This window comes from Streptomyces zaehneri (assembly GCF_032248645.1).
In the GTDB taxonomy this organism is placed as follows: domain Bacteria; phylum Actinomycetota; class Actinomycetes; order Streptomycetales; family Streptomycetaceae; genus Streptomyces; species Streptomyces coriariae.
Map to the genome: position 1 here is coordinate 112896 of NZ_JASTTJ010000005.1, position 55766 is coordinate 168661.

55 protein-coding genes and 3 pseudogenes (2 of these 58 cut by a window edge) are annotated in these 55766 nt (G+C 70.9%); 22 read left to right on the forward strand and 36 right to left on the reverse strand.

Features of this window, described 5'->3' with window-relative positions; all coding sequences use genetic code 11:
- Together QQM72_RS10680 and QQM72_RS10685 are read right to left on the reverse strand one after the other, a co-directional pair.
- A protein-coding gene (locus QQM72_RS10680; RefSeq protein ID WP_314220586.1) for an LLM class flavin-dependent oxidoreductase crosses the window boundary here: on the reverse strand, nt 1-280 show its start. Its footprint begins 755 nt before the window's first position; 280 of the gene's 1035 nt are visible here — the first part of the coding sequence; the start codon lies at nt 278-280; its stop codon lies off the left edge, out of view.
- Between the two features lie 75 nt (nt 281-355).
- Nucleotides 356-1861 carry a metallophosphoesterase family protein gene (locus QQM72_RS10685; protein ID WP_314220587.1) on the reverse strand — a complete coding sequence of 502 codons (1506 nt, stop codon included), beginning with the start codon at nt 1859-1861 and terminating at the stop codon, nt 356-358.
- Nucleotides 1862-2257: 396 nt separating this feature from the next.
- Here QQM72_RS10685 and QQM72_RS10690 point away from each other — a divergent pair, with 396 nt between their 5' ends.
- A complete protein-coding gene (locus tag QQM72_RS10690) occupies nt 2258-2728 on the forward strand; it encodes an LLM class oxidoreductase (RefSeq protein WP_314220588.1) in 471 nt (156 codons plus the stop codon).
- Here the strand turns inward: QQM72_RS10690 and QQM72_RS10695 are convergent.
- On the reverse strand, nt 2688-3515 hold the full coding sequence (locus tag QQM72_RS10695) for an MHYT domain-containing protein (RefSeq protein WP_314220589.1): 828 nt from the start codon (nt 3513-3515) through the stop codon (nt 2688-2690). The genes QQM72_RS10690 and QQM72_RS10695 overlap by 41 nt on opposite strands.
- Before the next feature lie 548 nt (nt 3516-4063).
- Between QQM72_RS10695 and QQM72_RS10700 the strand changes: the two genes are divergently transcribed.
- Nucleotides 4064-6466, forward strand: a complete 2403-nt coding sequence (locus QQM72_RS10700; protein WP_314220590.1) for a M4 family metallopeptidase — start codon at nt 4064-4066, stop codon at nt 6464-6466.
- Nucleotides 6467-6583: 117 nt separating this feature from the next.
- Here QQM72_RS10700 and QQM72_RS10705 read toward each other — a convergent pair whose 3' ends face one another.
- The gene (locus QQM72_RS10705; RefSeq protein ID WP_399076731.1) at nt 6584-7819 is read right to left on the reverse strand and encodes a glycoside hydrolase family 64 protein; all 1236 of its coding nucleotides are present in this window, start codon (nt 7817-7819) and stop codon (nt 6584-6586) included.
- A 292-nt stretch (nt 7820-8111) separates the two neighbouring features.
- Between QQM72_RS10705 and QQM72_RS10710 the strand changes: the two genes are divergently transcribed.
- Nucleotides 8112-8555, forward strand: a complete 444-nt coding sequence (locus QQM72_RS10710) for a DUF6228 family protein (RefSeq protein ID WP_314220591.1) — start codon at nt 8112-8114, stop codon at nt 8553-8555.
- Between the two features lie 38 nt (nt 8556-8593).
- Here QQM72_RS10710 and QQM72_RS10715 read toward each other — a convergent pair whose 3' ends face one another.
- Nucleotides 8594-9118 (reverse strand): hypothetical protein, encoded by a 525-nt coding sequence (locus tag QQM72_RS10715; protein ID WP_314220592.1) that lies wholly within the window; start codon nt 9116-9118, stop codon nt 8594-8596.
- Between the two features lie 20 nt (nt 9119-9138).
- On the opposite strand from QQM72_RS10715, the pseudogene QQM72_RS10720 reads away from it, so the two are divergent.
- Nucleotides 9139-9303 (forward strand): annotated as a pseudogene (locus QQM72_RS10720) (DUF4440 domain-containing protein); the annotation flags it as partial.
- 13 nt (nt 9304-9316) lie between these two features.
- On the opposite strand, the gene QQM72_RS10725 reads toward QQM72_RS10720, so the two are convergent.
- From QQM72_RS10725 to QQM72_RS10775, 11 genes and pseudogenes are all read right to left on the reverse strand, one after another.
- Complete coding sequence (locus QQM72_RS10725; protein WP_314220593.1) at nt 9317-9832, reverse strand: hypothetical protein; 516 nt, start codon at nt 9830-9832, stop codon at nt 9317-9319.
- A 274-nt stretch (nt 9833-10106) separates the two neighbouring features.
- Nucleotides 10107-10371 (reverse strand): annotated as a pseudogene (locus QQM72_RS10730) (integrase/recombinase); the annotation flags it as partial.
- A 255-nt stretch (nt 10372-10626) separates the two neighbouring features.
- Entirely contained in the window at nt 10627-11382 is a 756-nt protein-coding gene (locus tag QQM72_RS10735; protein WP_314220595.1) for a dienelactone hydrolase family protein, read from the reverse strand.
- A 135-nt stretch (nt 11383-11517) separates the two neighbouring features.
- Nucleotides 11518-12138 carry an L-threonylcarbamoyladenylate synthase gene (locus QQM72_RS10740; protein WP_314220596.1) on the reverse strand — a complete coding sequence of 207 codons (621 nt, stop codon included), beginning with the start codon at nt 12136-12138 and terminating at the stop codon, nt 11518-11520.
- A gap of 162 nt (nt 12139-12300) precedes the next feature.
- Nucleotides 12301-12540 (reverse strand): hypothetical protein, encoded by a 240-nt coding sequence (locus QQM72_RS10745; protein WP_314220597.1) that lies wholly within the window; start codon nt 12538-12540, stop codon nt 12301-12303.
- A 25-nt stretch (nt 12541-12565) separates the two neighbouring features.
- Nucleotides 12566-13789, reverse strand: a complete 1224-nt coding sequence (locus QQM72_RS10750) for a cytochrome P450 family protein (RefSeq protein ID WP_314220598.1) — start codon at nt 13787-13789, stop codon at nt 12566-12568.
- Entirely contained in the window at nt 13786-15030 is a 1245-nt protein-coding gene (locus QQM72_RS10755) for a cytochrome P450 family protein (protein ID WP_314220599.1), read from the reverse strand. The genes QQM72_RS10750 and QQM72_RS10755 overlap by 4 nt, the downstream gene beginning before the upstream one ends.
- Nucleotides 15027-15653 (reverse strand): GTP-binding protein, encoded by a 627-nt coding sequence (locus QQM72_RS10760; RefSeq protein ID WP_314220600.1) that lies wholly within the window; start codon nt 15651-15653, stop codon nt 15027-15029. The genes QQM72_RS10755 and QQM72_RS10760 overlap by 4 nt, the downstream gene beginning before the upstream one ends.
- Nucleotides 15622-15987, reverse strand: coding sequence for a DUF742 domain-containing protein (locus QQM72_RS10765; protein WP_314220601.1), 366 nt, complete (start codon nt 15985-15987; stop codon nt 15622-15624). Before QQM72_RS10765 ends, QQM72_RS10760 begins: the two co-directional genes overlap by 32 nt.
- Entirely contained in the window at nt 15984-16406 is a 423-nt protein-coding gene (locus QQM72_RS10770; protein WP_054245159.1) for a roadblock/LC7 domain-containing protein, read from the reverse strand. Before QQM72_RS10770 ends, QQM72_RS10765 begins: the two co-directional genes overlap by 4 nt.
- Nucleotides 16403-17857, reverse strand: a complete 1455-nt coding sequence (locus QQM72_RS10775; protein ID WP_314220602.1) for an ATP-binding protein — start codon at nt 17855-17857, stop codon at nt 16403-16405. The genes QQM72_RS10770 and QQM72_RS10775 overlap by 4 nt, the downstream gene beginning before the upstream one ends.
- A 379-nt stretch (nt 17858-18236) precedes the next feature.
- Here QQM72_RS10775 and QQM72_RS10780 point away from each other — a divergent pair, with 379 nt between their 5' ends.
- Complete coding sequence (locus tag QQM72_RS10780; protein WP_314220603.1) at nt 18237-18467, forward strand: hypothetical protein; 231 nt, start codon at nt 18237-18239, stop codon at nt 18465-18467.
- A gap of 4 nt (nt 18468-18471) precedes the next feature.
- Here the strand turns inward: QQM72_RS10780 and QQM72_RS10785 are convergent, their stop codons facing one another.
- The 6 genes from QQM72_RS10785 to QQM72_RS10810 all read right to left on the reverse strand — a co-directional run bounded on the left by QQM72_RS10785 (nt 18472) and on the right by QQM72_RS10810 (nt 23370).
- The gene (locus QQM72_RS10785; protein ID WP_314220604.1) at nt 18472-18939 is read right to left on the reverse strand and encodes a hypothetical protein; all 468 of its coding nucleotides are present in this window, start codon (nt 18937-18939) and stop codon (nt 18472-18474) included.
- A gap of 179 nt (nt 18940-19118) precedes the next feature.
- The gene (locus QQM72_RS10790) at nt 19119-20438 is read right to left on the reverse strand and encodes a DUF3500 domain-containing protein (protein ID WP_314220605.1); all 1320 of its coding nucleotides are present in this window, start codon (nt 20436-20438) and stop codon (nt 19119-19121) included.
- 266 nt (nt 20439-20704) lie between these two features.
- Entirely contained in the window at nt 20705-21073 is a 369-nt protein-coding gene (locus tag QQM72_RS10795) for an ArsR/SmtB family transcription factor (protein WP_020127091.1), read from the reverse strand.
- A gap of 211 nt (nt 21074-21284) precedes the next feature.
- On the reverse strand, nt 21285-21659 hold the full coding sequence (locus tag QQM72_RS10800) for a hypothetical protein (protein WP_314220606.1): 375 nt from the start codon (nt 21657-21659) through the stop codon (nt 21285-21287).
- A 356-nt stretch (nt 21660-22015) separates the two neighbouring features.
- A complete protein-coding gene (locus QQM72_RS10805; protein WP_314220607.1) occupies nt 22016-22606 on the reverse strand; it encodes a hypothetical protein in 591 nt (196 codons plus the stop codon).
- Between the two features lie 215 nt (nt 22607-22821).
- Nucleotides 22822-23370, reverse strand: coding sequence for a DUF4262 domain-containing protein (locus QQM72_RS10810; protein ID WP_314220608.1), 549 nt, complete (start codon nt 23368-23370; stop codon nt 22822-22824).
- Nucleotides 23371-23386: 16 nt separating this feature from the next.
- On the opposite strand from QQM72_RS10810, the gene QQM72_RS10815 reads away from it, so the two are divergent.
- Complete coding sequence (locus QQM72_RS10815) at nt 23387-23704, forward strand: hypothetical protein (protein ID WP_314220609.1); 318 nt, start codon at nt 23387-23389, stop codon at nt 23702-23704.
- Nucleotides 23705-23805: 101 nt separating this feature from the next.
- Here QQM72_RS10815 and QQM72_RS10820 read toward each other — a convergent pair whose 3' ends face one another.
- A complete protein-coding gene (locus QQM72_RS10820; protein ID WP_314220610.1) occupies nt 23806-24030 on the reverse strand; it encodes a hypothetical protein in 225 nt (74 codons plus the stop codon).
- 424 nt (nt 24031-24454) lie between these two features.
- On the opposite strand from QQM72_RS10820, the gene QQM72_RS10825 reads away from it, so the two are divergent.
- Nucleotides 24455-25786: a competence protein CoiA family protein gene (locus QQM72_RS10825; RefSeq protein WP_314220611.1), complete on the forward strand. Its 1332-nt coding sequence runs from the start codon at nt 24455-24457 to the stop codon at nt 25784-25786.
- A 21-nt stretch (nt 25787-25807) separates the two neighbouring features.
- Nucleotides 25808-25945 (forward strand): annotated as a pseudogene (locus QQM72_RS40870) (hypothetical protein); the annotation flags it as partial.
- Between the two features lie 393 nt (nt 25946-26338).
- Here the strand turns inward: QQM72_RS40870 and QQM72_RS10835 are convergent.
- On the reverse strand, nt 26339-28099 hold the full coding sequence (locus QQM72_RS10835) for a S8 family peptidase (protein WP_314220807.1): 1761 nt from the start codon (nt 28097-28099) through the stop codon (nt 26339-26341).
- Between the two features lie 310 nt (nt 28100-28409).
- Between QQM72_RS10835 and QQM72_RS10840 the strand changes: the two genes are divergently transcribed.
- Both QQM72_RS10840 and QQM72_RS10845 read left to right on the forward strand, forming a co-directional pair.
- On the forward strand, nt 28410-28565 hold the full coding sequence (locus tag QQM72_RS10840; protein ID WP_314220613.1) for a hypothetical protein: 156 nt from the start codon (nt 28410-28412) through the stop codon (nt 28563-28565).
- Between the two features lie 77 nt (nt 28566-28642).
- Nucleotides 28643-29095 carry a flavodoxin family protein gene (locus QQM72_RS10845; protein WP_314220614.1) on the forward strand — a complete coding sequence of 151 codons (453 nt, stop codon included), beginning with the start codon at nt 28643-28645 and terminating at the stop codon, nt 29093-29095.
- Nucleotides 29096-29123: 28 nt separating this feature from the next.
- Here QQM72_RS10845 and QQM72_RS10850 read toward each other — a convergent pair whose 3' ends face one another.
- The 3 genes from QQM72_RS10850 to QQM72_RS10860 all read right to left on the reverse strand — a co-directional run bounded on the left by QQM72_RS10850 (nt 29124) and on the right by QQM72_RS10860 (nt 32494).
- A complete protein-coding gene (locus QQM72_RS10850; RefSeq protein WP_314220615.1) occupies nt 29124-29675 on the reverse strand; it encodes a precorrin-3B C(17)-methyltransferase in 552 nt (183 codons plus the stop codon).
- 75 nt (nt 29676-29750) lie between these two features.
- A complete protein-coding gene (locus tag QQM72_RS10855; protein ID WP_314220616.1) occupies nt 29751-30218 on the reverse strand; it encodes a hypothetical protein in 468 nt (155 codons plus the stop codon).
- A gap of 341 nt (nt 30219-30559) precedes the next feature.
- Nucleotides 30560-32494 (reverse strand): CASTOR/POLLUX-related putative ion channel, encoded by a 1935-nt coding sequence (locus QQM72_RS10860; protein ID WP_314220617.1) that lies wholly within the window; start codon nt 32492-32494, stop codon nt 30560-30562.
- A gap of 438 nt (nt 32495-32932) precedes the next feature.
- Here QQM72_RS10860 and QQM72_RS10865 point away from each other — a divergent pair, with 438 nt between their 5' ends.
- Entirely contained in the window at nt 32933-35203 is a 2271-nt protein-coding gene (locus QQM72_RS10865) for a M4 family metallopeptidase (protein WP_314220618.1), read from the forward strand.
- A 177-nt stretch (nt 35204-35380) separates the two neighbouring features.
- Here QQM72_RS10865 and QQM72_RS10870 read toward each other — a convergent pair whose 3' ends face one another.
- Together QQM72_RS10870 and QQM72_RS10875 are read right to left on the reverse strand one after the other, a co-directional pair.
- Entirely contained in the window at nt 35381-35905 is a 525-nt protein-coding gene (locus QQM72_RS10870; protein WP_314220619.1) for a hypothetical protein, read from the reverse strand.
- 341 nt (nt 35906-36246) lie between these two features.
- Entirely contained in the window at nt 36247-37152 is a 906-nt protein-coding gene (locus QQM72_RS10875; protein ID WP_314220808.1) for a GlxA family transcriptional regulator, read from the reverse strand.
- A 130-nt stretch (nt 37153-37282) separates the two neighbouring features.
- On the opposite strand from QQM72_RS10875, the gene QQM72_RS10880 reads away from it, so the two are divergent.
- Nucleotides 37283-37876: an MBL fold metallo-hydrolase gene (locus tag QQM72_RS10880; RefSeq protein WP_314220620.1), complete on the forward strand. Its 594-nt coding sequence runs from the start codon at nt 37283-37285 to the stop codon at nt 37874-37876.
- Between the two features lie 300 nt (nt 37877-38176).
- Here the strand turns inward: QQM72_RS10880 and QQM72_RS10885 are convergent, their stop codons facing one another.
- Both QQM72_RS10885 and QQM72_RS10890 read right to left on the reverse strand, forming a co-directional pair.
- The gene (locus QQM72_RS10885) at nt 38177-38626 is read right to left on the reverse strand and encodes a spore-associated protein (protein ID WP_314220621.1); all 450 of its coding nucleotides are present in this window, start codon (nt 38624-38626) and stop codon (nt 38177-38179) included.
- A 387-nt stretch (nt 38627-39013) separates the two neighbouring features.
- Nucleotides 39014-39691, reverse strand: a complete 678-nt coding sequence (locus tag QQM72_RS10890) for a class I SAM-dependent methyltransferase (RefSeq protein ID WP_314220622.1) — start codon at nt 39689-39691, stop codon at nt 39014-39016.
- Between the two features lie 221 nt (nt 39692-39912).
- On the opposite strand from QQM72_RS10890, the gene QQM72_RS10895 reads away from it, so the two are divergent.
- The 5 genes from QQM72_RS10895 to QQM72_RS10915 all read left to right on the forward strand — a co-directional run bounded on the left by QQM72_RS10895 (nt 39913) and on the right by QQM72_RS10915 (nt 45422).
- Nucleotides 39913-40734, forward strand: coding sequence for an endonuclease/exonuclease/phosphatase family protein (locus QQM72_RS10895; RefSeq protein WP_314220623.1), 822 nt, complete (start codon nt 39913-39915; stop codon nt 40732-40734).
- A gap of 232 nt (nt 40735-40966) precedes the next feature.
- Entirely contained in the window at nt 40967-41188 is a 222-nt protein-coding gene (locus QQM72_RS10900; protein ID WP_314220624.1) for a hypothetical protein, read from the forward strand.
- A 429-nt stretch (nt 41189-41617) separates the two neighbouring features.
- On the forward strand, nt 41618-43228 hold the full coding sequence (locus QQM72_RS10905; protein WP_314220625.1) for a sodium/solute symporter: 1611 nt from the start codon (nt 41618-41620) through the stop codon (nt 43226-43228).
- A gap of 307 nt (nt 43229-43535) precedes the next feature.
- Nucleotides 43536-43907 carry a hypothetical protein gene (locus QQM72_RS10910; protein ID WP_314220626.1) on the forward strand — a complete coding sequence of 124 codons (372 nt, stop codon included), beginning with the start codon at nt 43536-43538 and terminating at the stop codon, nt 43905-43907.
- Between the two features lie 255 nt (nt 43908-44162).
- Entirely contained in the window at nt 44163-45422 is a 1260-nt protein-coding gene (locus QQM72_RS10915) for a cation:proton antiporter (protein WP_314220627.1), read from the forward strand.
- Nucleotides 45423-45436: 14 nt separating this feature from the next.
- On the opposite strand, the gene QQM72_RS10920 is transcribed toward QQM72_RS10915, so the two are convergent.
- Entirely contained in the window at nt 45437-46147 is a 711-nt protein-coding gene (locus tag QQM72_RS10920; RefSeq protein ID WP_314220628.1) for a hypothetical protein, read from the reverse strand.
- 153 nt (nt 46148-46300) lie between these two features.
- On the opposite strand from QQM72_RS10920, the gene QQM72_RS10925 reads away from it, so the two are divergent.
- Entirely contained in the window at nt 46301-46573 is a 273-nt protein-coding gene (locus QQM72_RS10925) for a hypothetical protein (protein ID WP_314220629.1), read from the forward strand.
- Between the two features lie 24 nt (nt 46574-46597).
- Here the strand turns inward: QQM72_RS10925 and QQM72_RS10930 are convergent, their stop codons facing one another.
- Nucleotides 46598-49582 (reverse strand): carbohydrate binding domain-containing protein, encoded by a 2985-nt coding sequence (locus QQM72_RS10930; RefSeq protein WP_314220630.1) that lies wholly within the window; start codon nt 49580-49582, stop codon nt 46598-46600.
- 203 nt (nt 49583-49785) lie between these two features.
- On the opposite strand from QQM72_RS10930, the gene QQM72_RS10935 reads away from it, so the two are divergent.
- Both QQM72_RS10935 and QQM72_RS10940 read left to right on the forward strand, forming a co-directional pair.
- Nucleotides 49786-50118, forward strand: a complete 333-nt coding sequence (locus QQM72_RS10935; RefSeq protein ID WP_314220631.1) for a hypothetical protein — start codon at nt 49786-49788, stop codon at nt 50116-50118.
- A 172-nt stretch (nt 50119-50290) separates the two neighbouring features.
- Nucleotides 50291-51118: a chitosanase gene (locus QQM72_RS10940; protein WP_314220632.1), complete on the forward strand. Its 828-nt coding sequence runs from the start codon at nt 50291-50293 to the stop codon at nt 51116-51118.
- Here QQM72_RS10940 and QQM72_RS10945 read toward each other — a convergent pair.
- Both QQM72_RS10945 and QQM72_RS10950 read right to left on the reverse strand, forming a co-directional pair.
- Entirely contained in the window at nt 51103-52308 is a 1206-nt protein-coding gene (locus QQM72_RS10945) for an acyltransferase family protein (RefSeq protein WP_314220633.1), read from the reverse strand. The genes QQM72_RS10940 and QQM72_RS10945 overlap by 16 nt on opposite strands.
- Before the next feature lie 138 nt (nt 52309-52446).
- A complete protein-coding gene (locus tag QQM72_RS10950; protein WP_314220634.1) occupies nt 52447-52710 on the reverse strand; it encodes a hypothetical protein in 264 nt (87 codons plus the stop codon).
- A gap of 275 nt (nt 52711-52985) precedes the next feature.
- On the opposite strand from QQM72_RS10950, the gene QQM72_RS10955 reads away from it, so the two are divergent.
- Nucleotides 52986-53429 (forward strand): ATP-binding protein, encoded by a 444-nt coding sequence (locus QQM72_RS10955; RefSeq protein ID WP_314220635.1) that lies wholly within the window; start codon nt 52986-52988, stop codon nt 53427-53429.
- A 187-nt stretch (nt 53430-53616) separates the two neighbouring features.
- Here QQM72_RS10955 and QQM72_RS10960 read toward each other — a convergent pair whose 3' ends face one another.
- Nucleotides 53617-54942 carry an alpha/beta fold hydrolase gene (locus QQM72_RS10960; protein WP_314220636.1) on the reverse strand — a complete coding sequence of 442 codons (1326 nt, stop codon included), beginning with the start codon at nt 54940-54942 and terminating at the stop codon, nt 53617-53619.
- Nucleotides 54943-55283: 341 nt separating this feature from the next.
- On the opposite strand from QQM72_RS10960, the gene QQM72_RS10965 reads away from it, so the two are divergent.
- A protein-coding gene (locus tag QQM72_RS10965) for a hypothetical protein (RefSeq protein ID WP_314220637.1) crosses the window boundary here: on the forward strand, nt 55284-55766 show its 5' portion. 165 nt of this gene lie beyond the right edge of the window; 483 of the gene's 648 nt are visible here — the first part of the coding sequence; its start codon is at nt 55284-55286; the stop codon falls past the right edge of the window.

Consider the following 55766-nt stretch of genomic DNA (forward strand, 5'->3'; position numbering starts at 1 on the left):
CCTCCGCGAGGCGCAGCGGGTTCTCCCAGCCCAGCGGGATGACCGCGGTGCCGAGCTCGATGCGCCGGGTGCGCTGCGAGGCGGCCGCGAGGACGGCGACGGGGGAGGATATGCCGTACTGGAGGTGCCGGTGGCGCACCCAGGCGCTGTCGAAGCCGAGCCGTTCACCCAGCTCGATGATCTCCAGCGTGGTCTCGTGTCCCCGGCCCGGATCGTCCGCGTCGAACAGCCCGATGGTGAGGAAGCCCAGTCTGCGCAAGGGGCGTGAGGTCGAAGGCACGGGGGGGCTCCTCCATCGTTCGACGGCGTGTACGGCCGTACGGCGGTTGTTCGTGGATTGTCGCAAGCGGCCGTTTCAGACCAGCGGGATCGTGACCTCGTCCTCGACCGGCGGGTTCAGCTCCTGGGCGCGGTTCCCGGTGGCCGCGAAGCAGCGCAGCCGGACCGACTCCGGGGTGACGTCGAGCCGCAGGAAGCACTTGAAGAACGGCGGGCTGTACGACACCGAACTCGGTGAGAAGAGCTGGGTGTAGATCTTGCGCACCGGCAGCCGCAACCGCTTGCGGCGCTCCGGGCGGCTCCCGGTGCCCAGCAGCCCGGCCACCAGGCGGATCCGTCGCGTCACCCTGACCTCCGGGCCCGGCGTACGGGTCGGCGGGATGCCCAGCCGTTCGGCGACCACCGCCTGGGCCTCGCTCTCGGTGAGGGCGAAGAACCGCCGCAGCCGCAGCCGGCTCCCGTAGAGCCGGCTGTAGAAGGCGAGGGAGTCGCCGCGCAGCGGATAGCAGCGGAAGTCCCGCTCGGTGACGCCGGCGACGGACACCCGGGGGATGGTGTGCGTGGCGTGCATGAAGGCGCCCCCGCCGCCCGCGACCACGTACTGCAGCGTCCGTCCGTCGGCCAGCCGCACCGGGTAGCGCTGGTAGTTGTGGATGTCGCCGCCGATGGCCGCCACGTAGTGGTGCTCGGGCGCGCTGACGATGTCGTCGACGGTGCCGCCGCCCTCGACGGGGCACGGGTGGTGCTCGCCGTCGACGTAGAGGGGCGAACCGGTGACGAGGATCTTGGGGCGCGGGCCCTGCGACACCGTGCGCAGCCACGCGCCCTGTTCGGCGTCCAGCGTGCCCAGCAGTCCGGTGTCGATGCCGATGATCCGCACCGGGCCCGCGTCGATCGCCCAGTACGGCCCCGGCTGCACCGCCTGCTGGCCGGTCGCGGGCCTCAACGCGCTTTCCTCGGCGAGGCGTTGACCGTCGTGCGGGTGCGGCCGGTGCCACAGCAGGGCACGCAGCCCGGCGCGGCTGAGCAGACGCGGCGCGGGCTCGGTGGGCAGGGGCGGGGCGTCGCCGCAGAAGACCCGCATGAACGCGCCCAGGTCCTCGTACCAGTCGTGGTTGCCCGGTATCGCGTAGATGGGCGCCGGGTAATCCCGGTACGGGCGGAAGAACTTGGCGCCGTAGTCGTCGGCGCTGCCCACCGGATAGATCACGTCACTGGCGAGCACGGCGAAGGACGTCCCCTGACTCGCCCTCAGAAAGCCGGGCACGACGGCGTACTGGGGATCGTCACCCTCTCCCGTGTCGCCGATGACCATGAAGGAGAAGCTGTCCGGGTCCGTGCGCCGGATCACCTTGTCCGCGGGTGCGCCGGCCGCCGCCCGCTGGGCCACCAGGCGGCCACGGGTACGGCCCGTCGGGTCGCCGAACCACGACGCCAGCACGCCGTTGCGGGCGGCCCACAGCATCCTGGGGTCCAGCCACGAGATCTTCTCGGTCCGGTCCGGCATGAGCTGCCGGTACGCGCCTCGGTCGGCGCCGACCCAGCCGGCGCCTTCGGCGGTATCGCGTGAGGAGTCAGACACCGGTGCACCGTAGCAATGATCCACAGCGTGACAGGAGTCCACCCGACCCGGTTCATGCACCGGCATCTAATGCCCTTGACACTTTCCGGGGCCGACCACGTAGGTTGAAGCGATCTGTCACGAAGGGCGGAGGCCCCCGATGCGCGCACCTGGCACGACACCGCACGGTGTCGGCACGGGTACGCGGCTGATCACCCGACGGCATGTCGACTACTGCCGGACCGCCTCCGCCGTCTGTCCTTCCGCACGCCGCTGACCCCCGCCGGCCCGTCGGGCCGGCCCGAGGACGACCTGCGCATCCTGCCCGGCACGGAGATCATCATCGGGGCGACGGAGGCGGAGGCGCTGGAGAAGAAGCGCTGGATCCGCCTCCAACAGGTCACACCGGCGACGGCGTTGGGTGTCGCCGGCCTGCTGTGGGGCCTCGACCTCTCGGACCGGGACGCCGACGGGCCGTTGCCCAAGGAGGACCCGGTCGTCGCCGAGAACGACGGCTCCTTCGGCGCCCGGCGCGTCACCGACCCGCGCACGGTGGTCGCCGAGTGGCGCGAGAAGGCGGAGGCGCACGGCTGGTCGCTGCGCGAGACCGTCATCGCCCTCGGACCGCAGCGCGGGCACGTCGGCACTCCCGCCGGACTCGCCGACCGGTTCGCCCACTGGGTGCGCCACGGTGCCGTCGCCGGCTTCAACGTGACGCCGTACCTGATTCCGGACGGCCTCGACGACATCGTCGACCTGCTCGTCCCGGAACTCCAGGAACGCGGTGTCTACCCCACGCGGTACACGGGCCGGACGCTCCGTGACCACCTGGGCCTGCGTGAGCCCCTCACCCACCGCTCCACGACCGACGGACGGCAGGCCGGCTGACCGTCTCCTCCGCCGTACCGGCCCGCCCCGCCCGGGCGGGCCGGTTCCACTCGCCGTCGCCGAGCACGAGCAGCGGATCGAACATCACCACCACCCCGGCCAGCAGCAGGAAGATCACCGGCCCGATCAGCATCGGCAGCAGCAGCGAGGTGGGGCTGTCGCCGGCCCACGACGAGGTCGCGCCGTGCACGTGGACGCTGACCGCTGCCATCGCCGTGTAGTGCATCCCGGACACGGCCACGCCCATCACCAGGCTGGCGCCCAGACTCGTCAGGAACCCCCGGACCGTGACGGCCGCCCACAGGGCGGCGGTCGCGGCCACCACGGCGATCAGCACCGAGAGCGCCACCGTGCCCGGCGTGTACTCGATGGCGCCGTTGAGCTGCAGGGCCGCCATGCCCAGATAGTGCATGGCGGCGACCCCGAGGCCCGTGACGACCCCCGCGAGCGACAGCGACGCCCGGCCGGCGCCCCGGTAGCCCACGATGAACACACCGACGCCGACCACCACGACCGCGACCGCGAGGCTGAGCACGGTCAGACCCACGTGGTAGCCGATCCGGGTCTCCTCCACCTGGAAGCCGATCATGGCGATGAAGTGCATCGTCCAGATGCCACAGCCGATCGACGCGGCCCCCAGTGCCAGCCAACCGGGCTTCCACGAGCCGCCGTTGAGCAGCGTCCGCACGATGCAGCGCAGCCCCAACGCTCCTCCCACGCAGGCCATCACAAAGGCCGCCACCGGGGTCACCACCCCGTACCGGAATCCGTCTATCGTGCCTTCCATCATCAACTCCCCCCGAAGTGACGACTGTTCGTGAAGAACGTGTCTACGGGTAAGGGAGTGGTGAAAGCAAGCGTTTCCCGAGAGTCGACGGCCAGGTCCGTGTGCACGCCGACGACGCAGAGCCCGCCGCCGTCCCGGCCGGGTCGGTTCGCCTTCCGCGGGGTCGGCCCGAGGGCATGGCCGCCCCTTGCGGCCGGACGCGTCTCCCCGGTGACGACGTCCTCGCTCCCGGCCGTTGCCAGATTGCCGGTGCCGGTGCGGTGCCGGTGCACGGCCGCCGGGACAGCCGACGCACAGGGTTCTCACAGCGGGGCCGGGGGGTGAGGGCCCCATCCCCGCCCGGCACCGAGGGATAACCCTTGAAGCCTCCGGCTTTGGCTGACATGCCACTGTCAAGCCTGCCATTCTCCCACCGAACTACCGCGCACCAGCGGCAAGTTGTCTTCCCATGCTCACGGTCCCGCACAACTCAGCTCGTCCCGGACAGCACACCCGTCTGCCCGGTCTGTCACCGGCCGTTCCCCACGGCCGCCGCAGTAGGAGAACGAGTGAGACCCAACCCCCGCAAGCGGACCACGGTCGGAGCGGCCCTGCTCTCCACCGCCGCACTCGTGGCCCTCGGTGTCCAGACGGTTCCGGCGACCGCGCTGCCCGCGGCCCCCCACCCCAGCCCCGTGCGCGCCGGTGGCCTGCCCGCCGACCTCACTCCCGCCCAGCGCACGACGCTGATCAGGAGCGCCGAGGCGAAGACGGCGGACACGGCCGAGTCCCTCGGCCTCGGCGCCCAGGAGAAGCTGGTCGTCAAGGACGTCGTCAAGGACAACGACGGCACCCTGCACACGCGCTACGAGCGGACCTACGCCGGTCTGCCCGTCCTCGGCGGCGACCTCGTCGTGCACACGCCCCCGGCCTCGCTGGCCGCCGGCACGGTGAGCACGACCTTCAACAACAACCGCCGCACCGTCTCGGTCAAGTCCACGACCGCCACGTACAGCAAGGCGGCCGCCGAGACCAAGGCCCTGACGGCGGCCAAGGCGCTCGACGCGCAGAGCCCCGCCGCCCAGAGCGCGCGCAAGGTGATCTGGGCCGGCGAGGGCACGCCCAAGCTCGCCTGGGAGACCGTGGTGAGCGGTCTCCAGGACGACGGCACGCCGAGCAAGCTGCACGTCATCACGGACGCCGCCACCGGCGCGAAGCTCTCCCAGTTCGAGGGCGTCCAGACCGGCACCGGCAACAGCCAGTACAGCGGCACGGTGACCATCGGCACCACGCTGTCCGGCTCGACGTACCAGCTGAACGACACCACCCGCGGCACCCACAAGACGTACAGCCTCAACAACGCCACGTCCGGCACCGGCACCCTGATGACGGACGCCGACGACACGTGGGGAACGGGCTCCGGCTCCAACACCCAGACCGCCGGCGTCGACGCCCACTACGGCGCCCAGGTGACGTGGGACTTCTACAAGAACACCTTCGGCCGCAGCGGCATCAAGAACGACGGCGTCGCCGCCTACTCCCGCGTCCACTACAGCACGGCGTACGTCAACGCCTTCTGGGACGACGACTGCTTCTGCATGACCTACGGCGACGGCACCAGCAGCACCCACGCGCTGACCTCGCTGGACGTCGCGGGCCACGAGATGACCCACGGCGTCACCTCCAACACCGCGAACCTGAACTACACCGGGGAGTCGGGCGGCCTGAACGAGGCCACCTCCGACATCTTCGGCACGGGCGTGGAGTTCTACGCGGCCAACTCCTCCGACGTCGGTGACTACCTCATCGGCGAGAAGATCGACATCAACGGCGACGGCACGCCGCTGCGTTACATGGACAAGCCCTCCAAGGACGGCGGCTCCGCGGACAGCTGGTACTCCGGCGTCGGCAACCTGGACGTCCACTACTCCTCGGGCCCGGCGAACCACATGTTCTACCTGCTCTCCGAGGGCAGCGGCACCAAGGTCATCAACGGCACCAGCTACACCAGCACGACCTCGGACGGCGTCGCCGTCGCCGGCATCGGCCGGGCCGCGGCCCTGCAGATCTGGTACAAGGCGCTGACGACGTACATGACGTCCAGCACCACGTACGCCCAGGCCCGTACCGCCGCGCTGAACGCCGCCTCGGCGCTCTACGGCGCCAGCTCCGCCCAGTACGCCGGGGTCGGCAACGCCTTCGCCGGCATCAACGTCGGCAGCCACATCACGGTCCCGTCGACGGGCGTCTCGGTCACCAACCCGGGCAGCCAGTCCGCCACGGTCGGCACCGCGGTGAGCCTGCAGATCTCCGCCAGCAGCACCAACAGCGGCTCGCTGACGTACGCCGCGACCGGTCTGCCCGCCGGCCTGTCGATCAGCAGCTCGACCGGCCTGATCTCCGGGACGCCGACCACGGCCGGCTCCTCCAGCACCACCGTCACGGTGACCGACAGCACCGGCGCGACCGCCACCGCGTCGTTCACCTGGACGGTCAGTTCCACCGGCGGCGGCTCCTGCACCGCCACACAGCTGCTGGGCAACGCGGGCTTCGAGTCGGGCAGCACCACCTGGACGACGACGAGCGGTGTGATCACCAACTCCAGCAGCCAGGCGGCCCGCACCGGCTCCTACAAGGCCTGGCTCGACGGCTACGGGTCGACCCACACCGACACGCTCTCGCAGTCGGTGACGATCCCGAGCGGCTGCACCAACACCACGTTCACCTTCTACCTGCACGTCGACACGGCAGAGACCACCACCAGCACCGCGTACGACAAGCTGACGGTCACCGCCGGGTCCACCACCCTGGCCACCTACTCCAACCTCAACGCCGCGACCGGCTACGTCCAGAAGTCCTTCAGCCTCGGGTCCTTCGCGGGCTCCACCGTGGCGCTGAAGTTCTCGGGCGTCGAGGACTCCTCGCTCCAGACCAGCTTCGTCGTGGACGACACCGCCGTCACGACCGGCTGATCGCGACCGGTTGATGACGACCGGTTGATGACGACCGGTTGATCCGCTCAGACCGACGACGTCCCGCACGCGGGCTCCCTCCGCGTGCGGGACGTCGTCGTGCGCGCTCCGTTCAGCTCAGTTCAGCGGGTCGAGCGTCAGGTACGCCTGGCTCGGCGAGCCGTCGTGGACGAGGGACTCCTGCTGCCCGACGTCGTCGAAGGCGAACGCGTACGCCTTGCCGTCCGCCATCTGCGCGTGGATCTTGCGGGCGTAGTGGTTGGTCACCGTGTCCTGGTAGAAGTTCGCCGTCGTGGTGTCCGGCTGGTCGGGGTTGACCAGGAGCGTGGAGCGGTTGAAGCCCGCGCACAGGGTGCGGGAGATCGGTCCGCGCACGGCGTCGTTCGGCGCGTCCAGCAGCCGGTGACAGCCGAAGATGCTGGCCGCGTCCGGCTTCTGGAAGGTGGTCACGACCGCGCCGGAGGAGTTGGTGAAGTTCATGACCCCGCCCGAGACCCGGCCGTAGTACTTGGTGCCCGGCTGGTCGGCGAACGGGGTGACGGTCAGCGTGCTCGTCGCGTACTTCTGCCAGACTCGGTTGACGTAGTCGTCCATGACGTTCGCCGGGAGGGCGCCCGTCTCCACTCCGTACAGCGGGGCGAGAGCCCGCAGCACGGTGCCGTCGGACCGGGTCTGGATGAGGTTCGCCCAGCCGCCGGGCTGTCCGCGCAGGGCGTTGAAGAAGCCGTTGTAGCCGCCCGCCTTGAGGTGCCCGGTGCTGATGGTGGTCCCGTCGGCGCGCTGTACGCCGACCGCGTACGGCGCGGAGAACATGTCGACCTGAGTGCTGTTCAGCCACAGCCCGGAGTCGTTCAGCGTGTACTCCGACCAGTTGAACAGGATGTTCCGGTTCGGGTCGGTCGGGTTCTGCACGGCCGGCTGCACCAGTCCGCCGGTGGTCAGCCGGAAGTCGAGCTTCTGTCCGTAGGAGAAGTAGACCCGGCCGGAGAACTTGGGCATCCGGATGGTGGCGGACTGACCGGCGGCCGGGCCCGCGATCGAGGCGTCGGGCGCGGGGGTGGGCGGGTTGCCGCCGGCGGGCCAGGCGTGGAAGGTGCCGTTGGCGTCCGCCCAGCCCTGCCGGCCCGTCGTCAGCTGTGTGCCGAGGTTGTAGACGTAGAGGCGGTCGCCGCGCCCCGAGTTGTTGGTGATCTTCAGCGGGATGGTGTCGGGGACGGCCGCCTGGGCAGGGGGACCGAGACAGAGCATGGCGCCGACGAGAGCGGCTGCTCCGGTGATTCCGAGTGCGTGCGTGATCCTTGAGAGCACTCTCCACCTCCGTGCGGGTAGGCCTGTGGGGTTGGTCCGTACCATGTTGAGAGCGCTCTCAAAGTCGCATTGGGGTTGTGCCCATGTCAACGATGTGAACAGAAACGGCAAAGGAAAGGACGCCCTCGGCACGGCTCGTGCCAGGGGCGTCCCGGGCGCTGATACTGGTGGGCTCGCGTATTCAACTGTCGCCAGTTGATCAATCTGGCTCCGGAATCACTACTGACCGTGACGTTCCTGGCGGGGATCTGGGTGTGGAGCCCCCAACGTCGACGGGACGTAGTACCGCGTCGTAATGGCGATGACCGGGCCGTGTTGGCGTCTTTATCCTCAGTGGGTGAGTCTGATCGAGGTGGTTCCTGGGCAGGTCGAGCTCGTCGTTCGGGGGGTGGGGTCGCAAGCGCCCTCTATCCGGTTGTTCGACTGGTCGCGGACAGATGAGTTCGAGGTCGTATTCGCCGTGGAGGCTGTCGACGACGGCCTGCGCGCACGGATCGGGGCCGTGACCGTGTCTGCCTGGGACGGTGCGGGATACCTGACCGAGTTTCTCGACGGTCTTGCGCGCGACTTCCGCGGTTGGGAGGGCGAGCGGTCTTGGGTCAACAACGAGCTGGTCGTGGCAGCGACGTTCGGTTCGGGCGGTCACGTGTATCTGAGCTGGACCCTGCGAGCCGACGTCTTCTCCAGAGGCTGGGAGTGCACTGTGACGACCGTGATTGACGCTGGCGAAGAGCTGACGACTGTCGCTGCCGACGTGCAGGAATTCTTCCGCCAGGGGTAGCCGTCCCAGTGGCCCCGAAAGCAAGCACTCATGCGCGCTCAGGCTCTCGGAACTGGAGGGCCCCCAACTTCGCTGGTTCCGCGAGGAACCCATCCTGTTGGTGACCTTGCGTGATCTCCTGGAGCGTATCGGCTCCAGGTCCCTCCGGTCTCGTTGCGGAGGCGGCTGGTGGTCTTGTCGTGGTAGCCCAGAGCGTCCGCGACGACGGATGCGGGGAGTTCGAGGAGTTGCTGCCGGATGGCGGCGCCGCGGGCGGCGGCGATCGGGATTCCGACCTTGTTCAGGAGCGCGGACGGGTGGTTGGGGCCGAGCGGCTGGCCGGTCCGGCGGCCGGGGGAAAGCCAGCGGGACGCCGGGTTGGTGGCAGTGTTCATGTTGCCGCGGTTCGTGATGTGCTTCAGCAGCAGGGCGGCGACCGGCGCGGGAACGGGTGAGGGCGGCTCGCCGAGTCGTAGCAGCACGGCGTCGCCGTCGCGGATGACGTCGTCGATGGTGAGCCGGACGACGCGGCTCAGCGGTTGTGCGTAGAGAAGAACGATGACTCCGGCGACGCGGAGTCGCATCGGTATCTCCGTATCGGGCCTCCGGCATGCGCGGGGTGCTCCTCGCCCCGGACCTCGTGCACCTGACGTACGAGAGCGTCATCGCCGGCCGCCGGGCCCGCCGCAGCTCCCTGTGGCGCAAGGGCGAGGGTGACACCGGATGGCGGCTCTACTACCACCAGGGCACCCCCGTCCCCGAGGGCTGAACCGTCCCCGGCTCTACTCCCGAACGATGTCGTAGACAGCCCGTTGAGGGTCGGTTTTGACGATGAGCCCGTCCGCGCACAGGTCGCGCAGGATCTGCCGGACCCGTTTCTCCGCTGCCCGTTGGTCTTCCCACGTGTGACCGTGGTCGCCCAGAGCCTTGATGGCACGCTGCGGATCCCAGGTGCCGCCGAGGGCGCGAATCGCCTGGGCGAGGACGTGCCGGTCGGGATGATCCTTCTTGCGGTGGTTGGCGATGCTGGCAGGGGCGCCGCTGTAGTTGCAGTCGGCGCACTTCTCCCACGAGCAGTCCGGATCGGTGACGGCGGCGTGGCGGACGGAATGGTGCGAGCCGAAGCCGTGAGCGTGGAGCAGTTGAGCGACGGACCCGTCGTACTTGAGGGCCATGAGCGCTGCTTCGGCGATTTTGTCGTGGCCGGCGGCGAAGAACTTGCCCAGGCCGACGTCCTTCCCGCAGCCGCACCAGCACTTGCCGGTTGGGATGAGGCGAGGCTTCTCATTGCTTGGCATGAACCCAAGGTAGCAATCCTTGGGTTAAAGTCAAGGAATAAATCCAAGGATGCCATTCAAGGGTTGCGTCGGGAGTGATCAGACGTACAGCCACACGCCGACTTCATGCACAGCAGGGTCAGCGGCGCGCGTCGCCGGGGGCGAGCAGGTTGGTCAGCTCAGAGATCGCCTCGGGGACGGCTTGAAGTACCGGCGGACGTTCTCCGGCTTCTTGTGCCGGGACTTGGCCATCAGCATCAGCAGGGAGGCGCCCTGCTCTCCGAGGTGCGCGCCGGCCAAGCCACGAACAGCACCGCCGCCCGGCGAGCGTTCCAGGTGTTGACCGCTGCGGTGCCCCACAGCAGTTCCAGGGCCTCGCCGATCTCGTCGTGCGCGACGGACCCGAGCGGGCGGGCCTCTCCGATCCGCTCAGCGGTCTTGCCGACGCCGGTCGAGTAGCTGCGGACCGTGTTCGGGTTGTGGAGCGAGTCGAGGAAGGCGTCGGCCGCCGCGCGGACGGTCAACGCCTTCCCGGTCGGCAGTTGCACGACGGTGGGCACCGCTTCCCCTTGCCGCAGATAACAGGGCTGCTTCATGTACGGCCCGGAGAACGTCACCCCAGGTGACGAACCAAGCTCCCGCAGATAATGGGGTGTTATCTGCGGGAAGGCTTCGGACGGGTCCGTCCGCCGACGCTCCGTCAGCCGCCCCTCTGGGCCGACTGATCCTTAGTGCCGGTTTTCGTTCGGATGTTCCTCAACTCCCGTCCCCGGTACGCGGTCCTGCCGCTCGGTCCCGTTCCCCGGTCCCGGGGGTCAGAAGGTCCGCTTCAGCAGGTCCAGCAGCGCGGCCCAGTGCCGCTCGGCGCCCTTCTCGTCGTACGCGGCGGTGTCGGCCTGGGTGTAGCCGTGCTCGGCGCCGGCGTAGACCTCGCACGTGTGACGGACGCCCGCCGCCGTGAGGGCCTCCTCGAAGCGCTCGATCTGCTCGGGCGGCAGGGAGTGGTCGTTGTCGGCGTGGCCGAAGTACAGCTCGGCCGTGATGTGCTCGGCCGCCAGGTGGGGGCTGTCCGGCGCGTCGGTCGCGAGCCGCCCGCCGTGGAAACCGGCCGCCGCCGCGACCCGGTCCGGATGGCCGCCGGCGGTCCACAGGACGAGCCGGGCGCCCATGCAGTACCCGGTCAGCGCCACCGGGCCGTCCGCGACGAGCGGGCTCTCCGCCAGCCACCGCAGATAGGCGCCGGCGTCGCGCACGGCCGACTCGGCGGTGAGGGACTGGATGAGCGGGCCCAGGGCCGCGAAGATCTCCGGACGCGCGCCCGGGTCGATGAACTCGGGCAGTTCCACGACGGGCGCGCGCCCGTGCCGGTAGAACACGTTCGGGACCAGCACCGTGTAACCGGCCCCGGCGAGCCGGTCGGCCATCGCCCGCAGGTGCGGACGCAGCCCGAAGGCGTCCTGGTAGAGCAGTACGCCCGGCCGGGGAGCCCCGTCACCGGGATGCGCGAGATAGGCGTCGGCGACGCCGTCCTCGGTGCGGATGTCCACGGCTGTTCCCTGTACGGAGGTCATGGGGGTGCCTCTCTGCGCGGTGCACTGCGGCGAGCGATCGGCCGGCCCGGTGGGGCCGGGCGGCGACCATCGTTGCATGCACCATCCACCTGCCCTCCGGGACCCCCGGTCCAGGGTGTCGGGGCGCGCAAGGCCCTACTCGAACCGTGAGGTGTCGCCCGCCCCGTGCCGCACGATCTCCGCTTCGCCCTCGGAGAAGTCGATGACGGTGGTCGGCTCGGTGCCGCAGTCCCCGGAGTCCAGCACGGCGTCCACCACGTGGTCGAGCCGGTCCTTGATCTCCCAGCCCTGGGTCATCGGCTCGTCCTCGCCGGGCAGCAACAGGGTGCTGGACAGCAGCGGTTCACCGAGTTCGGCGAGCAGGGCCTGGGTGACCACATGGTCCGGGATGCGCACGCCCACCGTCTTCTTCTTCGGGTGCTGGAGCATGCGCGGCACCTCCTTGGTCGCCGGGAGGATGAAGGTGTAGCTGCCCGGGGTCGACGCCTTGATCGCGCGGAACACGTCCTTGTCCACGCGGACGAACTGGCCGAGTTGCGCGAAGTCCTGGCAGACGAGGGTGAAGTGGTGCCGGTCGTCCAGGTCGCGGATGGCCCGGATCCGGTCGATGCCGTTCTTGCTGCCCAGCCGGCAGCCCAGCGCGTAGCAGGAATCCGTCGGGTACGCGATCAGCGCGTCCGCCCGGACGGCGGCCGCGATCTGGGTGATGGTGCGCGGCTGAGGGTTGTCGGGGTGCACGTCGTAGTACTTCGCCATTGGCCGAGCTTATGCCGTGCCACGGGGCGGCGGCCCCGCAGGACCGCCGTGCGGCTCGCCCAGGAGGAACCGCCGGCTGTCGGCGAGCAGCCCCGGCGCCGTCGCGGGGTCGGTCTCCCAGCCGTGGCGCCGTGCAGCGCCGGGCGAGCCGGGCGAGCCGGGTCAGTGCCAGGAAGCGACCTGTACGAGGTCGTCCTCGCCCATGTGGTGGCGGGCGTGGCTGGCGTGGCGGGCGACCTGGACCGGCCCGGCCTGCACGAATCCGCCCAGTGGACGGAATCGGGCCATCCGGACCACCTGCGCACAGGTGAGTCCCGCGGCGGCCGGAGCGGGCATCGACACGATTTCCCAGCCGCTCGCCAGGCCCGTGGTTCCGAGGAGCGGCGGGGGTGCGACCGGCACGGGGGACCGGTCGCACCCCCGTGCCTCAGTCCCGCAGGCGGACCGGGATCTCCTGCCAGCCGCTCGCGATGAACGAGGGCACCTGCCGCAGCTCCGCGGCCCCGCTGTCCAGGCGCAGCCCGGGGAACCGGTCGAACAGCGCGGGCAGCGCCGTCAGCGCCTCCATCCGGGCCAACGGAGCCCCGATGCACCGGTGCACACCGATCCCGAAGGCCAGATGGTCGTCCGCCGCGCGTGCCGCGTCGAACACGTCGGCGTCCGCCCCGAATTTCGCCGGATCCACGTTCGCCGCCGCGTAGGTCGTGATGATCGCGTCGCCGGCCGGGATCGTCACCTCGCCCACCGTGATGTCGTCGACGGCGAACCGCAGCGGCAGCGTGGCGATCGGCGGGTGCAGCCGCAGCGTCTCGTCCACGACCGCGTCCCAGCCGATCTCGCCCGCGCGGACGGCCGCCAGCTGCTCGGGCCGCCGCAGCAGCGCCACCGCCGCGTTCCCGATGAGGTTCACCGTGGTCTCGAAACCGGCGCCGATGACCAGCAGCAGCGTGTAGAGCAGTTCCTCGTCGCCGAGCCGGTCGCCTTCCTCGTCGCGCACGCGGATGAGCTCGGTCGTCATGTCGTCGCCGGGGTGCTCGCGCTTGTACGCGATCAGCCCGCCCAGCACCGTGCCGATCTGCTCCTGGACGTACGCGGCGTGCTCCGGTGTCGGGTCGGTGGTGTCCATGATGGCCGCGACCAGCCGGACGTTGGCCTCCCGCAGCTCGTCCGGCACCCCGAAGAGTTCACAGACGATCTGCATCGGCAGCGGATGCGCGAAGCCGGCCTTGAGGTCGACGGTGTCGTCGCCCTTGTCCAGCGCGTCCAGCAGCTCCGCGGTGATCGCCTCCACCCGGGTGCGCAGCGCCTCGGTGCGCCGGTGGGTGAAGCTCGGCGCCACCAGTTTGCGCAGCCGCGCGTGGTCGGTGCCGTACGTGGAGAGCATGTTGATCACACCGACCCAGCCCAGGATCCAGCCCCAGGAAGGGTGCTCGCCGAGTTCCGCCCACTGCCGCCAGTGCCGCCGCGGGTCCTTGCTGACGCGCGGGTCCAGGATCAGTGCCTTGAGGGTGTCGTACCCGGTGGGCGCCCAGGCCGGTATGCCGCCGGGCAGCTCCACGGGCACGATCGCGCCGAGGGCGCGCAGCCGGGCGCTCTCGGCATGCACATCGGTGCCGAACGGGTCGAGGACGATGCGGTCGGTCACGGTCACGAACGGACTCCTGAGGGTTCGGAAGCGGGGGAGCGGGGGCTGAAGCGGACGGGCAGCGCGGTCAGCGCACGGTGGAACGGGCCGGGCCGCCAGGTCAGCCGATCGCGGGGTACGACGGGGTCGAGGTCGGGCAGCCACTGGGTGAGCCGTTCGATCGCCTCGGTGACCAGCAGCAGCGTGTGCTGCTTCACCGGACAGGCATGCGCTCCCGCTCCCCACGACAGGTGCGAGGCGTCGTTCGGATGCCGCCCCTCGGTGACCTCCCGCTCGGCGAGGATCCCGAGTGCCCCGTACGACACCACCACCGGCACGGCCTCGCGCAGCCACACCCCGTGGAAGGCCACGGGCCGGCGGACGTAGTAGATGCCGTAGTTCGCGAGCGGCGTCTCGTGGTGCAGCACCTCGACCACCGCGTCCATGACGGGGCGGGCGCCGTCGGTGAGGGTGGAGTAGTAGAGCGGGTTGCCCAGGATCCTCGACAGCGTGTTGGACAGCAGGTTGGCGGTCGGCCCGTATCCGGCGCCGAGCGTGAGGAACACCTGCCAGGTGACCTCCTCACGGGTCAGCCCCGCCGGGTGGTCCAGCAGCCGGCTCGGCAGATCGTCGCCGCGCCGTTCGGTCTTGGCGGCGATGAGGTCCAGTACGTACTGGGCGTACTCCGCCTCGCCCACGGTCGCCCGGTCGCCGCCCTCCATCATCTTGCCCACGCCCGAGTGCAGTCGGTCGCCCTGGCTCTCCGGCAGGCCGAACAGGTCGTTGAAGACCAGCGCCATCAGCGGCTCGGCGAAGTCGCCGACCAGGTCGGCCTCGCCCCGCGGCCCGATCCGGCCCACGAGCAGCCGCACCGCCCGGTGCACCCGCCCCCGCAGGTCGTGCGGTTCCACCAGGTCGAAGACGTCGATGAGGGTGGTGCGGTAGCGGACGTGCGCCGCGCCGTCGGCGAACAGGGCGTTGGGCCGCCACCGCATCATGCCGAGCACGGGAGAGTCGTCGGGGACGGTCGACTCCCATGCGCGCGGGTCGTGCGAGAACGTCTCCTCGTCGTGCAGCACCTCCAGCGCGGCACGCCGGTCGGTGATCACGTACGCCGGCACTCCGGGCGCCAACTCGCCCCAGCCGACCGGCCCTTGACTGCGCAGTGCCTGGTAGTGGCGGAGCGGGTCGGCGGCGAAGCTCTCGTCCCACAGCCGTACCGGCGCGGAACGGGCGAAGTCGCGCCGGTCGGGGGGATGGATGGTCACCGGGCCTCCACGGGGTCACGTCCGATCAGGTGGTCGACGAGCGCGAGCAGCGCGTCGATCGAGGAGTCGCGGTCCCGCGCGTCGCAGGTCACCATCGGTGTCCCGGGCTCCAGGTCCAGCGCATGGCGCAGCCGCTCCGCTCCATGGTGGCGGGGCGCGTCGGGGAAGTCGTTGAAGGCCACCGCGTACGGCAGCCCGCTCTCCTCCACCAGGCCCAGCACGTCGAACGACGCGTCGAGGCGGCGGCTGTCGACGAGGACGAGCGCGCCCAGCGCCCCGTAGGCGATGTCGTCCCACAGGGCGCGGAAGCGCTCCTGCCCGGGCGTGCCGAACAGGTACAGCACGACATCGCCCGGAAGGCTGATCCGCCCGAAGTCGATGGCGACGGTCGTCGTCGACTTCTCCCGCACCCCGGCCAGGTCGTCCACGTCGGCGGAGGCCTCGGAGAGATGTTCCTCGGTGTGCAGCGGACGGATCTCGGACACCGAGTCGATCAGGGTCGTCTTGCCCACCCCGAACGGCCCCGCGACCAGGATCTTCACCAGATCGCGGGCGGTGTCGGGGTGGTGGACGGCGCCGGACGCGCCGGCGCTAGGGGTGGTGTTTGAGGGCGCGGAGGCCATCGGCCACTCTCTTCAGCAGGTCGGGGTCGAACCGTTCGGCGGGCGGGATCGGCGCGCGGGCGAGAACGAGGTCCCGGTCGACGAGGTCGGCCGCCAGCACCCGTACCGCGGACACCGGCAGTCTGAGCAGCGCCGCCGCCTCGACCACCGCCAGCGAGCCGCCCGCCAGCGTGTCCAGCAGGGCCAGTTCGGCGGCCGGCAGGCCGGCCGGCAGCGGCTCCTCGCTGCGGGCGAGCACCGACAGCCGCTCCAGGTGGGGCCGGCTGGGCCGGGCCACACCGCCGGTCGACAGGTACGCGGGCACGAGGGGACGGCCGGCCGGGCGGCGGGTCATGCCGGCGCGTTGTCGTCGGCTCCTCGGGGCGCGGCCGCCATGGCCTTCTCGCCCAGTCGCGCCACCTGTGAGTGGACCCGGTGCGCCAGCAGGTCCAGCCGCATCTCGCCGTCGCCGTACGCGGCCACGCAGGTGCCGTGGTCGGTCGGCACGATCAGCACATACCCGTGGTCGGACTCGATGACGATCTGGCGTACCTCGGCCCGCTCCCGGTCGGCGAACGCGGCCGCCGCCGTCCGGCACGCCCCCTGCACGGTGCTGGTGATGGCGGCCACCCGCTCGGCCGACGGCTGCGACAGGGCGTCGGTGTAGCCCGTCACCAGGCCGTCGCGGGTCAGCATGACGGCGGCCAGCACGTGCGGCACCTGCAGGATCGGTTCCAGCACCCATGCCGTGTCGCCCGTATTACGGCTGGTCATCTCGCCGCTTCCCCCTCGATGTCGGTGTGGTCGGTGTGGTCGGTGTGGTCGGTGTGGTCGGTCTCGCCGGTCCGGGCGGCCGGGGTGTCCCCGTGGCCGTCGGCTCCGGCGTAATCGGCGGCGGCGCGGGCCGCCGCCGTGCCGGACTGGAGCGCGCCGAGCGCGGCCGCGGCCTCCTCCGGTCTCCGCGCGGGTCGGTGCGTGGTTGTGTGCGCGGCTCTGCGGGCCGGGCTCTCCTCGGGTGCGGCGGCCCGGGTGCGGCGACGGCGCTGCGGCAGGCCGTCGGTGTCCGAGGGCTCGTGATGCCCCGGTGCCGCCTCGGGGACGCCGGACTCCGTGCCGTACGCGTGGGAGGGCGCGGGCCGGTCGGCCGTGACCCTGCGGGTCGTGCGCGGCGCGCTCGCGGCCGGCGGCCGGTCGGCCGGGTCGAGACGGCTGAGGAGATGACTGTCTACCCGCAGCACCGCGCGCACGCCGCCGTACGGGGAGGCCGAGGAGACGTCGACGCCCAGGTCGAACTGCCGGGTGAGACGGCCGATCGCGGCCAGCCCCATGCGCGGCGGATCGCCCAGGTCGGTCAGCAGGATCAGGTCGTCACCGGCCACCAGCCGCTGGGCACGGTCGCGTTCGTCCCGCGTCATGCCGAGACCCGCGTCGTCGATGGTGACGCACACGCCGTGGTGGACGTGCTCCAGGCTCACCACGACGTCGGTGTCCGGGGCGGAGTGCCTGAGCGCGTTGTCGAGCAGCTCGGCGACGATGATGGCCACCGGTTCGACGGCGTGCGAGACCAGGGCCGTACCGGTCTCGAGGTGGTTGTGGACCTGGACCCGGTGGTAGCCCGCGAGCCGCGCCTGACCGCCGGTCACCGCGTCCACCAGGTGCGACTCCTCGCGCGCCAGCCCGACCCACGCCCCGCACACCACGGCGGTGACCTGCGCGCGGCGCAGCGACTGCTCGTTCTCGTGGTCCAGCCGGAACAGGGTCTGCGCCAACTCCGGTTCGTCGTAACGCTGCTGGAGTCCGCGCAGCGCGTCCTGGAGCCGGTACAGGGCCGCCTGGATCTCCCGGGTGGCGCCGCGCATCCCGGCCTGCGCGGCCGCGTCGACCCGGGTGCGCTGGGCGGCCACCTCGGACTGGAGCGCCGACACCACGTTCTCCAGGGCGATGCCCAGCGGGGTGCCGGTGGTGAGCGGCTGGAGCGGGCCCGGTTCGGACACGTGCGGATGGGCCACCTGGCGGGCGGCGGCGGGCACCCGCCGGCCGGCCAGATGCTCGACCTCCGCCGTGAACGCCCTTGCGGAACCCTCAAGTTGGGTGCGTAATGCGGCGATCTCGGCTCGCTGCCGGGTCTGTTGCCGCCGTAGTCGCAGCAATCCGCCGCCGAGGGCGAGCGCGGACAGTGTGCCGGCGGCCAGGCCGCCGGCCACCAGGTCCGGTAGTTCCATCATCGATTCGGTTCCAGGGAGGTCGGGCGTCGTCTCGGTGCTCAGGGCAGGGGTGGATCCGAAGGGCTCGGACCGGGCACCCGCAGCACAGTACACACCGTCATCGATCGATCCCGCACGGTTGAGCGAGACTTGCCTTCCAAAGTGCCCGGTATCTGTTCACTTCTGCGTCGACTGTCTGGATTGCCTTACACGACAGGTGAGTTGGACGGCATTGCGGGCATCGCCCGTGGGGTGCCGGTGAAGCGGCACGCAGTGGGGGAGCAGGCGGGCCGGTGCTGTGATCGGCCCGGGGTGTGCCTCCGAACGAGGGCCGCGCTCACCCGTGCCGGTGAGCGTGCGGTGCCCGCGCGTACCACCGCGCGCCCCTCACCGTTTACCCGTGCATGGACCGACCTCCGCCCGCACCTCCCGAGCCGCCTGCCCGTCCGGCCTCCTCAGCGCCGCTCTGTGGGCGCACCGGCCCCGGTGTCGGGTGCCGATCCACGCCCGGCTCGTCGCGCAGTGGCGGGCCGACGGGCGGACCGTGCCCGCCCGCTCGGACATGCGGTGGGTGCCCTCGTCCTCGGCCCGCCGCCTCCACCGCGACGAGGGCGGAACGTTGTGCCCGTGACCCGCTACCGGCCGCACATCGGGGTCAGCACGGCCAGCGTGCCGTTGGCCTGCCGCAGGGCCAGCTCCAGCGTGGCCGGCGCGTGCAGCGCCCCGGTCCCGTCCGGCGGGACCAGCCACTCCAGGAACCGCGCGGCGCGGTAGGGCGGTGGAACCGCCACCCAGGAGCCGCGGCCCGCGCGTCTCAGCCCCGCCCCGATCCACCGGGTGCCGGGATCCGGCGGGAGGAAGAACCCGACCCGGTGCGACGCGGTGTCCACGAGCGTGGGTCCGGGGACGGGGCGGGACGCCTGCCACAGCAGATCCAGGGTGAGCAGGCCCAGCCGGTCGGGCACGCTGAGGACGTCCCAGTAACGGCCCGCCGCCAGCAGGGCGATCCCGTCGCCCTGGTCCCATTCCCGCTTGCACAGCCGCGGGTCCGTCGCGGCGGCGGCGAGCCATTCCACGCCGCGCGTCCACATCGCATTGCTCATGTCGGCTCCGTGTGACGTCCTCCCCCGGCCGCATGCCGAGCGGGCATATGCATGTTGGTAGATATTTCTACCTGGCGGAAGGGGTGGCGAACCGTGGCGTTTCGGTGCGTTTCGTTCGATGTTCGAGTAGATGTTCGAATCGACGCCGTCCGGCTGGACCCGCGCCGTCCAACCGGACCCTAGTGGTCGTTCTCCAGGTGCAGCTTGAGCAGGTCCACGCCGTAGTCCCCGCCGTTGGGGGTGCGGATGATGGTGTGGATGTGCTGCTGGGTCGGGGTTCCGCCCGGTCCGCCCATGCCGCCGCCACCGTTGCTGTCCTTGTTGCCGTAGGCGAGCGGCGACTGGGCGTCGTACTCGATGAGGACGACCGGGCTGTGCACGCGGTAGTAGAAGGCCGAGGAGTCCTTGGTCTCGCCGATCCAGTAGAAGTACGTGTCGTCGAGGTGCTCCTCCACCTCCTTCATCCTCACCTCGGCGTGCCCGTCGTCCATGTTGCCGACGTAGACGCGCACCAGATCCAGCAGAGCGCTCTTCTGGGCGGCGGTGAACCCGGAGGCCACGAGGCCCTGGTAGGCCAGCTTGAGGTTGTCCTGGCCGGCGCCGGCCTTAAGGTTGTCCCCGGCCTTGGCCTCCGAGGAGATCACCTTCTCGCGCTGGGCGTTCGTGAGCGACCGCAGCACGGTGAGGCCGGCCGCCGTCTCCTTCCTGAAGAGGGTGATCTTCTCGCCGTCGTAGGTGGCCGAGGTCGGCTCGGAGCCCATGAAGGTGGGCGTCATGACCACCTGGTCGCCGAGCACGAAGTAGTTGATGGCCACGTGGTGGCCCTCGTACTGGAAGCCCCACGGCGCGGTGGTCGACGGGGTGCCCATGAAGGTGAAGAAGTAGGCGCCCTCGGTGAGCGTGTCCCGGTTGCCGCCGCTGTAGTCGCCCAGGAACGCGTTGAGCTTCATGATGTTGCGGGTCTGGGTGAGCCCCTCGGCGGACAACGCGACCCCGAGCAGCGCGTAGCCGAGGTCGCGCTGCTTGTCGGTCAGGTCGCCCATCCGGGCGCCCTCGCGCTGATAGCCGTCGACGTTGCTCCAGGCCAGCCACTCGTCGTCGTCCACCTCGAAGACGGAGGCCTTGCGCTCCTTGGTGGTCAGCCCGTCCAGGAACGCCTGGGCGGCCTTGACGACCTTGTCGGTGGAGACGTCCGTCGCGTGGATCGAGTACAGGTCGTCCGCGACCTTGCCGTCGGTGGTGACACCGACGAAGTCCGCGTACTTGACCTCGCTCGCCCCGGGGCCCATTCCGCCGGCGCCGCCGGGTCCCCCGGAGGGCATTCCGCCCGGGCCGCCTGAGGGCGAGGCGGCGTCCGCGGTGTCGGAGGAGCCGGAGGAGCCGGCGGAGCAGCCGGTCATGGTCGCCATGGCGGCGACACCGCCGGCGAGCAGCGCCTTGTTCATGAACCAGCGACGGCTGCGTTCGGATGCGGGGGTACGTGGTCGGTGTCCGTGCATGGGCCCCAACCTTCAGGAGGTACCTGAAGGAAACCTGAAAGGGTCCCCACGGTTCCCGTCCCCGTACCCGTACCCGTACCCGTCCCCGTGCTTGTCCTCGTCCCGTCCCCGGCCCGGCCCCGCTATTTCCGTCCCTCCTCCGGCCCCGTGGTTCCGGTCTCCGCCTTCGTCCTCGCCCTCGTCCCGGTCTCAGCCTCCTCCCGTCCCGGCTTCCGCCGCCCCCGTCCCGGTCCCGGTCCCGGTCTCCGCCTTCGTCCCCGTCCCGGTCACGGCCGTCCGGTGCCGCCCTGCGGAACCGGCAGCGGCAGATCGGCCTGGCGCAGCTCCGCCAGCAACTCGTTCTGTCCCGCGAGGAGTTCGGTGAGGATGCGGCGGGCGGCCCGCAGCAGCTCGGCCACGTCGCCGCCCGCGAGCGCGTAGCTGACCGTCGAGCCCTCCCGGATCGACACCACGATCCCGGCGCGGCGCAGCACCGCCAACTGCTGGGACAGGCTGGACGGTTCGATCTCGATCTCGGTGAGCAGGTCCCGCACGGCGACGGGGCCGCCCTGTAGCAGTTCGAGGACCCTGATGCGGACCGGGTGCCCGAGCATGCGGAAGAACTCGGCCTTGGCCTGGTAGAGGGGAACCTGCATGGTCGATCGCTCGCTCCCTGCCGCGTACGGTGCGTGGTGCGCGATGGCGCGGCGGCCTGCCGGGCAGGCCGTGCGCCGCCGCGCGCCACGTGCTGCGTCACGATCCTGGTGGCTGCGGGCTCCGCACACCCGTGTGATGCGCTGATCTGGATGTGTCGAGATGAAGAAATCTTCAATTCGAGGGCGTGCGGAGCCGCGGCCGTCCGGTCGCCTACACCTCGAGCTCGGCCTCGATCCGCTTGAGCTGGTGACGGGCCATGGCCAGGTTGGACCGGTCGCGGTCCAGGACGAGGTAGATGAACAGCCCGCTCCCGCCGCGGCCCTTGAGCAGCCGGATGAGGTGGTACTGGCCGGCGAGCGTGATCAGGATGTCCTCGATCTCGCCCTTCAGCCCCAGGTGTTCCATGGTGCGGACCTTGGCGCGGATCACATCGGTGTTGCCGGCCGCGGCGACGTTCAGATCGAGGTCCTTGCCTCCGCCGAGCGTGCCGAGTGCCATGCCGCTCGTGTAGTCCACGACGGCGACCCCCACCGCCCCCTCGATCGCGGTCATCGTCTCCTTCATAGAGATCTCCAGATTCGCCACGGCGCTTCTCCTGCCGCTCGCGCGGGCCCGGGCTCCTCCGGCCCCGCTGGTTCCCCGAACGTACGGAGCGTGTCCCCCGACGGAGTGACGCGCTTCGGGACTGGCCTGAGGAACTTCGGGTCGGCAAGATCCCTGCACGCTTTTGAACGCGCGCATACGGGAGTTGAGCGGATCGGCGACGCTCACCGGAACGCGTAGTCCCGTCTCGTCGTTCCAGGTGTTCCAGGTGTTCCAGGGTGTTCCTGGGTGATCCCGGGTTCTACGCCGACGCCCCGCAGCTGCCGTTCCCCGCCGCCTTCACCCAGGCCTACGACGCTCCTGCAAACGGCATTCGAGGCCTGACCAGGAGGCGTTCCTCAGTTCGTGGGCAGCCACTTCTCCAGGGCGCCGATGAGACGGTCCAGCGCGGGTGCGTCGGTGGAGCGGTCTGTCGTGACCGTACGGCCGTCGAACTGAAGCGTGTACTGGAACTTGTCCGCCGACCCCATGTCGATCGCGAACGCGGGGACGTCGTCGAGCGCGGGATCTCCGAGCAGGGTCCGCAGCGTCGTGAACTGTGCCGCGGTGGTGCGGCGCACCGCGGACTCGCCACTGTCGGTGGTCCGGACCGTGCCGTCGCCCCGGAGGACCACCTGCCGGTTCACCCCCGCGAAGCCGCCGCTGACGGTCATCGTCACCAGCTTCTGGTCCGGGCCCGTGACGGGCACCGGCGACGGGCTCGCCGACGCCGGAACCGACGCGGAGGGCGAGGCGGAGGGAGCGGAGACGGAGGGCGAGGCGGAAGGTGAGGCGGAGGGTGTGACGGGTGACGGTGGCGCGTCGGAGACGGTCGCCGTGACGACGGTCTCGTCCGTCGGCTCCGCCGCCTTCCCGTCGTCCCCGGACGAGCAGCCGGCCAACGCCAGCGCCGCGGCCGCGCACACCATCACCGAACTCCGAGTGAGCACCGTTCCCTCCCCTGCGTGTCATGTCCTGTGTCATGTCCCTGAGCACTCCTGTCCCTGAGTACCCGTCATGTCAGGGTGGCATGCCCAGGGTTTTCCGTCCGCCGGGGGCACGCCCGGCCTGCATCAGAAGTGTTGACTCGAGTTCTGAACTCGTGAACAGAACCAAGTAGCTCGTCGCGACGGTGTTGGTCTGTCGCTGGTAGGTGCGTTCTAGGTCAGAGTTCGGTCGTCCAGACCCCGACAGGGTGCTCACTCGGTGGCAGCCACAGCTGAGGCTGCGACTCCCGATGCCTTTCCTCAGCCTGTTGTTCCCAGTGAAAGCGGTCATCCACGTCGGGCCACGCAACTTGCAACACAGGAAAGGGAGGCCGTCGGTAGAACCCGATGGCACGCCCGAAGAAGGTCCGGTACCAGCGGAGATCGACCTGCCTGAGCGCGACCTGGTGACCGTCGCCAACGTCAGGATGCCTCTGGCCGCCAGCCAGTACAGCACCCGCGGCGGACTTCGCTCCGAGCCGGTTGAGCATGCGGTGCATGGCGTGGACATCGAGCCCGAACATGGCGAGTTCAGGTGCGCCGTGAGTGTGCGACAGACCGATCGTGTAGGCGAACCCAGGACCGATCTCGTCCTCGGGAACCATCACGACGTGCCATCCGTGCCGCTGCACATTCTCGGTGATCGTCAGATCCATGCGGTCCGCTTCGTCTCGGTCACCGTAGTCATGGCAGAGGACGCAGCGGCACTGGAACGGATCATCAGTCATGCGCGGAGGCTACGAGGTGAGCGTTCGAGCCGGGCAGCCGGGGTTCGCCTTTGGGAACCATGCCGAGGCATGGCTGCGGCAGTGGCGGGCGATGACGCCGGAGCAGAGGGCGGCTGTCGATCAGGGGCCGTGGACGCTCTCGGGATGGCTGTACTACTTCGACCCGACCGAGGAAGGGATGGGTCACGATCGCAGCTGGTGGTGGTGGCACGCGGGAACCGACGAGTCGGGGGGCTGGGTGCAGGTCGCTACCACGGGCTGGCCGTTCGGCAGCGGTTCGCTGTCCTGGCTGATCGAGGCCAGCGGCGGTACGGATCTCGTCTATGGGCCCTGAGGATCGAGCACCGCGCGCGGCGGCACGACCGCGGTAGTGGCTGACACCGCGAGATCACCATCTACGCCTGGAGTAATAGGGGTCCCACCAGCCACGGTGCGTCAACATCGCCCCTGACCGGGCCGATATACCTGCCGACGCCCCGCTCTCAGCAGAACCCACCGCCACCCGTTGACGGTCTTGGGCGGCTCCTTGGTGAACGCCTCATGCCCGGCGCGCTCGAGGGCGTCGTCGATGTCTCCCAGGGCCGGCCATTCACCTTCGTGGTGGGAGGCGTCGTAGCCGTTGCCCTTGATGCGCAGGGCGGGGCTGTGGCGCTGTTCCATCAGTGGGTGAGCGGCGCATCCCAACGGCGCCCCCCACCGTTTGCCCGGCTGCTGCCCCGGACGGAAGCAGCCGGCGTGCGGGGACTACGTGACGAACTGTTCGACGCCCACCGCGCCGAAGCGGCTCGCCCGGCCGCCGGCCGCCCACCAACTCCAGACCGAGCGTCACCAGTGCCGGGAGCTTGTCGGCGGTGAACTCCCGGCGCCTGCTCTCGATGTTCGACAGGAGCCCGCCGACCTCGGCGGCGCTTCCCGGGATGCCGGTTGTTCCGGCCGTCAGGGTGCACGGGCTGGGTACGGCCAGGGAGGGACGTTTGGGCCCCGCCTGGCGCATTGGGCTGCTCTGATCGGGGGATGCACTGTCAGACCTGATCCCTACCGTCCGCTGTGGACAAGGTTCCGCCACCGAGCGAAGGAGACAGTGATGGTGTTCGTCGGGGTCCACGGAGAGTGGGGGCGCATCGACGTCACCCAGGCTGACCTCGGCTGCGGCCGGGACAGGGCGAGCATCTACAAGACCAAGCGGCCCGCACCGCTGACCTGCTACGAGTGCGACTGGCGCCTCCACCTGGTCCACAAGACCCACGGCGCGTACGACCTGTGGTTCCTGCGGCATGCCAACCAAGCTCCTCACTGCGAAGCCAGGGCCGCCGGCGAGGGCATGGCCCACCATCTGCTCAAGCTCGACCTCGCCCACCACGCCCGCGCGGCAGGCTGGAGCGCCGAGTACGAGGTCGCCGCTCCGGACGGCTCTTGGCGCGCGGACGTGATGGCCACCTCTCCCGACGGCAGCCGCCGCGTGGCCCTGGAGGCGCAGATGGCCTCCATCTCGGTCGCCGACATCGAGGCACGCACCGGCCGGTACGGCGAGGCCGGTGTCGAGGTGTGCTGGTTCACCGACCGAAAGACGGCCCCCTGGCTGGACAACGTGCCCGCCGTCCAGATCGCCCGTCCCGACGACGGTGGCCCTGTCCAGGTCACGGCCGGGGCCGCCCGCTTCGAGCCCGAATGGTGCGACAACCGGACGGTCTGCGACTGGTGTGACTGCGAGGACTGCGGTGCGGGCGTCGACGGTCCTCTGCCGTGCGAAGGCCACGGCAAGTGGGAGCCGGCTGCCCCCTTCCCTCTGGAACGCTTCGTCGCCGCCGTCTGTCAGAACGCCACCCGGCCCCACCGCCTTCGCCTGGGCTGGGACACCAAAGGCAAGTGGCGGTGGATCACCCGGCGGTACTTCGACATGGAAGAGGAACAGTTCCAGGCTCACATTCGCAAATACCAGATCGTCGAACGCCTGCAAACCGTCCAGCAGCGACAACAGGAGGCGCGGCAGGCCGCCGAGCAGGAGCACCTGGCGGCGATCGAGGCCCTGCTCCAACGTCAGAAGGCTCTGATCAAGCCGGTGGCGGAGTTCGTCTACCACGAGGCCGGCGCCTATCCCAGCGTCGCCCGCGACGGCAGTCCCGAGTTCGCCATGGGAGTGCCCGTACACGTGCGCGGGAAGCCGTACGCAGTCATCTGCCCCGTGGCCGGCCGGGTCCCCGCGCTGCGCCGCCGTCTGGCCCCCCTGATCCTCTTCGCTGCCTCCGAGCGGGAGCGCAGCCGCATCCTGGCTCAGGCGGCCCCCGGTCAGCGCATCGAGGTTCTCACCGCGGAACTCGCCCCGGCTTCCGCACCGGCGGTTCCTCTACAGAAGGACCAAGGCGGCCTCACTGTCCGGCAGGCGGTGAACCGGATGTTCGGTCTCGACAGGATGTGAAGGGCCCCTCCGCTTCCCGGCCAGTACGAGATGGACGTCATCATCCAGACGGGGTTCCCGCGCTGCTTCCCCGTCGTCGCCGACTTCATCATGTGGGCGAAGAACCAGGGCGTCGCGGTAGGCCCGGGGCGTGCCTCGGCGGCCGGCTCGATCGTCGCGGAGGACGAGGCAGGGGCGGTGTGGGCGGCCATGGAGTCTGTCGGGCACGGACCCGACGTCTTCACGGCAAACCGGCGCCGCGTCCCGCAGTCGGGACAGAGCCGGCGAGGGATGACCGGCTGTACCTCCAAAGCGTCGCGGCTGCCCCACGCCGAGGCGAACCGCACCTCCTCGAAGGGATGCCCGGGGCCGGGGTGAGGTGCTCGCCGACCTGCCGGGGCGCCTCCGGGATGGCGGCCCCGGCCGCGGCGTTCACCGCAGCCGAGGCCCCTGTGCCCTCTGCCGCGCAGCGGTTCCAGCCCTGGCCGACCGCAGCCCGCCTCGTCCGCGGCCGCGGACAGGGAGCTGCCGTCGGCGCACAGCGTGCCGACGCGGGCGTTGCCGGGCCCTGCGTCAGAAGGTCAGGTTCCAGGCGTCGATCTTGCCTGTGTCGGAGGCGGCGTTGTCGTTGACGCGCAGTTTCCAGGTGCCGTTCGCGACCTCCGAGGAGGCGTTCACGGTGTAGGTCTGGGCGATGTTGTCGGCGCTGCCGCCGGCGTGGTCGTGCAGCGTGTAGACGGTGCCGTCCGGCGCCACCAGGTCGACCTTCAGGTCACCGATGTAGGTGTGCTTGATGTCCACGCCCACCTTGAGGGTGGCCGGGGCGTTGCCGGTCACGCCGGTCACGGCGATCGGGCTCTCCACGGTCGCGTTGTCGTTGACGGCGAAGTCCGCGAGGTTCTCGAAGTACTTGCCGGGCGGCGGGGTGGTCCCGACCGCCTTCAGGGCGTCGACCTGTCCTTCGCCGAAGAACGAGTTGCTGGCCGTCGTGCCCGTGCAGCGGCTGTCCGAGGGGCAGGCGATGTCGTTGGCCTGGGCGGCCAGCTTGGCGCGGATCTGAGCCGGGGTGATGCCCGGGTCGGCGCTGGCGATGAGTGCCGCAACGCCGACCACGTGCGGAGTGGCCATCGAGGTGCCGCTCTTGCTGCCGTAGCCGCCGCCGGGGACGGTGGAGTACACGTTGCTGCCCGGCGCCGCGACGTCGATGACGCCCTGCCCGTAGTTGGAGAACGAGGCCTTGGTGACGCCCGTGCCGTTGGCCGCGACCGTGACCACGCCCGGCAGCTCGGTCGGGATGTCGAGGCAGGCGTTGGTGATGGTGCGGGTGACCGGCGTCGAGTCGTTCGGGCTCGCGGAGTCGGTCGTCTTGTGGGCGAGGTCGTAGTTCTCGTTGCCCGCCGCGGCGATCTGGAGGGAGCCCTTGCCCTCGGCGTACTCCTGGGCGCGCTTGACGCCCTCGATGATGGCGGCCTGGTCGATGTTGTCCGGGCAGTTGAACTGCCACGGGTCCGTGTAGTAGCTGTTGTTGGTGACCTTGAAGCCGTGGTCACCGGCCCAGACGAAGCCGCAGATGGTGTTCTCGGCGAAGAAGAAGGAGTTGCCCGGCTCGGCGACCCGGACCGCGGCGATCCTCACCCCGGGGGCCACGCCGACGACGCCCTTGCCGTTCTTGGCCGCGGCGACGGTGCCCGCCACGTGGGTGCCGTGCGTGTCGACGTCCCGCCAGGCGCCGGCACGGGTGTCGGGCTTGCCGTAGGCGCAGGAGACCGAGTCGGCCGCGTCGAAGTTGGGCGCCAGGTCCTGGTGCCGGTCGTCCACACCGGTGTCCAGGATGCCGACCTTCACGGAGGCGGAGCCCGGGTTCACGGCCCACGCCTGGTCGGCCTTGATCTGGCTCATGTCGGCCCGGACCGGTTCTCCGGCCGGGGTCGAGGCCTGGGCCGGATCGGCCGGGAGCGCCGGGTCGTAGGCGTCGGCCGGTACGTCCGAGGTGCGCGTGGCGCCGACCTGCTGCACGCCGGCGACGCCGCGCATGGTGGCGGCGAACCCGCTGGACGCCGAGTGGGCGACGATCACGCCGATGGCGTCGAAGTTCGAGAAGACGGTGCCGCCGTTGGCCGCGATCGCGGAACGGACCGCCGAGCTGTCACCAGGGGCGGTGATCACGAGGTAGGCACGCGTGCCGGCCACCCAGGTCGCACTCCGGGAAGCCGGCACGGCGGCCGGAGCGTGGGCCTTGGCGGCCGTCGCGGTGGAGGGGGCGACGGGGAGCGTGCCCGCGAGGGCGCCCGGGGCGCCGAACGCGAGGACGGCGCCGAGCGTGGCCGCCAGCACCAGCGTGCGTCTGGATCGGCCGGATATGGGGGGTATCAATGCGTCCTCCGGAGACGGCCCGGCCGCGCTGAGGGCACCGGCGGGGCCGTACGAAACGAATGGTGAATGCAAGATGTCAGGTGCATGCTCCTGTGCGGAAGTACCTTTCCGCACAGGGAAGTCATAGGGTCATGGCTGAAAAGAGACGCACTCCGGGCATCGAGGGGTCGAGACCCCTCGGGAGTCCGGCGCCGCCGACCGCGCCCTGGCATAGCGGCCGCAGTCCGGACATGCCGCCCCAGCCGCGCGGCCTCCAGCCACCACCTCGACCGTGCCGAACGCGGTCGCGGCCGACGTGCGGACCGCGGCGGCCGCGGTCCTCGTCCAAGACGGCACCCTGGAGGTCCGCTGCCCGGTCGGCACGGCCGAGACCGTCACGCCGGCGCCCGATCCAGGGAGAGGGGCCGACGTGAGCGCCGACGCGTGACAGGTGCGGGCCCCGGACCCGGTCCGGCCGCGGCGTCGCTTGCGGCCGGGCCGGGGGAGCGGGCAGGGTTCCGTGCCGTGGCCACTTTGCTGATCGTCCATCACACCCCCTCGCCCAACTGCCAGGCGCTGTTCGAAGCGGTCGTCTCGGGCGCGACGGCGCCGGAGATCGAGGGCGTCCGCGTCGAACGCCGAGCCGCCCTCGCCGCGACCGCCTCCGACGTCCTGGCCGCCGACGCCTACCTGCTGGGCACGCCGGCCAACCTCGGCTATATGTCCGGTGCGCTCAAGCACTTCTTCGACCAGGTGTACTACCCCTGCCTCGACACCACCCGTGGCCGGCCCTTCGGTTACTACGTGCACGGCGGCAACGACGTCACCGGCGCGGTGCGCGGCATCGGGACCATCACCACGGGCCTGGGCTGGCGACGCGCGGCCGAGCCGGTCACCGTCACCGGGGAACCCGGCAAGGCGGACGTGGCCGCCTGCTGGGAACTGGGCGCGACGGTCGCGGCCGGCTTGATGGCATGAGGGCCTGACGGGCGCCGACCGCCGTGCGTCAGTGCCCGCCCGGTCCGGGCAGACACGTCCCCTCGACCGTGCGCCCGACGACCTCCGCCGTCGCGTGACCGCTGCTGTCGACGGTCCCGTTGACGCACACCCGGCCCTCGCCGCCCCCTACGAGCATGTCGTGCAGGGGGACCAGGAAATCGCCCCGCACCTCGATCTGCCGCGGCTCCAGGCCCAGCGCCCCGGCGGCGGCCGTCCGCAGCCCGTCCAGAGTGGTCCCCTTGTCCGCGAGTTCCCGGAGTGCGGCGGCCAGTGCCGTCGCCCGGGGCTGTGCTGCCTGCCGTTGCCCGGCGGTGATGGGCTGGGCCTCACGGAAGGCGTGGTTCTCGGCGACCCGCTGGTCCCAGCCGTAGCTGATGCACGGAGAAGGCGACGCCAGGGTGTCCTCGGGCGGCGGGCAGAAGCCCTTCGCCGAACCGGAGGGCGAGGTAGCGGCCGAGGCGGCCGCCCGGGGGTCGCTCGGCTGATCGGCGCATCCGGCGGTGAGGACGAGCAGGGCGAGCAGAACCGGGGCGCCGAGCCGTCGCCGTATCCGTGTCATGTCTCGATCATGACAGGCGGGTGGGACACGCGGGCGTCGGCACGAGACGGCGGAACGTGGAGACCTGCCACCACCTCAGTTCCAGAGCGGGTACGTCACCACTCGCCCGAACTGCTCCGGCCTGTCCCCGAGGTAGGTGAGGGTGATCCGGCTGTAGTGCTGCACCTGCGGGTTCTTCTTCCACGGCTGCGGCCGGTCCAGCTTCACGACGACGGCGTACGGGTGGAAGGCGCCCGCCGCGCAGTACGGATCGCAGTCGTTGACGACGTTGACCCCGGTGGCCCGCGCCGAGTTCGAGCCCCAGCTGTCCCAGTGCAGCGAGACCAGACGGCTGTTGCCGTCGCCGCACGCGAGGATGAAGTCACCGGGCCGCACCTTGGCGTGCCAGAGGCAGTCGACCAACACGGGCGGTGTGGCCTGCCGCACCGCGGCCGCGCGCGCCGTGGGCGGCGACGCGGCCGGCACGGCCGAGGCCGAGCCGACGGCCGCCGTGAGGCCCAGCGCCGCACAGAGCATGACCGCTGTTCTCGTCGTGTGTCGCATGTCCGCTCCCGCCCGACCGAACCGGGAGCCGTCTGTGTCCGCGCCCGGATGAACTTCTCTACCGACGCTACGACGGCGAGCGGAAGGGGACCACTCGAACGGCCCAGCCCCGCGAGGCGCGGCGACGACCGGGCCGGACGCGCTGGGTGGTGTCCGCGAAGTTCCGCCCGGCTCGCGACGCCCGGCACGCGCTCCCTTTGAGGGAGACTCCCGGCCGCGTTGTCGGGATCGCCCTGTCGGGATCGCCCACGGACACCCGGTACGAGGGCGCCCTGCGACCGCACCCACCGACGCCGCGAGCCCTGTCCTGCGGGCAGACGACGCTGCTGCGCGGATACGACCTAGGAGGCGTCCACCCGCGCCACCTGGCTTCCTTCCGCCCTGCCGCCCTCGGCCGTGCCGTCCCGCACGACCACGACGATCTCGTCCGTGCGGCTCCAGACCCGTCTGCCGGCCTTGGCGGGGTTGAGCCGGACCTCGTGGCCGGCGGGCGCGGCGGCGGTGTCGTGACAGCGGTAGCCGATCGCGCATTCGCTCCGGTCACGCGCCGCCGCCACGACCGTGGCGAAGGAGGCGGGACGGTCCGGGAGCACATAGTGATGTGCCGGACGCAGCCGCAGTGCGCTGCCGCCGGCGGCGAACAGTTCCTCGAACACTGCGGCAAGGTGTCCGTTCTGCGAGACCTGTGCCATCAGCAGGCCCGTCAGCTGTCCGCCGACGACCGCCTCGGAGCCCGGTCCGAGCGGGGCCAGTGCCCGGTTGCGTTCGTCGGCGAGTTCCGCGATCACCGGCACGGAGTGCCCCGTCTCCTGCGCAAGCGACCGCAGGATCAGCAGGACGACCAGGGTGCGGTGGTCCGGCCGGTCGGCGTCGTCGCCGGTGTCCGGCCCGAGCACGATGATCCGGTCGTAGGAGCCCGGGTCGAGACCGCGCAGGGACGAGGGGTCGGTCGGATCGGCGGTTGCGCAGGTCACCGCGAGCCCGTCGACGAGCGAGGCTTCCCTGCGCGGTTCCGGCAGCGGCAGCGGGAGCGTCGGGGGCGCCTGCTCCGCCGGGTCGGTCACGACGTGCAGGACCGAGCCCGGCCGAGCGCAGCGGCGCAGCTGGTCGACCAGGTGCGCCGCCCGGCGGTTCCAGCCCAGCAGCAGGAAACGCGACGGTCCGACCGGTCCGGCACCGTGCTCGGCCAGGGCTGTCGGCTCCACGAGGTCCCGGCAGTCCTCCCACCGCGCGGTGTCCTCGTCCGGCGCCACGACCACGAGGCGGTCTCCCGGCGCGACGACGGTCGCCGGCGGCGGGCTGAGCAGGGGAGTGCCGTCGGCCCGCACCAGCCCGGCCACGGCGGCCGTCGCGCAGTCGAGCAGGACGTCGCCGAAAGGGCGTCCCACGAGCTCGGGAGCGGCGGCGAGGTAGAACTCGTCGCCCGCGAAGTCGAGGAGCTCCCGCAGCACGGGCGTCAGGCCCGGGTGAAGCGCGGAGTGCGCGATCAGTCCGGCCGCCGTCCGGTCGGACTCCAGCACGATGCCCCGCGGACCCGCGGCCAGCCGCGCCGCGGTCCGGTAGCGCTCGTCCCGTACACAGGCGACGACGGGCGCGCCCGGGTGCTCGCCGAGGACGGCGCGCAGGGCCAGCAGGGTCCGTACCGTCTCGGCGTCCCCGGCGGCCTCCGTGCCGGGCAGGACCAGCACCGCGTGCGCCGATCCCGGACTGACCAGCCCGAGCGCGTCGGGATCGGCCGTGGAGCCGCTGCGGCAGATCAGGCGCGTGGTGCCGGTGGGTCCGAGTACGGCCGCCAGCGCCTCCTCCATCTCCGTCTTGTCCCGGTCGGCGAGCACCACGACCGCGCTCCAGCGCTGATCGGTGCGTGCCGCGACCAGTTCGCCGACCACCGTGAACACCTGCTCCGACCAGCCGAGCACCACCGAGTGGCCCGTCTCCACCACGGTGGAGCGGCCTCGGCGCAGTTCGGTGAGGCGGTCGGTGAGGCCGGTGGTGATCACGCCGATCAGGGTCGACACGTACAGCAGTGCCATCAGGCCCAGCAGCACGGACAGCAGCATCCGCAGCGGGGCGCCGGTCACCGCGCCCAGCCGCAGGGTCTCCGCGCTCACCCGCCAAACCGCGGTCAGCCGGCCCGACAGCGACCGGGGCGAGGACGGGTCCGTCCACACCAGCAGCGCACTCGCCGGGACGACGATGCCCAGGCAGGTCACGGCCAGCCATCCGACCAGCCTTCCGGTGCTGCGGGCCAGTGTGTTGTCGAACCGGTAGCGCATCCGCTCCCGTAACGAAACCGGCCCTCGCCGCTGCCCTTCCACCGCGCCCCCTGTCTCCTGCCGACTCCCGTCGCCACCTGAACTCGCAGGGTGCAGCCCGCGGTGCCGCGACACGCCGTGTGAGTCCCCGTATTCACCCTTTCGGGAACGGGGCCGCTCTCGCGGCTGAAAACGTGTGCCGAGCAGGGCGGATCCCCAGCAGGACATGGTCATTTCCAGCCGTTGTTTTGGCATTCCCATGACAAACCTGTGCACGCGGTGCCACGCTGCTGCCGAAGTTCACCCTTCCTTCACACCCGCATCATGCGGGGCATCCCACCCCACCCCCCACCTCCTTCCACCCGCCTGCCGTGCAGCGCTCCGGACCGGCCCCATCCCGTCGGTCCGCCCCACCTCGGCCCCCACCGCGGGCCGACCGTCGCACAGAAGGAGAACCCGTTGCCCCGGCGACACCACCCCACCCTCCGGCGCAGACGCGCCACCGCCCTCGCGCTGACGACCATCGGGACCCTGCTCGCTCTGGGTGCCCCCGCCGGTACCGCCGGCGCGGCTCCCGCCGACCCCGGCCCCGCCAAGATCACCGCCACGCCTCGCGCCGGCGCTGCGGCGACCACCCTGTCTCCGGCCCGCCGCGCCTCGCTGATCAAGAGCGCGCAGACCACGGCCGGCACCACGGCCCAGCGGCTCGCCCTCGGCGCGCAGGAGAAGCTCGTCGTCAGGGACGTCGTCCAGGACGCCGACGGCACCACGCACACCCGCTACGAGCGCACCTACGCCGGACTGCCCGTCCTCGGCGGTGACCTGGTCGTCCACCTCAAGAGCGGCCGTACCACCGTGTCCAAGGCGAGCGGCGCCACGCTCACGCTGCCGTCCCTCAGCCCGAAGCTCACCGCGGCCAACGCCACCGGCAAGGCTCTCGCGGCCGCGAAGGGCGCCGACGTCACCGGCACCGCGACCGAGCGCGCGCCCCGTCTCGTCGTCTGGGCCGGCGTCGCCAAGCCCGTCCTGGCCTGGGAGACGGTCGTCGAAGGCGTCCAGCAGGACGGCACGCCCAGCGAACTCCAGGTGGTCACCGACGCCACCACGGGCAAGCAGATCCTCGCCGCCGAGAAGGTGCACACCGGCACCGGCACCGGCCAGTACGTCGGCACGGTTCCCGTCGGCAGCACGCTGTCGGGATCGACGTACCAGCTCACCGACGGCGACCGCGCCGGGCACAAGACGTACGACCTGAACCAGGGAACCTCCGGCACCGGCACCCTGTTCACGGACGACAACGATGTCTGGGGCACCGGACTGCCGTCCAACCGCCAGACCGCCGGTGTGGACGTGGCCTTCGGCGCCGCCGCCACCTGGGACTACTACAAGGACGTCTACGGCCGCAACGGCATCCGCAACGACGGCGTCGCCGCCTACAGCCGGGCCCACTACGGCAGCAACTACGTCAACGCCTTCTGGCAGGACAGCTGCTTCTGCATGACCTACGGCGACGGTTCGGGCAACACGCACCCGCTGACCTCCCTCGACGTGGCCGCCCACGAGATGAGCCACGGCGTCACCGCCGCCACCGCCAACCTGACCTACTCCGGCGAGTCCGGCGGTCTCAACGAGGCGACCTCCGACATCTTCGCCGCGGCCGTCGAGTTCCACTCGGACCTCGCCGCCGACCCCGGCGACTACCTCGTCGGCGAGAAGATCGACATCAACGGCAACGGCACCCCGCTGCGGTACATGGACAAGCCCTCCAAGGACGGCTCCTCCCGCGACAGCTGGAGCTCCACCCTGGGCAGCGTCGACGTCCACTACTCCTCGGGCCCCGCGAACCACTTCTTCTACCTGCTCTCCGAGGGCAGCGGCGCCAAGACCGTCAACGGCGTCGCCTACGACAGCCCGACCTACGACGGTCAGGCCGTCACCGGCATCGGCATCGAGAACGCCGCCGCCATCTGGTACAGGGCGCTGACGACGTACATGACCTCGTCCACCAACTACGCGGGCGCCCGCACGGCCACCCTCCAGGCGTCGGCCGACCTGTTCGGCGCGTACAGCCCCACCTACCTCGCCGTCGCCGACGCCTGGGCCGCCATCAACGTCGGCAGCCGCATAGCCCTCGGCGTCAACGTCGCCCCGATCGCCGACCAGACCAGCGGCGTCGGCCAGGCGGTCGGCCTTCAGGTGGACGCCTACACCACCAACTCCGGTGCGGGCCTGACCTATGAGGCCACCGGCCTGCCCGACGGCCTGACCCTCAGCGCGAGCGGCCTGATCTCCGGGACGCCGACCACTCTCGGCACCAGCGACGTCGCCGTCACGGTCACCGACAGCACGGGCGCTTCCGTCACGGACACCTTCACCTGGCGGATCGCGTACATCTACGCCACCGCCACCCGCGTCGACATCCCCGACAACGGCGCCGCCGTGGAGTCCCCGATCACCATCGCGGGCCGCGACGGCAACGCCTCGGCCACCACCTCTGTCTACGTGAACATCGTGCACACCTACCGCGGTGACCTGACCGTCGACCTCGTCGGTCCTGACGGCACCGTCTACTCGCTCCTCAACCGCACCGGCGGCTCCGCCGACAACGTCGACCAGACCTTCACCGTCGACGCCTCGGCCCAGCCTCTCACCGGTACCTGGAAGCTGCGGGTCCAGGACCGCGCGTCGATCGACGTGGGCTACATCCAGCGCTGGCAGCTCACGCCCTGACCGGTCGGTCCACTCCCTGAGTTCATTCCCTGACCGGTTCACTCTCTGATCGGTGCGTGCCGCTGCCGGTTCACACTCCGACCGCAGGCCGATCGACACCGCCGCCCGGGTCCTCCCAGACCCGGGCGGCGGTGTCGTCCGTGCGGGTCCGGCGCGGCACGCCGTCCGGCGGAACGCTCAGGCGGTGCGGCAGAGCACCGCCGGGTCGATGGGCGCCGCGGCGCGGACCACGGGCACGTGCAGGGGATGGGCGGTGCGGACGGTGGCCGCGGCCCGCGAGGGGTTGCGTGCGAAGACGACGAGGCGCAGCACCGCGAACCGTGCGGCACCGGCGAGTGCGGAGGCGGACAGGTAGACGACCTGCTCGAGCACCGCGCCGGGCGCCGGCACCGACTGACGCAGGACGAGCATCGCCACGCAGGTCGCCGTATACGCGGCTGCCGCGGACCCGGCCGACTGCGCATGCTGGCGCCAGGACGCGCGCTCGCCCGCACCGAAGGTGAAGCGGGCGTGCAGCTCGGTGGCGAGCAGCGTGGAGCCCACGGTGATCAGTGTGTTGGCCAGGATCCAGGGAATCCGGAAGGCCAGGGCCGCCACGGCGAAACTGGAGGCGAGCCCTACTCCGCCGCCGCAGAGTACGAAGCGGGCGAAAGAACCGAGGGCGCCGGGTGACGCCCGCCGCAGGCCGTGTGCTGTCTCCATGATCCGCCCCCTGGGATCGCCCCTTCGTGAAACGCGCGCCGCCCGACAGGTGCAAGGCCGTCGACCCGCTGTTTCTTGATGCGGAAACGCTACGTTGCATTCACGTGTTGAGCAACGAGTTAATCGCAGAATTCCCCTATAAAGCCAGCTCGTGGCGATGAAATCGTTGCAATGGCTCGAGCGTTAATGCAACAAGCATCTCGCGTTCATTGCAATGAGTTTGACGTGAACGCTATGCCGGACGCGTCCGGCCGGGCCCGGATGTCCTCAGCGGCGCTTGCGGTGGGTGACTTGGTCCGGCATCCGGGCCTGGCGTCGGCCCTGCCGGCCCGCGTCGTCCGTCACGGCGTGTTCGTGAAGGACCGGCGGTAGGAGCGGGGCGGCACTCCCCGGCGGCGCACGAACTGTTCGCGCAGGACGGCCGCGCTTCCGTATCCGACGCGGCGGGCGACCTCCTCCACCGGCAGGTCCGTGGTCTCCAGCAACTCCTCGGCGCTGCTCAGCCGGAGGCTCCGCAGCCACGCGTGGGGGGTGGTGCCGGTCGCGGCGGTGAAGCGGCGGGCGAAGGACCGTTTGCTCATCACGGCACGCCGGGCCAGTTCCGCGACGGGAAGCGGTTGGTGGAGGTTCTCACGGGCCCACGCGAGCACCTCGGCGAGACGCTCGTCGCGGCAGTCCTCGGGGACGGGGGTGGCCAGGTACTGCGCCTGCCCGCCATCGCGATGCGAGGGCAACACCACATCCCGGGCAACGGCGTTGGCCATGGCGGCTCCGTACTCCCGCCTCAGCAGATGCAGGCAGAGATCGAAGCCCGCGGCGGCTCCCGCGCCGGTGACGACGCGTCCTTCGTCGATGTAGAGGGCGTCTGGTTCGACGGTGACGTTCGGATGGCGGCGGGCGAGCAGTTCGGCGAACCGCCAGTGGGTGGTGGCCCGCCGGCCGTCGAGCAGTCCGGCGGCGGCGAGCGCGAAAGCGCCGACGCAGTGGGCCGCGACCAGTGAGCCGCGCTCGTGCGCGGCCGACAGCGCATCGAGCACGGCGGGCGCGGGCGGGGTGCGGAAGCCGGCCCAAGGCAGGGCGATCACCAGATCGGCGGAGGCGAGCTTGTCCAGGCCGTGCGTGAGGGTGAGCGCAACGCCGACGTCGGTGGGGACCGGCCCGGGACGGTCCGTGCACAGGGCGAAGTCGAAGCCCGGCAGCTCCCCGTGCGGACCGAAGACCTCGGTGACGATGCCGACGGCGAGCATGCCGACTCCCGGCGGGGTGTACGCGGCGACGGTCGTGAATCGAGGCACGTGTTCAGTGTGGCACCAATCCTGCGATCGCTGGCAAGTGTGCCACTCGTGAACGACCGTCCTGCCCGGAAGGATTGAGGTCATGACAGACGCACCGCTCGGCCGCAGCGCCGTGTACACGATCCTGACCACCGGATACGTCGGCTCCACCGGTCCCGGAGTCGCCGCCACCGTCTCCTACGTGTCCGACGCCGACCGGCATGTGATCTTCGACCCGGGCATGGTGGCGAGTCGCGACCGGATCCTCGCTCCGCTCGAGGAGCTGGGACTCGGCCCCGACGACATCACCGACGTGGTGCTCAGCCATCACCACCCGGACAACACGATGAACGTGGGCCTGTTCGGACGGGCCCGGGTGCACGACCACAAGGTGGAGTACCTCGGCGACCAGTGGAGGAACCGGGACGCGGAGGGCTACGGACTCACCCCGTCGCTACGGTTGATCCGCACCCCGGGCCACAGCGCGGAGGACATCACGCTGCTGGCGGGCACGGAGTCGGGCGTGGTCGCCTTCGCCGGTGATCTGTGGTGGCACGCGGAGGGCCCGGCGGACGATCCGGTGGCCCCCGACCGTGACGTGTTGCGCGCCTCCCGGCTCCGGGTGCTGAGCGCCGCGGACCTGATCGTGCCCGGCCACGGCGGCCCGTTCAAGGCCGACGACAACACGCCACGCTAGCCGCTCTGTCCGGTGCGGATAGCGGACTGCGGACTGGGGACCGCTGACGGGGACCGGTCGTCGGCCGGCCGCCCGACCGCGACGCGGAACCCGCGTGGCCCGCCCTGACGGAACCGGGTGGGTTCCGTCAGGGCGGGCCGGACGGTTACGGCTTTCCGCCTGTCCTGCACCATGCCGCCACGGCGCCCTCAGGTCGGCCCCGGCGTTGTGCGGCCTGACGGTCGGCGGTCGTTCCGGCCGGCGATCGCAGGGCGGGGGCCGGCGGTACGCCGGGTGTCGTGGGCGGGTGGGTGGAGTGGATCACCGGGTGTAGGTGGTCCGGTGTTCCTTCAGGGAGGCGCAGTTGGAGCCGATCACCTGTACGTAGGTGTTGGCGATGCCGCCGCCCCAGTCGACGCAGTGTCCCTTGCCGATGACGTAGGAGGGTCCCGCGTACGAGGTGTAGGACCCGTAGTCGTCGTCACCTTCGTTGGTGTCGGGGACGTAGATCCAGGCGGACATGTCCACACGGGTGCCGGGGTTGTTGCGGATGGTGACGACGCAGTTGTTGCCGTTGGTGGCGTTGTAGGCGAGGTAGACGGTGCCCAGCGAGCCGACGGCAGCGGAGTTCACGGTCTTGTAGCCGCTTCCGCACACTTTCTGCGGGGTGGTGTTGGGTGCGGCGGAGGCGGGTGCCGCCAGGGCGGTGGTGGCCCCCACCGACAGAGCGGCCAGTGCGGTGGCGCCCAGTATGGAGTGAGTGAGACGCATATTTCCCCCTTGAATGCTTAGGAGTTGGTTGCTCCTGTCTTATGTGACGGGCGGGGTCTTCGGATGGTTGTGCCGGAGTTACCGGTGTTTTCAGACATAACCGGCGGCGTGGTTGGCCGAGTCGGGACGCAACCGTGAGCGCGTGAGCGGTGCGCGCCAGGTTCGGGCCGTTACCGGGCACACGACGTCCTGGCGACGCGGTCCGCCGTGTGGCGACGTCAACTCGCTTTTCCAGAAATGCTGTTGGCCCGTTGAGGAACGGGGCGGGCGGCATCCCTTCTCGCTCGGGAGCAGCTCGGGGTCCGTTGGGGGCACCTCCCGCGGCAGTCCAGACCGCGCGGCGCCCAGCATGCCCGGCTACCGGTCCCGCATCGAGCGGAGGGGCCCTCAGCGCAGCCGTCGCGCCCGCAGCACCAGGTCGTCGGTATGGTGCGCGCCGGCGCCGCCGTCCGGCGCCACCCGCGGCCGCTGCTCGTTCAGCTCCACCTCCCAGTCGTCGTCGAGCAGAGCGGCGACCATCGAAGGCCAGACGTAGTCAGCCGGGTCGAAGCCGCTGTGGTGCGCCTGCTGGGTGTCCATCCCCGCGTGATGTACGAGCAGCAGCACGCCGCCGGGCGCGACGGCCGCGAGCAGCGCCCGCTCGGCTGCGGCGTCGGGGGTGCGCAGCAGGGCCGGGTACTGGGCGGAGACGAGGTCGAAGGAGGCCGGCGGGAGTGCCGCTTCCGTCAGTGCGGCGTGTACCCAGCGCACGGCGAGGCCCGCGTCCCGCGCGTGTTGAGCGGCCCGCTCCAGCGCGACGCCCGAGACCTCGAGCGCGGTCACGTCCCAGCCGGTGCGCGCGAGCCAGACGGCGTCCGCGCCCTCTCCGCAGCCGACGTCGAGCACCCGCCCGGGTGTGAGCCCGGCGACCTCGGCCACGAGCGCACCGTTGGGCCGGCCGCTCCACAGCTGTTGCCGGTCGGCGTATCGGTTGTCCCACTCCGCCCGCACCGCGGGGTCTCCGACGTATCCGTCGGCAGGCAAGGGGGCGTCGGGCGCGGGCGGTCCTGAGATGTTGTCGGTCACGGGCCCACCGTCGCCCATCGTCCGCTGATCACGCCAATGCTGTTGCCGGTCCGGCAAAACGGCGTCCAGGGCGCGAGGAAGAGCCGGGAGCAGGAGCGGCGACGGTGAAGTCGGGCGGGGGCGGCAGGTGTTGCTGACCGCCCCGTCCCATAACCTCGTACGTGGGGACGTCAGATGCCATGGATTTCCGCGGTGAGGAGGCGATGGTGCCCGGTAGGGGAATGCGTCTGCTCACAGGCGCCTTGATCGTGGCCTGCGTGGCGCTCGTGGGCCACAACGCACGCAGTGGTGCCCCCTCCGCCAGGTCACTGCCCGTCGAAGCCGTCCGGGATGTCGTACCGAACCGGGTCATGACGTGGAACATCTGCAACCCCTGCGAGGAAGGCGACGTCGACCGGGCGGCGGAGATCGCCACCTATGCACCACAGGTCATCGGCCTGCAAGAGGCGTGCGTACGTGACGTCGAGAGGATCCGGGACGAACTGGAGAGACGCCACGGGCTGGTCTACCACGTCGAGTACGGGACGGTACTGCGCAACTGGGGGCGTTGTGGGGGAGTGCCGTGGAGTCCGGGGGCCTACGGTCAGGCGATACTCTCGGCGGCTCCGATGACGGACCTCGTCAACGTGGAATATCCCGACGGCGGATCCGAGGACCGTGGGTATATGGCGGTCACCACCACTGTGGGCGGCCGGCCTCTGCGGGTCTTCAACACACACCTTGCCGAACGGCGCCAAGAGGCGGTCCGAGCAGACCAGACCGGCGTACTCGCCGCTGACGTCGCACGGCACAAGCGCGCGATCGTTCTCGGCGACTTCAACGCCGTGCCGGACGCTGCCGAACTCACCGCGATCTGGGAACTGGCCGCGGATGCAGACCCCCAGTGCCGTCCCTCGCTCGCCGGCGACTGCAAGACGACCACCGACTGGCAGAGCAAGTTCGACTACATCTTCCTGCGCGGCATCGTCCCGCTCAAGCACGGTGTGCATCCGACCTCGTACTCGGACCACGATCTGGTCCACGCCGACCTGGACACGACATGAGTCTCCTCGGCACGTCACCCGCCCAGGCCGGTCCCGCCGCGGACGACGTCGCCAACCCCACCGTCGGCGTCCCGCCGGCCGGCGGCCACGGCCGCTCGGCGCCGCCGATGAGAGCGGGACGACAGGACGGGTGACATGACCCCGCATCCGGCCGTACAGGTCCTTGATCATCGCCTGGGCGTGCACGTCGAGGGGCAGGGGTAGGGGAAGGCGCGAGGGCGGAGGAGCATTGATGAGTGAACGTCAGGACTGCGAGTGGTCGGCGATGACGCCGGCGGACTTCGACCGGGACGTCCCGTTGCGTCTGAACGTGGGGACGGGACCCACCCCCGTGCCGGCCGAACCCGACGCGTACGGCACGGTTCCCCTCTTCGGCAAGGAGCCGCCCGCCCGGCAACCGGTCCGGCGCACCGGGGGCCGGACCGGCCCCGTGGAGCAGGACGAGCTGTTCTGACCGAGCCGGGACGGCGACCGTGAACTGCGATGCCACGCGGGGAAGTCGGCCGTGAACGGGCTGCGTGCGGGCACGGGGAGGGCCGTCGGGGCCAGCCTGTGCCCTCGCACAGCCCCGCCGCGGCCCCGCTGTGCCAACGCCTCCCGCGCGCCCCGTCCGCTGTACGCGGCCTCGACCGGCTGATGGCATGACCGCCATGTCTTCCGCATCCCCTCCGCCGCCAGGCCCGCACGAACCGAGCGACCCGTACGAACCGTTCGAACAGAACGACATGTACGAACCGATCGGCCCACACGCGCCGATCGGCCCACACGCGCCGAACGGCCCACACGCGCCGAACGGCCCGTACGCGCCGAACGGCCCGTACGCGACGAAGGCCCCCTCCGCTTCGCCGACTTCGTACGCGGCCACGGCACCGGAGGGCCGAGCATGAGCACCGGCGACGGACACTCGCTCGGCGTCGTGGTCTTCCTCGTCTTCGTCGCGGTGTCCCTGCTGATGTGCGGGCTGGCGGCGGCCGACCTGGACGACCCCGAGCACTTCTACGCGGGGGGCAGCGCCGCCTTCGGCCCGGTCGGCAGCGGACTCGCCATCGCCGGCGACTACATCTCCGCGGCCACCCTGCTCAGCACCACGGGCTCGGTCGCCCTCGACGGCGCCGACGGCATGCTCTTCGCCTGCGCCACCGTCGTCTCGCTCTACCTGGTGATGCGGATCCTGGCCGAACCCCTGCGCCGCGGCGGCGTGTTCACCCTGGGGGACTTCTTCGCCGACCGGCTCGGCGACCCCTCCGTGCGCCGCGCTCTCGGCGTCGCCACCCTCGTCGTCCTCACACCGCTGCTCCTGGTGCAGCTCTCCACCGCGGGTCACATCATGGTGGCCATGTTCGGCCTTCCCGACGGTGCGCTCACCGGCTGCACCGTCGCCGCCGGGACGCTGATGGTCTGCTACGCCGCGTTCGGCGGGATGCGCGGCATCGGCTACGTACAGGTCCTCAAGGTCGGTGTCGTGCTGACCGCGGTGCTGCTCGTGGCCGGGCTCGTCCTGGCCCGGTTCGGATGGTCACCTGCGGGCCTCTTCCACGCCGCCCAGGACCGCTCCGAGGCGGGCGCCGACTACGCGCACCCCGGACTGCACTTCGGCCACTCCTTCGCCGGGCGCCTCGACCTGATCAGCTTCGAGACCACCCTCCTGCTGGGCGCCGCCTGTCTGCCGCACCTCACCATGCGGCTGCACCCGCTGCGCGACGCCCGTACCGCTCGCCGTGCCGTCGGCTGGGCCGTGGGCCCCGTCACGGTGGTGTGCGCCGCGGTGGTGGTGGCCGGACTCGGCGCCTGCGCGCTGATCGGCCGGGACCTGCTGCGGGCCGCCGACCCCGGGGGAGCGACGGCGCTGCTGATGCTGACGGGCGCGCTCGACCCGGTTGCCGGGGGAGTCCGGCACAGCATGGTGTTCGCCACTGTCGCCTGCGCCGTCTTCGTGACCACGCTCGCGGCCGTCGCCGGTATCACCCTGGCGGCCGCCTCCAGCCTCGTCCGCGACTTCGGCGGCCGGCCCGTCCACAAAACCGCGCGCCGCTCGCCCGGCGGCGAGATCCGCCGTGCGCGGATCGGCATCGTCCTGGTCGGAGCCGCCGCCGTCGTGCTGGCCGTGATCGTCCAGGACCGCGGCCGACTGACACTGATCTCGCTGTCGTTCACCGTCGCGGCCTCGGTGCTCGCTCCGGTCCTGCTGTACGCGCTCTTCCTGCCCGGCCACACCGCCACCGGGGCGCGCTGGACCGTCTACGGGACCCTGCCGCTGATCGCGCTGCTCCTGGCGGGATCCCCCGCCGTCTCGGGCACGCCCACCGCGCTCTTCCCCGGCCGCGACTTCCACTGGTTCCCGCTCCAGACCCCGGGGCTGATCACGATCCCCGCGGGCTTCCTGCTCGGTCTCATCGGACGTGCCCGCCCCGAGGCCCCGCGAGAATCCTGGCACCACGGGACGGGAACCGTGCGCCGTGACGCACGCAGCCGCGATGCCGCGGGACGTCCCTGACATCTGGTCCGCCGTCGCTCGGCAGTGACTCGTGGAGGCGATGGCACCGCCCGTGATCGGCGGTTTCGTGCCCGGGGCGCCGGGCCAGGACCGGCGCCGCCGACCTGCCCGGGCAAGGGGGTCCGTTGCCCGGCCGGACGCCCGAGGTGCCGGGCGCGCAGCCGTGAGCAGCGGGTTCCGTCAGGTGGCGCAGTCGTGTGACGAGATGGGTTTGGGGGCGTTCGGGTGGTTCGTCGCCTGCCCTGCAACCGTCGACCGGGCAGGCCGCCTCCTGGACACCAAGCGAACGCCGAATGCTGGAGGTTGTATGCAGGAGTGGCAGTACTCACCGACCGCCGTGACGGTGCCTGAGCTGATCCTGGACCCCTACCGCTGCGGTTTCGACGCGCACACGACTCTGAGCGGCGCGGACTCCGGCGTCCTGTGGGGGGACGAGGACTGGCGCGTGCCGCCCCAGGCGCGGGCGGCCGAGGAGGAGACACCGCGGCCAGCTCCCGACCCGGGCCGGCGGCTGCCCGTGGTGATGGCTTCGGCCGACCGGCGCCGCCTGGAGCTGCACGCGGCACTCATCCGGGCGGGAGTCGCGCCCGCCCCAGGAGACCTGCACGCCGTGGACGAGTTGAGCGCCCTGGACGACACCGTCAACGAGGCCGTCCGGCGCTGGATCGCCGCTCACTGAGCCTGGAGGCCTCGCGGTGGGGTCGGCGTGCGGGGGCATCCTTCCCGGGACAAATGGGTGTTGACCCCGATGGCGCCGACCCCCACCGGCACGTGATCGTGGAGAGGCGCCCGGAACGTCGGGCGGCGTCGAGGCGGACCGAACGCGGTCGTCGGCGCATCCGTCCACCTGTCACCATCCGTGAAGGAGAACCGCCCATCCACTCCCGCGCCGTGCCACGAGCCCGACTCCGCCTGCCCGCAAGGGAGGTGACGCATGGGGCACGCTGACGCCCTGCTGGCCATGGGCGGCGCCTTCCTCGCCGCGGCCTTCCTCGCCCGTCTCGGCAACCGCATCGGGCTGCCGACCATCCCTCTGTTCACCCTCGCCGGCATGCTGCTCGGCCCGCACACACCGGGCTTCGTCCTGGTCGAGGACGCCCACGACTTCGAGATGCTGTCAGCACTCGGCCTGGTGCTGCTGCTGTTCTACCTGGGTCTGGAGTTCCACCTCGACGACCTGAAGACCGGCGGCAGACGCCTGGCCCTGGCCGGCGGAAGCTACCTGCTGCTGAACGTCGGCGCCGGACTCGGCTTCGGCCTCGCACTGGGCTGGGGAACCCGGGAGGCGCTCGTACTCGCGGGCGTCCTCGGGATATCCTCCTCCGCCATCGTCACCAAGATCCTCATCGACCTGGGCCGTCTCGCTCGTCCGGAGACGCGCCTGATCCTCGGCGTCATCGTGGTGGAGGACGTCTTCCTCGCCCTGTACCTCGCCGCCCTCCAGCCCGTCATCGGTGGCGCGCACGGGGCCGCCGAGGTGCTGGTCCAGGTGTCGAAGGCGTTCGGGTTCCTGCTGGTCCTGGCCGCCACCGCCCGCTGGGGCACGCGGCTCATCGGCCGGCTCATCCATGTGCGCGACGACGAACTCCTCGTCATCAGCTTTCTGGGCGCCGCCGTACTCGTCGCCGGAGTCTCCGAGCTCCTCGGCGTCGCGGACGCCATCGGGGCGTTCATGGTGGGTCTGATCCTCGCCCAGACCCCGTCGGCCGCCAGGATCCGCCGGCTGGTGCATCCGCTGCGGGACGCCTTCGCCGCGATCTTCTTCTTCGCGTTCGGACTGGCCATCGACCCGGGTGACTTCGCGGACGTCCTCGTTCCGGTCGCCCTCGCGGCCGCCCTGACCCTCTGCATGAACGGGGCAGCGGGACTGATCGCGGCCCGTCTCCACGGCTACGGTCCCGAGCCCGCCGCGAACATCGCCGCCACGCTCCTGGCCCGTGGCGAGTTCGCGCTGATCCTCGCCGCCATGGCCGCGAGCGCGGGACTCGACGACCGGCTCGCGCCCTTCATCGCCGGGTACGTCCTCGTACTGGCCGTGCTCGGTCCCGTGGCCGCGGGGCGCGCTCACCTCCTCGTACGCCTGGCCACCGGAGGCCGCACACCGACCGCTCCGACGCGTCCCACACCCGCCGTCGACGCCGAGCCGGGCCCGCCCGACGAACCGGCCGCCGCGCCGGCCGCCCGGCGGGGCTGAGTGACGAACGGGGATCACGCGCGGCGAGGGGAGGGGACGAGCCCGCCCGCCAGCTGGGTCAACGGCGTTCCGCACGCCCACAGTCGAAGACGAGGACCGTCGATCAGATACGTGTGGGGTTCGCGCGCGGCCCACACCTCGTCCCGGTGGGTGAACGTGCCCCGGTGCACGACGAGCCGCAGCGGGGGTCCGGCCCACCCCCGTACCCGCAGCCGCGCCCGGCAGGAACAGGCCGACTCCTCGTCGGGCAGCGGCTCGGCCACGGGACGGAACGCCACGTCGAGCAACCGTCCGAGGCCGTCTCGGGCGGCGAGATGGTGGGTGTCGTGCCGAGGGGGCGGCAGCACCCGCCAGCCGTCCCGACGGAGCATCCGGGCCACGGCGAGCACCAGCTCCGGCATGTCCAGCTCGGCCAGCTCCTGGGCGGTGTAGTACCCGCGCCGCCGCCGGGCCGGCCGCCTGGACAGCCGGCGCAGGACGGCGACCACGACGACCAGCGGAGCGAGCGACAGCGCGCAGGCCGGACCGCCGAACTCTCGGTAGACCAGCGCCAGTCCCCCGAGGGCGGCGCCCACGACGACGACCGTGCCGGTGAGGGCGGGCAGCACCTCGCGCAGCCTTGGTCCGTAACGGCCCGACGCGCGCAGTTCGCGCACGGTCCGTCGCCGCCGGTCCCGCGCCGAACCGCCGGTTCGCGCCCGCGCCCGCTCCCGCCTGCGTGCCATCAGGGCCGGCCCCCCACCCCATACACAACGTTGCGTAGGGGGTGGATACCCGGCCGGGTCGGGGATCGCGCCCGGATGCCACTTTTCCGCCATGGCCTTGGCCGAAGAGTGCTCAACGGGCCGTTGTCAGTGGTGGGTGACAAGCTGCTGGTCATGGACGAGGTTGAGTTCTTGCGGGGCCGGGTCTACGGCGCCGACCACGACGACGCGGGACCCCGCCAGGACCGCACGTACGCGCAACTCGTGGGCGGTCCGCTGGACGGCCTGCTGCTGGACGTCACGGACCGCACCCGGCACGAGCTGCGCGAGGTGGCGCTGATCACGGAGATAGGCCGCTACGGGCCCGGCGGCCGCGCCCTGTACGGGCGACGTACCGGCGACGACCGCCGTTTCGACTGGCTGGGCGACGCGCCGGGCGCCCCCTGAACCAGCCCCGGTCCCGCGGCGGTGCTACTTCAGATACGGCCCGTCGGCGCCGATCTTCCCGGGCCCGTTCAGTACGTACACCCGCAGGTTGCCCTTGCCCGGGGCGGCCACCGAGAGGGTGCCGTTCGAGACGCTCCGCACGTCACCCGTGACGGCGTCCGTGTACGTGCCGTTCGGGATGCCGGTGAAGCTCGCGCCGCCGGTGACCGTCACCAGCGCGAAACTGTCCGTGCCGCCGCTGGTCCAGCGGCGTTTGAAGGCCATCTGGCCGCTGATCCCGTCGGTCGAGTACTGGCCCGTCTGCAGGGCCGGGACCGCCCGGCGGATCTGGTTCAGCCGCTGGAGGTGCTTGACCAGTGGCTGGGCCAGCGTGGTGGCGACCGTGCCGCTCGCACTCGCGACCGTGCCGAAGTCCGAGGCGGTGACGGAACCGGCCAGATGGTCGCCGAAGTAGGCGCGCCCGGTGGATGCCAGCGGGCAGCTCGGCCCGCAGTCGATCTGCTTGCCCTTCTGGAACTCGACCTCCGAGCCGTAGTACAGCGTCGGGATGCCGCGGAAGGTCCACATGAGCGCCATGTTCTCCGCCCAGGCGTCGGTGCCGCCGCTGTAGCGCGTGCTCGACTTGTTCGGCCCGTAGTCGTGGCTGTCCACGTAGACCACGTTGTAGGTGGCGTCGTTGACGCTGTCGTCGGAGTCCTTGCCGTTGCTGAAGGCGTTCTGCGCGTCGCCGAAGTTCATGTGCATCCGCATGTCGATGATGTTCATGCCGGAGAACTGGCTGCGGTCGGGCGTGTGGTAGCTGTTGCCGCTCAGGAAGGCGTTGGCCGACGTCGGCTGGTCCGCGGTGCCGAGGCCGTTCTCGTAGGTGAACTGTTCGATGGCCGCCGTCTCGTCGTCCGCGCTGTACTCCTTGCGCTCCTTCCAGGTGAAGAACTGCGCGGAGTGGTTCACGGAGCCGCGGTTCCACTTGTCGTTGACGAAGGCGCCGACCTCGCCGAAGACGAAGAAGTTGCTGGCCGCCTCCGTTCCGAACTTCCGGGCGACCCGGTCGTAGACGGCGGGCAGGAAGCGGCGGTTCCAGGTGACGCGCGGGATGTGGACGGCCGTGTCGATCCGGAAGCCGTCGACGCCCATGTCGATGTACTTGTCGTAGGCGCCGATGAGGTAGTTCTGCACGGGCGTCGACTCGGTGTCGAAATCGGCCAGGTCCTCGTGCAGCCAGCAGGAGCGGGAGTCCTCGCCCTCCCAGTTGCCGATCCAGCACCGGTGGTAGTAGGCCTTCGGGAACATGCCCGAAGTGGGGCTCGGCCACTGGCAGTTGTAGAGGGTGTAGCCTTCGGCGCTCTTGCCTCCGGTGGGCTTGCCCCAGTTGAGACAGGTGTTGCCGGTCGGCTCGGCCGTCGACCACAGGTCGCCGTTGTAGTACGACTTCCCCGACTTGGGCTCCACGGTCAGGCCGTCGTACGCGAAGCCTTCGGCCCTCTCGTCGTAGTACCAGCTCCACTGGGAGTCGCGGACCCCGTACACGGTCGGCGTGAACAGGCCCTTGGCACCCCAGCGTGAGCTGTGGTTGTACACGACGTCCTGGTAGATCTTCATGCCCTTGGCGTGCGCCGCGTTGATCAGGTCCTGGTAGGAGGCGCCGGCGGACTCCAGGCGCGGGTCGACCTTGTAGAAGTCGTAGCCGTGGTAGCCGTGGTAGTCGTAGTCCGAGCGGTTGAGCACGACGGGCGTGATCCAGATCGCCGAGAAACCGAGCGCCTTGACGTAGTCGAGCTTCTCGACCAGGCCCTTGAAGTCCCCGCGGAACATCGGGTCGTCGTTCGCCGAGTTTCCGGACTTGACGTGCTGGCTGCCGCCGCGGTCGTTCGAGGTGTCGCCGTCGTTGAAGCGGGCGGTGAGCACGAAGTAGACGGGGTCCTTGCGCGGATCGGTGCCCAGCGGGGTGCCGGCCGCCGGGGCCGGTGCGCGCTCACCGGTCGTCGCGGTCGCCGCGGCGGAGGCGGGCGAGGTGTTCCCGGCCGCGTCGACCGCCTTCACCGTGTACGTGTAGGTGGTCTTCTCCTCGAGCCCCGCGTCGGAGAGGACGGTCGAGCCGACATCGGTGACCACCGTTCCCGAGGTGCCCCCGGTGCGCGTGACCTGATACTTCGTCACGCCCTTGTTGTCGGTGGCCGCGTCCCAGCTCACCACCACCGACGTGTCGGTGGCGGTCGCCGTGACCCCGGCAGGGGCGGCCGGCGGCTCGGTGTCGGGCACCTCGGCCGCGCAGGGGTTCGCCACGCCGGAGGTGACCGTCCGGTCCTTCACGGTCGTGGTGCCGAGCGGGATCGGGTAGTCCGCGCTGTTGTTGTCCCAGACTCCGTTGCCGTTGTTGAACGCGGCCTTGAGCGACGTCGCCGTCCCGATGTCCAGGGTCTTCTTCCACCAGCCCGTGCAGGCGGCCTCCATGCCGACGCCGGGGGCCGTCGTCCAGGAGCCGCCGGTGGGCGCGTAGTGGATGTTGGCGGTGGTCCATCCGGAGGTGGCGGTCGAGTAGTAGACGGTGGCCTGGTTGCCGCTGCCCGTATCCGTGCCGGCGCACGGATCGCTGTGGGCGATCACCCCGTCCTTGACGGTCACTGCGCCGGTACCCAGCGCGTAGTTGCCGCCGCCGTTGTTGTCCCAGGTGCCGCTGCCGTTGTCGAAGGTGGCCTGGAGCCCCGCGGCCGAGCCGAGGTCGACGGTCTGCTTCACCCAGTCGGCGCAGGCGGCCTCCATGAGTACGCCGGGGACCGTGGTCCAGGCGCCGCCGTCGGGGGCGTAGTGCAGATAGGTCGCGGGCCAGTTCTTCGTTCTCGTGTAGTAGAAGACGGTCGCCGTGTTGGAGGCGGCGGCCGTTGTCCGCAAGGGGACGGGGTCGGGTTCGGACGGGCCCGCGAGCAGGCCGAACAGCCCGGCCGCCGCCACCGCGGCGGCGAGCGGACGTGGTGGTCTGCGTCTGCGGGGCGTTGTGGGTGCGCGCCTCATGGCCTCTCCCGGTACGGGCAGCGGATGGAGGGAGTCGCCATGAAAGAGCAACCGGCAACTTCCTGAAAGGACTTGCGCCCGGAAGTTACAGGGGCATGACACCTCCGTAAAGGGATCGCGCGGTGCGGGAGAAGGGGCGGGTCACCTGCGCCGGAGCGAACGGAACGATCGCTTCCAATCCGGGAGGGTGATCAAATGTGCGAATGTCCACAGGATTCACGCCCGCTTCCCGGGTGACGAGCGCGGCGCCGACGTTCCGCCACGGCTGGCACAAGCTGCTTATCGGCCTTGTTCTGCTGGGGCGGGTCGCGCGCGTCCCGGCCGCCATGGACGCCACGACCGGGGCGACCCCTTCGGGCTGGTGGCATGTGGTGTGGGAGGTGCTCGCCCTGGTGCTGGCCGCCTTCGCGGTGAGTGAGTGGGAGATCCTCCGGGCGGCGGCCTGGCGCATGTCCGTCACGCAGTGGATCTGCATGGTCGTCTTCCACGTCGGCCTGCTCGGGTTCCTGGCCTCTCAGGTGCTCCAACTGTTCTAGTTTCCGGCCCGCGTGACGGTGGGTCAGTGGCAGTGGGGCCGTTTGTTCGATCGCACGAACATCGCTTCGATGGGTTACTTCTGTCGCCGAGCCTTGATAGGAAACTTTCCTGTCAGTCGCAGTGCAGCGTCACCCCACCCCCCACTCCTCACCTGGAGCCACTGTGGTGCACATGTCCCGGCCGGTCGACGACCCCGGCCCCACCTCCCGCCGCCTCTTCCTCGCCCTCGCCGGCGCCCTGGCCGCCGCGCCGCTCCTCGACGCCCGCCGGGCGACCGCGGCGACCGCGGCGAAGAGCCTCGACGACCCGGCGAAGAAGGAGATCGCCATGAAGCTGGTGTCGAGCGCGGAGAACTCCTCGCTCGACTGGAAGGCCCAGTACCGGTACATCGAGGACATCGGCGACGGCCGGGGCTACACCGCCGGCATCATCGGGTTCTGCTCCGGAACGCACGACATGCTCGACCTCGTACAGCTCTACAGCGACCGCAAGCCCGGCAACGTCCTCGCCAGGTACCTGCCGGCTCTGCGCGAGGTCGACGGCACCGACTCGCATTCCGGGCTCGACCCGAACTATCCGAAGGACTGGCGCAAGGCCGCCCAGGACACGGCCTTCCAGCAGGCCCAGAACGACGAGCGCGACCGCGTCTACTTCAACCCCGCCGTCCGGCAGGGCAAGACGGACGGCCTGCGGGTCCTCGGCCAGTTCGCCTACTACGACGCCATCGTCATGCACGGCGACGGAACCGACCCCACGAGCTTCCGCAACATCCGCAAGCGGGCGCTGACGAAGGCGAAGCCTCCGGCCCAGGGCGGCGACGAGACGACGTATCTGAACGCCTTCCTCGACGCCCGGGTCTGGGCCATGAAACAAGAGGAGGCGCACAGCGACACCAGCCGGGTCGACACCGCCCAGCGCGTCTTCCTGCGCAACGGCAACCTCGACCTCGACCCGCCCCTGGACTGGAAGGTGTACGGCGACAGCTACCACATCGGCTGACCGCCTCCGCGTGATCCCGGCTGGACGCGGCGCGCCAGTCTGCGGCCCCACGCCTGACCCGGTACCTCCACGTACCGGTAGGTCAGCGCGCACAGCGGCAGCAGCACGGCGAGGAACGCCGCCTCCAGCGCGGGCACGTCCCGCCGCCACCGGCCGACCGTGCCGTCGGTCACCGCCAGCAGCACCGGATGCACCAGGTAGACCGAATAGCTGATCGTTCCCAGCGCGGTCAGCGATCGCGGTACGCGAAGACGGCGCGCCGCCAGTCCGGCGCCGAAGGTGAGCCCGGCCGCCAGGAACGCCAGGATCCAGCCGCGCCGGGTGAAGTGGGCGCCGCCGCCCTGCCCGTACGCACTCCCCACGGCGCAGGCGAGCACCACGGCGGCCGTGCCGGCCACGCACCACCGTCCGCCCCGGCCGTTCTCGACCCGGTGGACCGCGGTGCCCAGGAACATCACGGCGAGAATCACCAGCCCCTCCCACATCGCGACCGTGCCGTTGAAGGCGACCAGGACGAGCGCCGACACCCCGCCCAGCACGCCTCCGGCCACACGGAGCACGGGTGCGCCGACGCTCGCACAGCAGATGGCGAACACCACGGCGACCGTGGCGAACGCGACCAGCGGGCCGGTACCGACCGCGCCGGAGAGCGCGGAGGCCGGCAGCGTGCCCCCGAGTGCCGCGCTCACGGCAGCGAGCGCGGCGAGGGTGCAGGCGATCGCCGCCGATCGACGGTGCAGACGGACCGTGAAGAGCGCGACGGTCAGCAGATAGAAGGCCATCTCGTAGGAGAGGGTCCACAGGACGAGAAGGGCGCTCGGCGTCCCCAGCAGCTCCTGGAGCAGGGTGACATGGGCGACGGCGACCGTGGTGAGGCTCTGCCGGCCCAGGCCGGAGCGCAACTCGGCGACGCCCAGCAGGTCGAGCGCGAGCACCGCGGTGACGGAGGCCGCCCACAGCGGGTACATGCGGAACACCCGTCCGATCCAGAACGACCGGACGCACCCCCGGCGCTCCAGTGACGCGGGGACGATGTACCCGCTCACCAGGAAGAACAGCATGACGCCGTACCGCCCGATGGTGAACTGCGGTATCAGTTCCTGCCGGAACTCCGGCAGGAACGCGTACGACGAGTGGTCGAGGACCACGGCGAGAGCAGCGACGGCGCGCAACGCGTCGAGCCAGCCCAACCGCGTCGACGGGAGCGGCTTGCGTGACTGTTCGATTACCGAGGGTGACTTCTCCGGGCGTGGAGGAACCAGGGGCGAGGGTTGCATGCGTGGACCGAATTCTGTGCGGGTGAGAGGTTCGTCAGGCCGGGACGGGCTCTAGGCGTCGGGCAGGGTGACCTTCATCGGAACGCAGGGCTCGGCCTGGCTCCTGGTGGAGTACAACTCGACCGCACGCGGCCGGGACATGCCCTCCATGTTCTCGAAGGTCAGTACGTTGCCCCGGCGCAGGGTGAAATCCCAACCGGCCTTGATCGGGATGACCGGGACACGGTTGCCGAGCCGGTCGACGGCCCGGACCGGAAACGGGGTGAACCTGCTGCGCTCGCAGACATAGCCCGGAGCGAGCACGTCGATGGTCACCTCGATGCCCCACGCGCGCATCCTCGTCGCGAGCTGGTTCCGAGTGAGAGCGTGGCACTGTTGCGCACGCGACCGGTCACCCGGTACATGACGGGAGCGGTCCATCCGAAACGGTGCGTGCGACACCTGCCAGGCGCGGTGACCCAGGGCGCCTCTCCGGGTGACGCCGCGGACGACGAGCGGCACGATGAGCGAGTGAGTGGTGCGGCTGGTGCGTAGGGGGTGGGTTCGCGGGTAGTCGCGCCGATATGAACGGGGTACTGAAGGCGGTCCGGATGGAACGTGTCCCGCCCGACCAGGGGTCTTCCCCCCTCGGCGGGAACCCTGCCGAGACGACTGTGGCGCTGGACGGCAAGGACGGTTGTATCGCCCGCGCGCGCCGCCTCACGGGCGACTTCCTGCGTCACGTGCGGGGCCGGGACGGCCTCGCCGTGTCGGACCGGGCCATGGACCTGTCCCAGCTCGTGGTGAGCGAGCTGGTCACGAACGCGCTCAGATACGCGCCCGGTCCGGTCCTGCTCCAGTTGCGTATCGCCGGGGCCGCGGTGGAGATCGTCGTCTGGGACAGCGATCCGGTGCTGCCGGTGCCCCAGGCGCCTGATCCGACGCGGGTGGGCCAGCACGGCCTGGAGATCGTGAGAGCGGTGGTGGAGAACTTCGTCGTAGCGCAGGAGCCGGTCGGCAAGCGGATCGTCGCCCGCCTGGGCCTGTCGGACTGACGCGGGCGGAGCCCGACCGACGCAAACCGAGGCCGACCGACGCGGGCCGACGCGGACCGGCTCGGTCGACTCCGACGGACGGCCGTGCGCCTGTGCCCGGCCCGCATCCGTGACCCGGCGGCGGCCGGTACGTCGCGACTGCGCGTACCGGTCGCCGCCGGGTGACTCGTGTCAGGGCCGGAGCATGTCAGGGCTGGAGAGGAAGGGTGGCGCAGTTGGAGGTGACCGGCTTGGCGTTGAGCCGGTCGGTCAGCCAGGAGATCGCGTCGCCCTGGTCCACGAGCAGTGGTGTGAAGTGGTTGATCAGGGACCGGCCGAGACCGGGCAGGATCACGGGCTTGTAGGTGACGTCGGCGCCCTTGGCGCACCATGCGACGGCGAGGGCGCGCGCCTGTGCGTGCGGTACCAGGTCGTCGGCGGTGCCGGTCGCCACCCGGACCGGAGACGCCGGCTCGAGGGTGCCGATGCGCTGGTCGGCCAGGAACGCCTTGAGGGCCGGCTCGGCCTGGACGATCTCGCTGAGTGAGCGCCCGTCCGTGGTCCAGTCGGTGCTGCTGGCCGAGTTGTAGGAGAGGAGGGCGTCGCCGACGCACATCGTCGACAGGTCCTTGAGCGCGGCGCGGCCGGCCGTGTTCAGGTGTGATTCGGCGATCGGTACGAGAGCCGGATCGGACTCCAGGAAGCCGTTCACCGACCAGCCCAGCGCGCCGGCCAGGTCGCTGCCGTCGATGGCCTTGGTGACGGCGGCCAGGTCGGCCGGCGGCGCCCCGCTGTAGGTCCCGGCGAGGGTGACGTCGGGGGCGTACGAAGGCTGGAGTTCGGCGGCGGCGGCCGTGGCCCCGCCGCCCTGGCTGTAACCGAACAGGGCCACCCGGGAGCCGGACGTCAGTGACGTGGCGTCGAGGGAACGGACGGCGCGGACGGCGTCCAGGACGGCGTGTGCCTCGTCGATCCGGTTGACGTAGGTGTGCAGCCGGTCGGTCGCGCCCAGCCCGGTGTAGTCCGTGACCACGACGGCGATGCCCCGGGCGAGGAGACGGTAGATCGCCAGGTCCTCGTAACCGACCGACAGCGTCTGGCCGTTGACGACGAGCGGGTGTTCGAGGCCGAGGGAGGCGGCGCACTGGTCGCCCTGGCCCATCGTGCCGGGTGCCACGACGACCAGAGGCCGTGGGCCGGTGCCCGTCCAGCGGGCCGTCGGTTCGATGTACGCGCCGGTGACGGCCATGGGCCGGCCGGCCGAGTCCGTGGACTTGTACATCAGGCGGGTCGCCGTGCCGGGCAGTGGTCCGTCGATGCCCGGCAGGCTCAGCGCCAGCGGGAGCGGTTCGGAGCGGATCAGGGCTCCGTCGGCCGCCGGAAGGGCGGCGGGCGGGTTGTAGAACGTGGGGATGGTGACGCCGCGCGAGACCACGGCGTCCGACTGCGTGGTCGCGTCGGCGGGTACGGCGGTGACGCCCAGGCAGGCGGCAGCGGTGACGGCTGCGGCCAGCAGGCGGGTGGGGGCGGGCATGGCGGACCTCCGGTGAGGGGGAGGCCGAGCCTTCGTCTGCGGCTCGGGTGGCGGACGGCCCGGTGGGGTGCGGGCCGTGACGACCGAGCGGCACGGGGTCCCGGTCGTCCACCGTTGCCCCGTACCGCTCTTAGACGAACTGTCAGGACCGTAGCGAGAGCTGGGTTACCTCGGGTAGCGGTCGGCAGGTTACGTTTCAGTAATATGACTGCCGAGTAGCAAGTTCGAAGCCGCCCTCCTGTCGATCACTCGCGTCACAACAAGCGGCATTAATAGGCCCATTAGCGGCAATCTCTGACAAAACAAGAACGCGGGGTCGCCTGTCGCTAGCGTCCCGAGCCATGAACACCGACCGCACGCGCGGCGCGCAGCTCGGCGACCACGACTCCCGTGACGACGCCTTCGTGCCACCCCAGCCCGGCACCCACCACTCCTCGACGCAGACGGCGACCGCGAGCGGCAGCGCCAGGATCACGCAGAAGAACACCCAGATGAAGTTCTCGATCCCGGTGATCGGGCCCCTGCTCAGCATGGCGTTCGCCCATCCGCTGATCGCCGGGCTCACCGCCGTGGCGGTCGTCGGGGGAGGAGGCGCCGCGGTCACGGCGGCCCTGCCCGACGCGACGTCCTCGCCCTCGACCGCGCTGGTGCGCGGCTTCGTCATGGAGCAGTCGGACGGTCAGAAAGCCCCCACGGGGTACGACTTCACGTCCACGCCGCCCGTGGTCGCCGACGCCGGCACGGACGCTCTCTACGTCCAGGGCGGCTTTCTGATGTCCACCAACGGCAGGCTGGCATCATGGGGTTCGTCCGGGGTGCCCACG

What these genes read in the sequence shown, in the direction of transcription:
- QQM72_RS10875 (WP_314220808.1), bottom strand. Translation starts at nt 37,152, where the DNA reads ATGCTCGCCGTCGGCATCGTCACCGAGGTCTTCGGTCCGCACGGGGAG.
- QQM72_RS10955 (WP_314220635.1), top strand. Translation starts at nt 52,986, where the DNA reads ATGGAACGTGTCCCGCCCGACCAGGGGTCTTCCCCCCTCGGCGGGAAC.
- QQM72_RS10735 (WP_314220595.1), bottom strand. Translation starts at nt 11,382, where the DNA reads ATGACCTCCGTACAGGGAACAGCCGTGGACATCCGCACCGAGGACGGC.
- QQM72_RS10885 (WP_314220621.1), bottom strand. Translation starts at nt 38,626, where the DNA reads ATGCGTCTCACTCACTCCATACTGGGCGCCACCGCACTGGCCGCTCTG.
- QQM72_RS10895 (WP_314220623.1), top strand. Translation starts at nt 39,913, where the DNA reads ATGCGTCTGCTCACAGGCGCCTTGATCGTGGCCTGCGTGGCGCTCGTG.
- QQM72_RS10940 (WP_314220632.1), top strand. Translation starts at nt 50,291, where the DNA reads ATGTCCCGGCCGGTCGACGACCCCGGCCCCACCTCCCGCCGCCTCTTC.
- QQM72_RS10850 (WP_314220615.1), bottom strand. Translation starts at nt 29,675, where the DNA reads ATGACACGGATACGGCGACGGCTCGGCGCCCCGGTTCTGCTCGCCCTG.
- QQM72_RS10855 (WP_314220616.1), bottom strand. Translation starts at nt 30,218, where the DNA reads ATGCGACACACGACGAGAACAGCGGTCATGCTCTGTGCGGCGCTGGGC.
- QQM72_RS10775 (WP_314220602.1), bottom strand. Translation starts at nt 17,857, where the DNA reads ATGATGGAACTACCGGACCTGGTGGCCGGCGGCCTGGCCGCCGGCACA.
- QQM72_RS10880 (WP_314220620.1), top strand. Translation starts at nt 37,283, where the DNA reads ATGACAGACGCACCGCTCGGCCGCAGCGCCGTGTACACGATCCTGACC.
- QQM72_RS10765 (WP_314220601.1), bottom strand. Translation starts at nt 15,987, where the DNA reads ATGACCCGCCGCCCGGCCGGCCGTCCCCTCGTGCCCGCGTACCTGTCG.
- QQM72_RS10860 (WP_314220617.1), bottom strand. Translation starts at nt 32,494, where the DNA reads ATGCGCTACCGGTTCGACAACACACTGGCCCGCAGCACCGGAAGGCTG.
- QQM72_RS10770 (WP_054245159.1), bottom strand. Translation starts at nt 16,406, where the DNA reads ATGACCAGCCGTAATACGGGCGACACGGCATGGGTGCTGGAACCGATC.
- QQM72_RS10910 (WP_314220626.1), top strand. Translation starts at nt 43,536, where the DNA reads ATGCAGGAGTGGCAGTACTCACCGACCGCCGTGACGGTGCCTGAGCTG.
- QQM72_RS10930 (WP_314220630.1), bottom strand. Translation starts at nt 49,582, where the DNA reads ATGAGGCGCGCACCCACAACGCCCCGCAGACGCAGACCACCACGTCCG.
- QQM72_RS10740 (WP_314220596.1), bottom strand. Translation starts at nt 12,138, where the DNA reads ATGGCGAAGTACTACGACGTGCACCCCGACAACCCTCAGCCGCGCACC.
- QQM72_RS10925 (WP_314220629.1), top strand. Translation starts at nt 46,301, where the DNA reads ATGGACGAGGTTGAGTTCTTGCGGGGCCGGGTCTACGGCGCCGACCAC.
- QQM72_RS10695 (WP_314220589.1), bottom strand. Translation starts at nt 3,515, where the DNA reads ATGGAAGGCACGATAGACGGATTCCGGTACGGGGTGGTGACCCCGGTG.
- QQM72_RS10825 (WP_314220611.1), top strand. Translation starts at nt 24,455, where the DNA reads ATGGTGTTCGTCGGGGTCCACGGAGAGTGGGGGCGCATCGACGTCACC.
- QQM72_RS10900 (WP_314220624.1), top strand. Translation starts at nt 40,967, where the DNA reads ATGAGTGAACGTCAGGACTGCGAGTGGTCGGCGATGACGCCGGCGGAC.
- QQM72_RS10795 (WP_020127091.1), bottom strand. Translation starts at nt 21,073, where the DNA reads ATGCAGGTTCCCCTCTACCAGGCCAAGGCCGAGTTCTTCCGCATGCTC.
- QQM72_RS10870 (WP_314220619.1), bottom strand. Translation starts at nt 35,905, where the DNA reads ATGGAGACAGCACACGGCCTGCGGCGGGCGTCACCCGGCGCCCTCGGT.
- QQM72_RS10705 (WP_399076731.1), bottom strand. Translation starts at nt 7,819, where the DNA reads ATGGTACGGACCAACCCCACAGGCCTACCCGCACGGAGGTGGAGAGTG.
- QQM72_RS10725 (WP_314220593.1), bottom strand. Translation starts at nt 9,832, where the DNA reads ATGCCAAGCAATGAGAAGCCTCGCCTCATCCCAACCGGCAAGTGCTGG.
- QQM72_RS10810 (WP_314220608.1), bottom strand. Translation starts at nt 23,370, where the DNA reads ATGACTGATGATCCGTTCCAGTGCCGCTGCGTCCTCTGCCATGACTAC.
- QQM72_RS10935 (WP_314220631.1), top strand. Translation starts at nt 49,786, where the DNA reads ATGTCCACAGGATTCACGCCCGCTTCCCGGGTGACGAGCGCGGCGCCG.
- QQM72_RS10785 (WP_314220604.1), bottom strand. Translation starts at nt 18,939, where the DNA reads ATGAGCAATGCGATGTGGACGCGCGGCGTGGAATGGCTCGCCGCCGCC.
- QQM72_RS10920 (WP_314220628.1), bottom strand. Translation starts at nt 46,147, where the DNA reads ATGGCACGCAGGCGGGAGCGGGCGCGGGCGCGAACCGGCGGTTCGGCG.
- QQM72_RS10960 (WP_314220636.1), bottom strand. Translation starts at nt 54,942, where the DNA reads ATGCCCGCCCCCACCCGCCTGCTGGCCGCAGCCGTCACCGCTGCCGCC.
- QQM72_RS10905 (WP_314220625.1), top strand. Translation starts at nt 41,618, where the DNA reads ATGAGCACCGGCGACGGACACTCGCTCGGCGTCGTGGTCTTCCTCGTC.
- QQM72_RS10715 (WP_314220592.1), bottom strand. Translation starts at nt 9,118, where the DNA reads ATGCGACTCCGCGTCGCCGGAGTCATCGTTCTTCTCTACGCACAACCG.
- QQM72_RS10915 (WP_314220627.1), top strand. Translation starts at nt 44,163, where the DNA reads ATGGGGCACGCTGACGCCCTGCTGGCCATGGGCGGCGCCTTCCTCGCC.
- QQM72_RS10820 (WP_314220610.1), bottom strand. Translation starts at nt 24,030, where the DNA reads ATGGAACAGCGCCACAGCCCCGCCCTGCGCATCAAGGGCAACGGCTAC.
- QQM72_RS10760 (WP_314220600.1), bottom strand. Translation starts at nt 15,653, where the DNA reads ATGGCCTCCGCGCCCTCAAACACCACCCCTAGCGCCGGCGCGTCCGGC.
- QQM72_RS10790 (WP_314220605.1), bottom strand. Translation starts at nt 20,438, where the DNA reads ATGCACGGACACCGACCACGTACCCCCGCATCCGAACGCAGCCGTCGC.